This is a genomic window from Streptomyces sp. NBC_00075, assembly GCF_045041225.1.
Taxonomy (GTDB): domain Bacteria; phylum Actinomycetota; class Actinomycetes; order Streptomycetales; family Streptomycetaceae; genus Streptomyces; species Streptomyces adonidis.
Genome location: NZ_CP108243.1, coordinates 9991175 through 10048845 on the forward strand (window position 1 = coordinate 9991175; position 57671 = coordinate 10048845).

Below are 57671 nucleotides of genomic sequence, written 5' to 3' on the forward strand. Positions count from 1 at the left end.
CGCGCCGCAACTGGCTCGTCACCGCGGCCTCCGCGATCGGCACCGGCATCTGGACCATGCACTTCGTGGCCATGCTCGGCTTCAGCGTCGGCGGCACCGACATCCGCTACAACGTGCCGCTGACCATCCTCAGCCTTCTCGTCGCCATGGCTGTCGTCTCCACCGGGGTCTTCGCCGTCGGCTACGGGCACGACCGCGCCCGCGCGCTCCTCGTCGGCGGACTCACCACCGGGCTGGGCGTGGCGAGCATGCACTATCTCGGCATGGCAGCGGTACGGCTGCACGGTGACGTGAACTACGACCCGGCGCTCGTCGCGCTCTCCGTGGTGATCGCCGTCGTCGCGGCCACCGCCGCACTGTGGGCGGCGCTGAACATCAGGTCGCCGATCGCGGTGACCGTCGCCTCGCTCGTCATGGGCGCCGCGGTCAGCAGCATGCACTACACCGGGATGTTCGCGGTGCGCGTGGACGTCACGCCCTCCGGCGAGGTGCTGCCCGGGGCCACGGCGATGCAGTTCATCTTCCCCCTCGCCGTCGGCCTCGGGTCCTATCTCTTCCTGACCTCGGCGTTCGTCGCGCTGTCGCCGACCGCCGGAGAGCGCGAGGCATCCGCGTCCGCCCAGCGACCGGTCGAGAGCGTCGCTGCCCGCTAGAGGAGCGTCCGAACCACACCACGAGCGAGGAGGCCATGCGTACACCCCGTAGGACCCCCAGAGCCGGCGCCGTCCCGGCGCCTCCGCCCCCGGTGCGCGGACGCCGCGCGCACGCCGGTCCGCCGGCCGACGAAGGCGCCGAGGAGCCCCCCGGAGCCCTGCCCGACGAGATACCCACGCGCGCGGGACGCCGACGCCTGCGACCAGGGACCGTCCGCGCCAAGATCGTCTGCCTTCTGATGGTGCCGGTGGTCTCCCTGCTCGCGCTGTGGGCGTACGCCACCGTCACCACGGCCCAGGACGTCGCCCGGCTGCGGCAGTTGCAGCGCGTCGACTCCCAGGTGCGCGCCCCGGTCGCCGTCGTCGTCGCCGCGCTCCAGGCCGAACGCACGGTCGCCGTACGCCATGCCACCGATCCGGCCGCCGTCCCCGGCATCGACCTCAGGACGCTTGGCGAGCGCACCGACCGGGCCGTGGCGAAGCTGCGCCTCGGCGACCGCAACACCGTCGCCGACGCCGAGGAACTGCCCGCCGGAGTCGCGGACCGCCTGGAGTCCTTCGTCGTCGGCGTCGAGCAACTGCGCGCGCTGCGGACCTCGGTGCTCGACCGCCGTACCGGATGGGCCGAGACGTACACGCGGTACACCAGGACCATCTCGGCGGCCTTCGCCGTGGGCGGCGCGCTCACCGGCATCCAGGACGCCGAACTCGGCTCCGACGCGCGCGTACTGCTCGAATTCTCCCGCGCCGGAGAGGCACTGGCCCAGGAGGACGCCGTTCTCGCCGGGGCGCGGCTCGCCGGGAGCCTCGACGGACAGCGGCTGCGGCTGTTCACCGGGGCCGTGGAGACCCGCCGCACCCTCGTCGGAGCCACCGCCCCGGACCTGCGTGGCCCGGAACGGATCACCTGGCAGGACCTCGCGACAGGCAGCGCGTACGCCGCCCTGGCCGCTGTCGAGGACAAGGTGCTCGGCAGCCACCCCGGCGCCAAGGCGATCGCCGCCGCGCCCGAAGCCGTCTGGACCAAGGCACACGCGCGCGTGCAGGGCGGTATGCGGGCCATCGAGGCGGACGCGGGCCACGACGTCGCGGACCGCGCCGACCCCTTCACCCGGGGCCTGCTCAGCCCGGCCGGCGCCGCGGTGCTGTTCGGCCTCGCCGCAGTCGCCGCGTCCCTGGTGATCTCCGTACGCATCGGACGCGGCCTCGTCGTCGAGCTGGTGAGCCTGCGCAACAGCGCCCTGGAGATCGCCCGCCACAAACTCCCGCAGGCCATGCTGAGACTGCGCGCGGGAGAAGAGATCGACATCCGCGCCGAGGCACCCCCTGGTCCGCCCCCCGAGGACGAGACCGAACAGGTCGCGGAAGCCCTCGCCACCGTCCACCGCGCCGCCCTGCGCGCCGCCGTGGAACGCGCGGAACTGGCCAGCGGAATCTCGGGCGTCTTCGTCAACCTCGCGCGCCGCAGCCAGGTCCTCGTCCACCGCCAACTGAACCTTCTCGACAGCATGGAGCGCAGGTCCGACGACCCGAACGAACTCAGCGACCTGTTCCGGCTCGACCACCTCACCACCCGTATGCGGCGCCACGCCGAGAGCCTGATCATCCTCTCCGGAGCGGCACCCGGCCGGGCCTGGCGCATGCCGGTCTCCCTGACGAACGTCGTCCGCGCCGCCGTCTCCGAAGTCGAGGACTACGCGCGCGTGGAGGTACGTCAGTTGCCCGAGGCGTCGGTCTCCGGTGCCGCCGTCGCCGACCTCACCCATCTCCTTGCGGAGATCGTCGAGAACGCCGCCCAGTTCTCACCACCGCACACCAGGGTGCGCATCACCGGCGAACCGGTCGGCAACGGCTACGCCGTGGAGGTCGAGGACCGGGGACTAGGGATGGGCAAGGAGACCCTCGCCGAGGCGAACCGCCGCATCGAACAGTCCGAGGCGCTCGACCTGTTCGACAGCGACCGGCTCGGCCTCTTCGTGGTCAGCAGGCTCGCCGCGCGGCACGACATCAAGGTGCACCTGCGGACCTCGCCCTACGGCGGCACGACCGCGGTCGTCCTGCTGCCCACGGCACTGCTGCACAGCGGCGCGGCGGAACGTGCACCGCGCGCCGCCATGGACCGGGAGCGTGCCGAGGAACGCGAGTACGCGCGCGTGCCCGCCGATGCCCCGCCCCAGGAACCGGTCCGGGCATCGGCTGAACGCCCCGCACTGGTGGCTCCCGCACCGGCCGCGGCGCAGAACGCCCCCGAGCCCCCACCGCCAGGAGTCACCGCCCTGCGACTGCACCGTCCGCCCGAGGATCCCGGCGACGCGGACGAGTCCGACGACCTCCCACGGCGCGTCCGGCAGGCGAACCTCGCCCCCCAACTGCGCGACCAGCGCCCCGAGGAACCGGCCCGGACCGCGGGATCCCGGAACGAGGACAAGCGCACCCCCGAGGCCGTACGGGACCGTATGACGGCCTACCGCGACGGCTGGGTGCGCGGCGGCGGCAGGTCACCCGGCCGCGGAGCCGCCCCGGGCCCCGAAACGGGCAGAGACAGCAGCGAAGGAGACCGCACATGATCAAGGACCCGGGCACCAGGGCGGAGCGGCGGTCCGGCGAACTCGACTGGCTGCTGGACGACCTCGTGCTGCGCGTCGGCGAAGTCCGGCACGCGGTGGTGCTGTCCAACGACGGACTCGCGGTGGGTGCCTCCACCGATCTCAGGCGCGAGGACGCGGAGCACCTCGCCGCGGTCGCCTCAGGCTTCCACAGCCTGGCCAAGGGTGCGGGCCGGCACTTCGGCGCCGGAGGCGTGCGCCAGACCATGGTGGAGATGGACGACGGCTTCCTGTTCGTGGCCGCCGCGGGCGACGGCTCCTGCCTCGCCGTCCTCACCGCCGCGACCGCGGACATAGGCCTGGTGGCGTACGAGATGGCACGGTTGGTGAAACGCGTGGGCGAGCACCTCCGCACAGCGCCGAGAGCAGCGGCGCGGCCGCCCGCCGCCCGATGAGGCGAGAGGGCGGTCCGCACAGATGACCGAGGACACGACAGGCACCCTGCGGGAACCGGGCAGCCAGTGGTACGACAACGAGGCCGGGCCCCTCGTCCGCCCCTACGCCATGACGGGCGGACGCACCAAACCCGGCCCCACAGGGGTGCGCTTCGACCTGATCGCGCTCGTCACGCTCGACCCGGGCGTGCCCAACATGTTCGACGACACCGCGCTCGGCCCCGAGCACCGGGCCATCATCGACCTGTGCCGTACGGAGACACAGTCCGTCGCCGAACTCGCCGCGGGCGCCGACCTTCTCGTCGGGGTGGTGAGGGTGCTGCTCGGCGATCTCCTCGAGCTGGGCTGCGTCACCGTCAGCCGTCCGGTGCCGCCCGCGCAACTGCCCGACGAACGCATTCTGCGCGAGGTGATCGAAGGGCTGAGGGCGCTGTAGAGCCGTGGACGAGAGACGCGGAACCACACGGACCGAGCCGAGTTGTGCACCCTTCCGGGCACCGAACAGCCGCGAGCCGGTCACATCGGGCTAATTGCGGTCCAACCATCCTTAGACGTCATCTCATTTGGTTCGGTAGCCTGTCCGTCGTGGTTTCGATCGTTGAGCGGCTGGTGCCGGATGAGTTGTGGGAGCTGTTCCAGCGAGTGGTGCCGGAGGCGCCGTCGCGGCCTCAGGGCGGCGGTCGGCGTCGGCATGGTGACCGGGAGGTACTGGCGGCAATCGTGTTCGTGGCCACGTCGGGCTGCACGTGGCAGCAGCTGCCGTCCGCGTCGTTCGGTCCGTCGGGAGCGACGGCTCACCGGCGCTTTGCCGAGTGGTCGAAGGCCCGGGTGTGGGCCAAGCTCCACCGCCTGGTCCTCGACGAACTCGGCTCCCGCGGCGAGCTGGACTGGTCCCGCTGTGCGATCGACTCCGTCAACATGCGGGCCCTGAAAAGGGGAGCTGACAGGCCCGAATCCTGTGGATCGAGGCAAGTACGGCTCGAAGATCCACCTGATCACCGAGCGGACCGGTCTGCCCCTGTCCGTCGGGATCTCCGGGGCGAACCTGCACGACAGCCAGGCGCTGATCCCGCTGGTGAAAGGGATACCGCCGATCCGCTCCCGGCGCGGACGCCGACGGCGCAGGCCGGCCAAACTCCACGCCGACAAGGGATACGACTACGACCATCTGCGGCGATGGTTACGCGGACGCGGCATCCGGCACCGCATAGCCCGCAGAGGCATCGAGTCCTCGACCCGCCTTGGCCGCCACCGCTGGACCATAGAACGCACGATGTCCTGGCTCGCCGGATGCCGCAGACTGCACCGACGCTACGAGCGCAAAGCCGATCACTTCCTGGCCTTCACCAGCATCGCCTGCACCCTCATCTGCTACCGCAGACTCGCCAAATGAGATGATGTCTTAGGGGAACAGCGGTTGTCATGATGAGAGCCATGGACGTCGACCGTTGCCGGCACTCCCGAGAGAAGTGATCGATGGTCTCCGAGCACTCCGACGCGACGGACGACGAGACGTCCGCCCTGGCGTTGAAGATACTGGTCGCCGGTGGATTCGGCGTGGGCAAGACCACCCTGGTGGGCGCGGTCAGCGAGATCAGGCCGCTGCGCACCGAGGAGTTGCTGAGCGAGGCCGGCCAGTTGGTGGACGACACCGACGGCGTGGACCAGAAGGTGACGACGACCGTCGCCATGGACTTCGGCCGTATCACCATCCGCTCGGGTCTCTCCCTGTACCTGTTCGGCACGCCGGGACAGGACCGCTTCTGGTTCCTGTGGGACGAACTGTCGCAGGGCGCCCTCGGCGCGGTCGTCCTCGCGGACACCCGCAGGCTGGAGGACTGCTTCCCCGCCGTGGACTACTTCGAGCACCGGCACATCCCGTTCGTGGTGGCCGTCAACTGCTTCACGGGCGCCCGCTCCTACGGCGCCCAGGACGTGTCGCGCGCCCTCGACCTCGACCAGGGCACACCCGTGGTGCTCTGCGACGCCCGCGACCGCGACTCGGGCAAGGAAGTGCTGATCAGGCTGGTCGAGTACGCCGGGCGCATGCACACCGCCCGGCTGCTCGACTCGGTGAGCTGACGCCGGCTACGCGTCTCCTGTGCCATGCGCCAGTCCTGCTTGCTCGCGGGACGGTCGTGGGTAAGGCTGACTGACCGGATCCTTCGGCTTGGAGGACCTGCCGCACGGGGAGATCAGAAACATGGCACAGAACCAAGGACTTGGCTGGCTGCTGGACGATCTGACCGAACGTGTCGAACACATCCGACATGCGCTGGTCCTGTCGAACGACGGGCTGGTGACAGGTGCGAGCACAGGACTTCGCCGTGAGGACGCCGAACATCTCGCCGCCGTGTCGTCGGGCCTGCACAGCCTGGCGAAAGGCTCGGGACGCCACTTCGGCGCGGGTCAGGTACGTCAGACGATGATCGAGTTCGACGACGCGGTGCTGTTCGTCACGGCCGCCGGCACGGGCAGCTGTCTGTGCGTACTCAGCGCCGCCGAGGCCGACATCGGCCAGATCGCCTACGAGATGACACTGCTCGTCAACCGCGTCGGCGAACACCTCGACGTGGATGCCAGGCAACCCGAGCAAATTCCGTTATCGGACTCCTGACCTGCGAATACGGCACTCCGGCGAGAGTTATCCACAGGCTCGCACGGTCGGCTGCCGAACCGGCTACGTTTTTCCCGAGGCCGGCGCACAAGGCGCTGGCCAGCCACTCCACGGGGGAGACCGACCATGTCCGGCGTCAGCATCACGAAACCCGCCCAGACCGCCGCCGCACCGGCCACCGACACGCTCCGCTCCTCGGGAGCGCCCTTCGCACCGAGCCGTGCCGCACGCGAACTGGGCTTGAAACGACGAGAGTTCGACCTCGCGGTCCATCTCGGATGTGTACGGACGGTGCCTGACGAAGGGGGCGGCGGCCGACGCGTCGGCCGCGACGAGATCGACCGACTGCGGGGCGACGAGCACTTCCCCGAAACGCTGCGCGAACGCGTGCGGGCCGTGGGCACGGCGGAGGGCGCGACACTCATGGATGTGACGCCCACCCGGTTCACCCGCCTCGCGCGGCTGGGCCTGGTGACGCCGGTGGCCTTCTACCTCAACCGCTACCGGGCCGTGGTCTGGCTGTATCTCGCCGACGAGCTACGGCAGTTCGCCTCAGGCAAGGACACCGCCCCGCTGCTGACCGGCCGCATCTCCCAGGACCAGCGCGACAAACTCGCGGAAGGCCTCGACCTGCGGCCCCGCAACTGGCGCGGGCGACAACTGGGATTCCTGCTCCGACCGGCCGACGATCCATGGGCGCGGGCCGCGGTCGTGGCGTCCTTCCTCGACCCCGCCCAGGTCGCGGAGATCGTCGACGACCCCTACGAACGCGCCCACTTGAACCGCTTCCGGCCGGATCAGCCGACCCACGGCGCACCGGGTTCGCCCACCGCCCGGCTCGCCGAGCGGATCATGACGGCGGACGACCCGGACGAGATCGCCTGGCTCCGCGCAGACCTGACCGGAACCCTGACCGAGGCCCGCGACCACCGTCCCGCACCCCGCCCGAGGTCGGAGCAGCACGCGACCGTGCACTGCGGCCAGGTTCAGGAACGCGTCCGGCCCGTGCCCCCGCAGCACGACAACCGACCCCAGGCAGCCGAGCGGCCCAGGACACTCGAGGTCCCCGGGGGGCCCGAGACGGCCGAGCGATCACGCGGCCTGCTGGGCCGTCTGCGCGGCAGAAGCTCCCGACCCGCACGCGACCGCGGCAAGCGCCCCGCGCGGGTCTGAACAGCGGCGGGACGCCTCAGCCCAGCTTTCGGAACAGACCTTCCTGGACGACGGAGACGAGCAGCCTGCCCTCGACGTCGTAGATCCGGCCGCGGGCCAGCCCGCGCCCGCCCGTGGCGATCGGGGACTCCTGGTCGTACAGGAACCACTCGTCCGCGCGGAACGGGCGGTGGAACCACATGGCGTGGTCCAGCGAGGCCATGTCGAAGGTCCGGGGGCCGAACAGGGGCTCCACCGGTAGGCGTACGGCGTCCAGCAGGGTCATGTCGCTGGCGTACGTCAGCGCGCACGTGTGCACGAGCGGGTCGTCCCCCAGCGGGCCGACCGCGCGCATCCACACCGCGCTGCGGGGCTCCAACTGCTGGACCTCCTCCGGGGTCCACAGCAATCGGTCCACATAGCGGATGTCGAAGGGCTGACGGCGCGCCATACGCTCGAACTGCTCGGGCAGCGCGCCGAGATGCTCCTTGATCTCCTGGGTGACGTTCGGCAGGGACTCCGGATCCGGGACCTTCCGGGCCGGCGGCAGCTGATGTTCGAAGCTGCCTTCCTCGGGCTTGTGAAAGGAGGCGGTGAGATTGAAGATCGTGCGGCCCTGCTGCACGGCCGTGACCCGACGGGTCGTGAACGACCGGCCGTCACGTACCCGTTCGACCTGGTACACGATCGGCACGCCCGGCCGTCCCGGGCGCAGGAAGTACGCGTGCAGCGAGTGCACCGGACGTTCGCCGTCCGTGGTGCGCCCGGCGGCGACCAGTGCCTGGCCCGCCACCTGGCCGCCGAAGACCCGCTGGAGGGATTCGTCGGGGCTCCGGCCACGGAAGATGTTGACCTCGATCTGCTCCAGGTCCAGCAGGTCGACGAGTCTCTCGGCTGCGTTCGTCATGGGTGCGATTCTCCTGTGCTCACAACTGGCCGACGGCGGTGACCTTGACGACGGCACGGCCCTCCGCGTCGGAGGCCACGAGGTCGACCTCCGCGCTGATGCCCCAGTCATGGTCGCCGTTCGGGTCCGCGAAGGTCTGCCGGACGCGCCACAGCCTGTTCTGCGGCTCCTCCTCGATCATCAGCAGCCGGGGGCCGCGGGCGTCGGGGCCGGTACCGAGGTCCTCGTACTCGTCCCAGTACTTGTCCATCGCCTCGCCCCACGCGTCGGCGTCCCAGCCGGCCTCCGCGTCCAGCTCGCCCAAGGCCTCCACCTGGTCGAGCGCGGCCAGCTCGACTCGGCGGAACATCGCGTTGCGGACGAGGACCCGGAAGGCACGCGCGTTGGCGGTGACCGGCTTGACCTGGTCGGCCTTCTCCTGGGCCTCCTCGGCGGTCATCACCTCCGGGTTGGCGAGCTGCTCCCACTCGTCCAGGAGGCTGGAGTCGACCTGGCGCACCATCTCGCCCAGCCAGGCGATCAGATCCTGGAGATCCTCGGACTTGAGGTCGTCCGGCACGGTGTGGTCGAGGGCCTTGAAGGCACCCGCGAGGTAGCGCAGCACGATGCCCTCGGTGCGGGCCAGCTCGTAGTGGGACACCAACTCGGTGAAGGACATGGCCCGTTCGTACATGTCACGGATGACGGACTTGGGGGAGAGGGGATGGTCACCGACCCACGGATGGCTCTTGCGGTACGTGTCGTACGCGTGGAAGAGCAGCTCGTCCAGCGGCTTCGGGTACGAGACGTCCTGGAGGCGCTCCATGCGCTCCTCGTACTCGACGCCGTCCGCCTTCATCGCCGCGACGGCCTCGCCGCGCGCCTTGTTCTGCTGGGCCGCGAGAATCTGGCGCGGATCGTCCAGCGTGGACTCGACCACGGACACCATGTCCAGCGCGTACGACGGCGACTCCGGCTCAAGAAGCTCGAACGCGGCCAGCGCGAAGGTGGACAGCGGCTGGTTGAGCGCGAAGTCCTGCTGGAGATCCACGGTCAGACGCACGATGCGGCCGGTCGCGTCCGGCTTGTCCAGCTTCTCGACGACGCCGCCGTCCAGCAGCGAGCGGTAGATGGCGATCGCGCGCCGGATGTGCCGCAGCTGCTGCTTGCGCGGCTCGTGGTTGTCCTCCAGCAGGTGGCGCATCGCGTCGAAGGCGTTGCCGGGACGGGCGATCACCGACAGGAGCATCGTGTGGGTCACCCGGAAGCGGGACGTCAGCGGCTCAGGATCGGAGGTGATCAGCTTGTCGAAGGTGCTCTCCGTCCAGCCGACGAACCCCTCGGGCGCCTTCTTGCGGACCACCTTGCGGCGCTTCTTCGGGTCGTCGCCCGCCTTGGCGAGCGACTTCTCGTTCTCGATGACGTGCTCGGGCGCCTGCGCGACGACGAAGCCCGCCGTGTCGAAGCCCGCGCGGCCCGCCCGGCCGGCGATCTGATGGAACTCACGCGCGCGCAGGGTCCGTACGCGATTGCCGTCGTACTTCGTCAGCGCCGTGAACAGCACTGTGCGGATGGGCACGTTGACGCCGACGCCGAGGGTGTCCGTGCCGCAGATGACCTTCAACAGGCCTGCCTGGGCCAGCTTCTCGACCAGACGGCGGTACTTGGGGAGCATGCCGGCGTGGTGGACGCCGATGCCGTGCCGGACGTAACGGGACAGGTTCTGGCCGAACTTGGTGGTGAAGCGGAACCCGCCGATCAGTTCGGCGATCCTGTCCTTCTCCTCGCGCGTGCACATGTTGATGCTCATCAGCGCCTGCGCCCGCTCCACGGCCTGCGCCTGCGTGAAGTGCACGATGTAGACGGGCGCCTGCCTGGTCTCCAGCAGCTCCGTCAGCGTCTCGGTCAGCGGGGTCAGCTTGTACTCGTACGACAGCGGGACCGGGCGGGTCGCCGAGCGGACCACCGAGGTCGGGCGGCCGGTGCGGCGGGTGAGGTCCTTCTCGAACATCGAGACGTCGCCCAGCGTCGCCGACATCAGGATGAACTGCGCCTGCGGCAGCTCCAGGATCGGGATCTGCCAGGCCCAGCCGCGGTCGCCCTCGGCGTAGAAGTGGAACTCGTCCATCACGACCTGGCCGACATCCGCCTGCTTGCCGTCGCGCAGCGCGATGGACGCCAGTACCTCGGCCGTGCAGCAGATGACGGGGGCGTCGGAGTTGACGGAGGCGTCGCCGGTCAGCATGCCGACGTTCTCCGTGCCGAAGATCTTGCACAGCTCGAAGAACTTCTCCGAGACCAGCGCCTTGATCGGAGCGGTGTAGAAGGTGACCTCGTCCCGGGCCAGCGCCGCGAAGTGCGCACCCGCGGCGATCATGCTCTTGCCGGACCCGGTGGGCGTCGACACGATCACGTTCGCACCGGAGACCACCTCGATCAGCGCCTCCTCCTGGTGGGGGTAGAGCGTGAGACCGCGCTCCTGGGCCCACGACTCGAAGGCTTCGTAGAGGGCGTCGGGGTCTGCGGTCTGCGGCAGCTGATCGATGAGTGTCACGCCCCCATCTTGCCTGTGATCCCAGGTGATGGGGGAATCGGATGCCGGCCCGAAGATCACGGCCGCTACGCTGTGTCGCCGACGGAGCGTCAGCGCACCCGGTCAACTGGACAGCGGCGTACGAGGAATAGGGCGGAAAACGGCCATGATGGGACCAGCACACTCACTCTCGGGGGCCGCTGCCTGGCTCGGTGTCGGAGCCGCCGCTGCCGCGGCCGGCAAACCGATGCCCTGGCCGGTCGTCCTGGTCGGTGCCCTGATCTGCGCCGGAGCCGCACTCGCCCCGGACCTCGACCACAAGGCGGCGACCATTTCGAACGCCTTCGGCCCGATCTCGCGCGGCCTGTGCGAGATCGTCGACAAGCTCTCGTACGCCGTCTACAAGGCGACGAAGAAGCAGGGCGACCCGCGCCGCTCGGGCGGGCACCGGACGCTGACGCACACCTGGCTGTGGGCGGTCCTGATCGGTGCGGGTGCCTCCGTCGCCGCGATCACCGGGGGCCGCTGGGCGGTCCTGGCCATCCTCTTCGTGCACATCGTGCTCGCCATCGAAGGCCTGCTGTGGCGGGCGACCCGCGGCTCCAGTGCCGACATCCTGGTCTGGCTGCTGGCGGCGACCAGCGCGTGGATCCTGGCCGGCGTCCTGGACAAGCCGGGCAACGGCGCGGACTGGCTGTTCACGGACCCGGGGCAGACGTACCTGTGGCTCGGGCTGCCGGTCGTGCTCGGCGCGCTGGTGCACGACATCGGGGACGCGCTGACGGTGTCCGGCTGCCCGGTGCTGTGGCCGATCCCGATCGGCCGCAAGCGCTGGTACCCGCTCGGCCCGCCGAAGGCGATGCGGTTCCGGGCGGGCAGCTGGGTCGAGCTGAAGGTGCTCATGCCGGCGTTCATACTGCTCGGGGGAGTGGGCTGCGCGGCGGCGCTCAACTTCATCTGACGCCCCGGTACGAAGCCCCTGGCGGGGCGGCCCGCTCAGCCCTGGCCGCTCCCGCCGCCGTACCGCCGTTCGAAGGCGGCGACGCGGCCCTCAGTGTCCACCGTGCGGGCCTTGCCGGTGTAGAACGGGTGGCTCTCCGAGGAGATCTCCACATCCACGACCGGGTACGTCTCGCCGTCGTCCCAGTCGATGGTCTGCTCGCTCGTCGCGGTGGACCGGGTCAGGAAGGCGTATCCGGCGACCCGGTCGCGGAAGACGACCGGGTGGTAGTCGGGCTGCTTGTCCTGCTGCATGGATGTTCTCCTTGCTCGGCAAGCTCGGAACGCTTGGTTCAGTCGGGCGGTCGGCCCCGCGGGGCCCTTGGGCAGGCCGGGCGGTCAGCCGGACAGGGCGTCCTCGTCGACGATGTGCATCGCGGCCTCCTCGGCCGAGGCCGCGGCGCCGTCGATGCCCACGTCGGTGGCGATCAGCCCGCTCTCCCCGTCCTCGTGCGCGCCCTCGTTCGGGGCCACCAGACGGCCGGAGCGTGCGGCGCCCACCTCGTTGTCCAGCGGCTCGCCGTCCGTGCCCGCGCAGTCGCCGATGCCGTCGCCGTCCGCTGCCGCGATGTCCGGAAGTTCCTCGGCGAGACGCTGGTCCAGGGTCTCGCCCTGCCGGCGTTCCGCTGCCGTCACACCGGAGCGCTCCACCGCCCAGGGCCGGTCCGGAGGGGACCAGCCACGGTCGAGGGGGTCACTGACCCCGTCGGTGACCAGGGTGTCCTCGCCGTCCAGCAGGCCCGCGTCGTCCTGTACCTCGGATCCGTCGGGCTGGTAGACGTCGTCTCCCCATCCCTCGTCACTGTCCACGGGTACCTCCAGGTGCGTGGGGACCGGCCCCGGCGCCGCCCGCAGGGGCGGGCAGCCGCTTCCAGCGTTCCACCCACCGTCGGGACCGCGCAACGGGACGAAGCCGATCCGGCCCCGCCTCGCCGCCCGGTCACCGGTGGGTCACCCGTGCCACGACCGCCACAGCGCCGCGTACGCGCCGTCCGCCGCGACCAGCTCGTCGTGGCTGCCCAGCTCGCTGATCCGGCCGTTCTCCACGACGGCGATGACGTCCGCGTCATGGGCGGTGTGCAGCCGGTGGGCGATGGCGACGACCGTACGGCCGTCCAGGACCCGGGCCAGGGACCGTTCCAGATGACGGGCCGCGCGAGGGTCGAGGAGCGAGGTCGCCTCGTCCAGGACCAGAGTGTGCGGGTCGGCCAGGACCAGCCGGGCCAGCGCGATCTGCTGGGCCTGTGCCGGGGTGAGCGCGAACCCGCCCGAGCCGACCTCGGTGTCCATGCCCTCGTCCAGCGCCCGGGCCCAGCCGTCCGCGTCGACCGCGCCCAGCGCCGCCCACAGCTCCGCGTCCCCGGCGTCGGTGCGGGCGAGGAGCAGGTTGTCGCGCAGGGAGCCGACGAAGACGTGGTGCTCCTGGTTGACCAGCGCCACGTGCGAGCGGACGTCCTCGGCGGGCATCCTCGACAGCTCGGCACCGCCCAGGGTGATCCGGCCGGTCCGGGGCGCGTAGATCCCGGCGAGCAGCCTGCCCAGCGTGGACTTGCCCGCGCCCGAGGGGCCCACCAGGGCCAGCCGGGTGCCGGGCGCGACCTCCAGGGACACCTGGCGCAGCACGTCCACGCCCTCCCGGTAGCCGAAGTGCACCCGGTCCGCGTGCACGTCCCGCCCGTCCGGGGCCAGCGAGGGGTCCCCGGCGTCCGGCTCGATGTCCCGGACGCCGACCAGCCGGGCCAGCGACACCTGGGCGACCTGCAACTCGTCGTACCAGCGCAGGACGATCCCGACCGGGTCGACGAGCATCTGGGCGAGCAGCGCGCTCGTGGTCAGCTGGCCCACGTCGATCCAGCCCTGGAGCACGAAGACCCCGCCGACCATCAGCACCGAGCACAGCACCGTCACATGGGTGGCGTTGATGACCGGGAAGAGCACGCACCGCAGCCACAGCGTGTAGCGCTCCCAGGCCGTCCACTCCCTGACCCGTCGGTCCGACAGCTCGATCCGGCGGTCGCCCAGGCGATGGGCCTCGATGGTCCGGCCGGCGTCCACCGTCTCCGCGAGCACGGCGGCGACGGCGGCGTACCCGGCGGCCTCCGAGCGGTAGGCGGAGGGTGCGCGCCGGAAGTACCACCGGCAGCCGACCACCAGCAGCGGCACCGCGAGGAGCACGGCCGGCGCCAGCGGCGGCGCCGTGACGACGAGGCCGGCGAGCAGCAGCGCCGCCCACACCACGCCGATGGCGAGCTGCGGCACGGCCTCGCGCATGGCGTTGGCGAGCCGGTCGATGTCGGTCGTGATGCGGGAGAGCAGGTCGCCTGTGCCGGCCCGCTCCAGGACGCCCGGGGGCAGGCCGACCGACCGCACGAGGAAGTCCTCGCGCAGGTCGGCCAGCATCCGCTCGCCGAGGATCGCGCCGCGCAGCCGCACCTGCCGTACGAACACGGCCTGTACGACCAGCGCGGCGGCGAACAGGCCGACGGTGAGCTCCAGATGGAGGTCGCGGGCGTTGTCCGAGACCCGTTCGACGAGGTCGCCCAGCAGGTACGGGCCGACCATGGAGGCCACCACGGAGACCGTGTTGACGGCGACCAACAGCAGGAAGGCACGGCGGTGCCTGCGGAACAGTTCGGCCACGTAGGCGCGTACGGTCGCGGGGGCACCGACCGGCAGCGTGCTCGCCGTGGTCGGGGCCGCCGGATCGTACGCCGGTGGCGCCACGCCGATCATGCCGTCTCTCCGATTTCCTTGAGTTCTTCCAGTTCGTTCAGCTCGTCGAGTTCGTGCAGCGTGTCGCCGACGGCCGCCTCGTCCTCGGTCTCCCGGGTCACCACGGCCCGGTACCGCGGCTCCTTGCGCACCAGTTCGCGGTGCACACCGACCGCGGCGACCTCGCCCTCGTGGACCAGGACGACCCGGTCCGCGTGGTCCAGGAGCAGCGGTGAGGAGGTGAACACGACGGTCGTGCGGCCGGTCCGCAACTCCCGTACGCCGTCCGCGATCCGGGCCTCGGTGTGCGAGTCGACGGCCGAGGTCGGTTCGTCGAGGACGAGCACCTCGGGGTCCGTGATCAGCGACCGCGCCAGCGCCAGTCGTTGGCGCTGTCCGCCCGACAGCGACCGTCCGCGCTCGGTGATCCGCGCGTCCATCGGGTCCTCGGCGTCCAGGGACCCCTGCACGAGTGCCTCCAGCACGTCCCCGCACTGGGCGGCGGCCAGCGCCTCGGCGGCGGTCACCGCACCCGACGCGGGCACGTCGAGCAGCTCGCGCAGGGAACCGGAGAGCAGCACCGGGTCCTTGTCCTGGACGAGGACGGCCGTGCGGGTGCTGGAGAGCGGCAGCTCGTCGAGCGGCACGCCGCCGAGGAGCGCCGACGTGCCCTCCTCGGACGGGTGTCCGCCGAGGCGCTCCGCGAGCAGTCCCGCCGCGTCCGGATCGCCGCACACCACGGCCGTCAGACACCCGGCGGGGGCCAGCAGCCCGGTCGACGGGTCGTACAGATCCCCGCTGGGCAGGGCCGCCTCCCGTGAGCCCGCCGTGTCCGTGGCGCGCTCCAGGGACAGCACCCGCGCGGCCCGTTTCGCGGAGGGCCGCGAGAAGGAGTACGCCATGGCGATCTCCTCGAAGTGCCGCAGCGGGTACGACATCAGCATGATCGCGCTGTACACGGTGACCAGCTCGCCGACGGTGATCCGGCCCTGCTCGGCCAGGTGCACACCGTGCCAGACGACCGCGATCATCAGCAGACCCGGCAGCAGCACCTGGATCGCCGAGATCAGTGCCCACATACGGGCGCTGCGCACGGCCGCGTGCCGCACCTCCTGCGAGGCCCGACGGTAGCGGTCGAGGAAGAGTTCCTCGCCGCCGATGCCGCGCAGCACCCGCAGTCCCGCGACGGTGTCGGAGGCCAGTTCGGTCGCGCGGCCGGCCTTCTCGCGCTGGAAGTCCGCCCGACGCGTCGCCCGGGGCAGCAGCGGCAGCACGGCGAGGGCGAGGACCGGGACACCCACGGCGACGACGATGCCGAGCGCCGGCTGGTAGACGTACAGGCCGACGCAGACCAGGACGACGGTCAGTGCGGCGGCGGTGAAGCGGGAGAGGGCCTCCACGAACCAGCCGATCTTCTCCACGTCACCCGTGGAGACCGCGACGATCTCACCGGCCGCGACCCGCCGTGTCAGCGCCGAGCCCAGTTGGGCGGTCTTGCGGACCAGCAGTTGCTGGACGCGGGCGGCGGCCGTGATCCAGTTGGTGACCGCGGCCCGGTGCAGCATGCTGTCGCCGAGGGCGATGGCGACACCGCACAGCACCATCAGGCCGCCCGCGAGGGCCAGCCGACCGCCCGAGCGGTCGACGACGGCCTGCACGGCGAACCCGACGCCGAACGGCAGCCCGGAGACGGCCACGAAGTGCACCAGCCCCCAGGCCATTGCGGTGCACTGTCCGCCGAGCTGGTTGCGGAAGAGCCACCACAGGAATCTGGAGCCCGAGCGTGCGTCCGGCACGCCTGGGTCGGGGTACGGAAGGTCTTTGATCTTCATGACGTCCCAGTGGCTCGCATCTCGCAGGAGGGGGGATGGGGGTATGGGGGGAGCCCGAAGGCCGACAACGGGCCGTGAAAGGTTCGCGTCACAGCGTGGCCGGAGGCAAACGGTTTTCCGTCGAGAGGCGGGGATTCGGACCGATTGGCCTTTGTTCGCCTCATTGCCGCGAGGGGCCGACTCCCCGTAGAACACCGGCCATGAGAAGCCGGATCATCATGTCCATGCTCGCCGGAGCGACCCTCCTGGCGAGCACCCTCCTCGGGGCGAGCCCCGCCCAGTCCGCTCAGCCTGTCGACGTACCGGCCGAGTTCGGCACCGACTGGCACGACCCGGTCACCGCCGCCCCGCCCGTCACCAGACCGACCGGCGTCCCGTCCTGCGAAGTCACCGTCGCCGAGGCCCGGTTCAAGGACTTCACGCCCTACACGGGCACGTACGCACCCCCGAGCGGCTGCGGCGCGAGCTGGAGCAAGGTCGTGCTGCGGATGGACGGCACGGTCAAGGGCCGTCAGTACGACCGCCTCGGTTACCTCCACATCGGCGGCGTCGAAGTTCTCCGTACCTCCACCCCGCAGCCCTCGCCCGACGGCATCGCCTGGTCCGTCGAGAAGGACATCACGCGCTACAGCGACACCCTGAGCGCCGCCCAGCCCGTCGAGATGCTCATCGGAAACGTTGTCAACGACACCTACACCGGCATCCTCGACGTCAAGGTCACCCTGACGTTCTACACGGGCAAGCCCGCCGCGAAGAACACCCCCGACCGCGTCCTCACCCTTCAGGGCGGCACCCTCACCACCCCGCGGAACAGCGAACGCATTGTCGCCGAGGTGTACGCGACCGGGTCCGGCGGCGGCTGCGAGGAGTACTGGTACCTCACCGTCCCCGACGCCGCCCCCTACTCCTGCAAGGCCACGGACGGTCCGTACCGTGAGGTGCAGATCAAGATCGACGGCCGACTGGCCGGAATCGCCGCCCCGTTCCCGACGGTATGGACCGGCGGCTGGTCGAACCCCTTTCTCTGGTACGTGATTCCGGGACCGCGCGCCTTCGACATCAAGCCGATCGAATACGATCTCACCCCCTTCGCCGGACTCCTCAACGACGGCCGCCCGCACGACGTGGAGGTCTCCGTCGTCGGTGTCCCCGAAGGCCAGTCGGGCTGGAGCACCCCCGTCAACGTCCTCGTCTGGCAGGACGCGAAGCGCGCGCATGTCACCGGCGGGCTCACCGTCCACCGCGAAGGCGACCTCACCAATTCCTCGACCTATACGCCCGGTTCGGCCGACGAGCAGCACCGCCTCGACACCGAGGGCGGTCACCGGCTGACCGTCTCCGGGTACGTCGACACCTCGCACGGCCGGGTCGCCACCACCGTCAACCGTGCACTCGCCAACACCTCCGTGCACCGCTGGACCGACGGCGAGAACACCGACGGACTCACCGCCACCTGGACCGACGCCGAGAACATCACCGTCGACGGGCGCGGACCGGCCCGGACGACCCGTACGGGGCGGACGTACACGATGGACGGCACGACCACGCTCGGCGCGGGCGACCGGCTGCGGACCGTGCTGACACTCGGCGACCGGGAGACCGTCACCGAGACGTCCGGGAACCGGCGTACCGCGTGGTCGTGGCTCGACGACGCCTACGCGGGCGACGCGACGTATGCGGCGAACGTCCCGCGCGACCAGCGGCACGCCGTCGGGACGACGAGCGAGCGCTACCGGCTGTACGGCTCGGCCGGATGTCATGACCGTTCGCTGCTGACCGTGCAGGGGGTGCTCACCGAGGACCGCGACGGCTGCTGAGGGCGCTGTGCGCGCACTGTGGGGGCGGTCGATGATTTACGCGGCTGAAATACGCAGGTTGCAGCCGGGATCCACGACTCCTCGATAGTGATCCGCGCGGAAGAGCTTTTCCGCATCCCAGAATCCCCCTGGAGGAGTGCTCGTGCCGCAGACCGTACCGTCCCTGCCGCGACGCGTCGCACGCATACTGCGTACCTCACTGTTCGCGCAGGTTGCCTGCGCGCTCGTGCTCGGAATCGTCGTCGGAAAGCTGTGGCCCGACGTGGCCACGGATCTTCAGCCGCTCGGCGACGGTTTCACCCGGCTCATCAAGACGATCATCTCGCCGCTCGTGTTCTGTGTGGTCGTCGTCGGTATCGCCAAGGCCGGTGACCTGAAGGCGTTCGGCCGGATCGGGCTCAAGGCCCTGATCTGGTTCGAGGTGGCGAGCACGCTCGCCCTGATCATCGGGCTGCTCGCCGCCAACATCGTCCAGCCCGGCTCGGGCATGAACGTCGACCCGTCCACGCTCGACACCTCGGCGGTCGACGCGAAGACGGGCGGCGGCTCGCTGCCCTCGACGACCGAGTTCATCGTCAACGCGATTCCCACCAGTTTCATCGGCGCCTTCGCCGAGAACTCGCTGCTCCAGGTGCTGATCCTGGCCTGCCTGGTGGGCGCCGCGCTGCTGCACCTCGGTCACACCAAGGTGCCGAAGGTCCTGCCCGCCATCGAGCAGGCCCAGGAGATCATCTTCGCGGTCGTCGGCTTCATCATGCGGCTCGCCCCGATCGCGGTGTTCGGCGCGATGGCCGTCCTGATCGGCCAGTATGGACTCGGTGTGATCGAGACGTACGCCAAGCTGATCATCCTCTGCTACGCGGCTGCCGCGCTCTTCATCGGGCTGCTCGCCGTCGCCCTCAAGATGGTCACCGGGCTCAGCCTCTGGAAGTTCCTGCGCTACATCCGTGAGGAGATGCTCCTCGCGCTGGGCACCGCGTCCACCGAGTCCGTCATGCCGCGCGTGATGCTGAAGCTGCGCAAGGCCGGTGCCCGCGACGACGCCGTGGGTCTGGTGCTGCCCACGGGGTACTCCTTCAACCTCGACGGCGCCTCGCTCTACCTGTCCATCGGCACCCTGTTCATCGCGCAGGCCGTGGGTGTGGACCTCAGTCTCGGTCAGCAGATCACCGTGATCCTGGTGCTCATGCTCACCAGCAAGGGCATGGCCGGCATCCCCGGTTCGGCCTTCCTCGCCCTGTCCGCGACCGCTTCCTCGCTCGGGGCGATCCCGGCCGGCGCCGTCGCCCTGCTGCTCGGCGTCGACCGCATCATGGACTCGATGCGCGTCGTCACGAACCTGCTCGGCAACTGCGTCGCCGTCTTCGCGGTCTCCCGCTGGGAGGGCGCGCTGGACCTGGACCGCGCCAAGAAGGTGCTCGACCGGGAGATCGTGATCTCGGAAGAAGGCGATGAGGAGGGAACTGCGGTGGCGGAGGTCCCCCTCCAGAAGGGCGACGTCAAGGAGCCCGCGAGCTGACCTGAGGCAACCGAACGGGCCGTGGGTCCCCCTCCAACCAGTACGGGAGGCGGACCCACGGCCCGTTGTCGTGTACGTCAGCAGCGCCGATCGGGCGGCGTTCCGGCGCCGTCCGTCAACGTGTCCAGCAGTACGCCGAGCACCGCGCGCTCCTTGTCCGTCAGCGGCGCGAGGATCTCCTCCGCCGCAGCCCGGCGCGCACCGCGCAGCTCGCTCAGCGCCTTGCGCCCCTCGTCCGTGAGTTCGATCCGGATCACCCGGCGATTGTCGGGATCGGGCACCCGGCGCACCTTGCCGCTCGCCTCCAGCGCGTCCACCAGCGTCGTCACGGCCCGGGGCACCACCTCCAGGCGCTCCGCCAGATCGGCCATCCGGGGCGGGGAACCGTGGTGCTGAAGGTGGTGCGAGAGGTTGCGCAGCAGCCGGGACTGGGCCGGGGTGATACCGACTCCGCGCTGCTCCAGCTGGTGTTTGTGGATGCGGTGCAGACGGCGGGTCAGGCTCAGAAGCTGGTCGGCGAGCGGACCGTCGGCGTCGGGGGAACTCATACGGGAACAATAACAGGACCCAGTTCATTGTGTACATAGGTAACAATGAGCTATGCTCCGTGAGTCGTCGTCACCATGTCTTCCGAAGGAGCCCATGAAACCCGACCGTCAACCTGCCTGGAACCCGTCCGCCGATGCGGCGGACCAGCCGCACCAGGTCCGCCGCATCCTGAAACTCTTCCGCCCCTACCGAGGTCGGCTCGCAGTCGTCGGCCTGCTCGTCGGCGCGGCCTCCCTCGTCTCCGTCGCGACCCCCTTCCTCCTGAAGGAGACCCTCGACGTAGCGATCCCCGAGGGGCGCACCGGTCTGCTCAGTCTGCTCGCCCTCGGCATGATCGTCAGCGCCGTCCTCGGCGGCATCTTCGGCGTGCTGCAGACCCTGATCTCCACGACCGTCGGCCAGCGCGTCATGCACGACCTGCGCACCGCCGTCTACGGCCGCCTCCAGAGCATGTCGCTCGCCTTCTTCACCCGCACCCGCACGGGCGAGGTCCAGTCCCGCATCGCCAATGACATCGGCGGCATGCAGGCCACCGTCACCTCCACCGCGACCTCCCTGGTCTCCAACTTCACCAGCGTCGTCGCCACGATCGTCGCGATGGTCGCCCTCGACTGGCGACTGACCGTCGTCTCGCTGCTCCTGCTGCCGGTGTTCGTCTGGATCAGCCGCCGCGTCGGCAACGAACGCAAGCGGATCACCACCCAGCGCCAGAAACAGATGGCCGTGATGGCCGCCACCGTCACCGAGTCCCTGTCGGTCAGCGGCATCCTGCTCGGCCGCACGATGGGCCGCGCCGACTCGCTCACCCGGTCCTTCGCCGAGGAGTCCGAGAGCCTGGTCGACCTCGAAGTGCGCTCCAGCATGGCCGGCCGCTGGCGGATGGCCGTCATCGGCATCGTCATGTCCGCCATGCCCGCCGTCATCTACTGGACCGCGGGACTCGCCCTCCAGTTCGGCGGCCCGTCCGTCTCGATCGGCACGCTCGTCGCCTTCGTCTCGCTCCAGCAGGGCCTGTTCCGCCCGGCCGTGAGCCTGCTCAGCACCGGCGTCCAGATCCAGGCCTCGCTCGCGCTCTTCCAGCGCATCTTCGAGTACCTCGACCTGCCCATAGACATCACCGAACCGGAGAACCCGGTCCACCTCGACACGGTCAAGGGCGAAGTGCGGCTGGAGGGCGTCGAGTTCCGCTACGACGACAAGAGCCGCCCCATCCTCGACGGCATCGACATCACCGTCCCGGCGGGCGGCAGCCTGGCCGTCGTCGGCCCGACCGGCGCCGGGAAGTCCACGCTGGGCCATCTCGTGCCCCGGCTGTACGACGTGACGGGCGGCCGGGTCACCATCGACGGCGTCGACGTCCGCGACCTCGACTTCGACACGCTCGCCCGCGCGGTCGGCGTCGTCTCCCAGGAGACGTACCTCTTCCATGCCACGGTCGCCGACAACCTGCGCTTCGCCAAACCCGACGCCACCGACGAGGAACTGCACACGGCGGCCCGCGCGGCCCAGATCCACGACCACATCTCCGGCCTGCCCGACGGCTACGACACCGTCGTCGGTGAGCGCGGCCACCGCTTCTCCGGCGGCGAGAAACAGCGCCTCGCCATCGCCCGCACGATCCTGCGCGACCCGCCCGTCCTCATCCTGGACGAGGCGACCAGCGCCCTGGACACCCGCACCGAACACGCCGTTCAGGAGGCCATCGACGCCCTGTCGGCCAACCGCACCACGCTCACCATCGCGCACCGGCTGTCCACCATCCGGGGCGCCGACCAGATCGTGGTCCTGGACGCCGGGCACGCGGTCGAACGGGGTACGCACGAGGAACTGCTGCGCCAGGACGGGCGGTATGCGGCCCTCGTACGCAGAGACGCCCAGCTGGAGCCGGCCGGGTGACATGTGACGTCGTACAAGATGAAGATATGCCGGGTTTGTAATGCTTTGCGGGTTACCGTGCCCGCATGCAGATGAACACTCCGTCACGGAGCACGATTCGCCTGACGCGCCGTGGCCGGGCCGTCCTCATCGCGACCGGGGCCGTCGTCGCGGCCACCGCCGTGGCGGTGCCGCTGCTGAGCGTCGACAGCGAAGGGGACACCCGGCCGACCTCCCTCCTCATCCCGGAGGGCTGGCGCTCGATCCAGGTGTACGAGGCGGTCGACAAGGCCCTCGCCCTGCCGGCCGGAAGCACCAAGAAGTCGATCGCCAAGGCCCGGCTGAAACTCCCCAACGACGCCGAGGGCAACCCCGAGGGCTATCTCTTCCCGGCGACCTATCCGCTGAAGGAGAAGGCCACCCCGGAGTCCCTGCTGTCGTTCATGGTCGACACCGCGAACCGGAAGTTCGGCGGCGCGCCGGTCACCGCCGGGGCGCAGCGCAACGCCATGAACGTCTACCAGGCCGTCACCATCGCGAGCATCGTCCAGGCCGAGGCAGCCACCAAGCAGGACATGGGGAAGGTGGCCCGGGTCGTCTTCAACCGGCTCGAGCGCGGGATGCCGCTCCAGATGGACTCCACGATCAACTACGCGCTGAACAGGTCCACGCTCAGGACGACGGCCGCCGACACCCGGCTGAACAGCCCGTACAACTCCTACCAGCGCATGGGCCTCCCGCCCACGCCGATCGCCAACCCCGGCGAGGAGGCGATGCGCGCCGCCATCAACCCGACCCAGGGCGACTGGCTGTACTTCGTCACCGTCAAGCCCGGCGACACCCGCTTCACGGCCGACTACGCCGAACACCGGCGCAACGTCGCCGAGTTCAACCAGAACCAGAAGAACCGGCAGCCCGCGAAGTGACCTGACGGGTCGAGGGACCGATGGATCCCGTACGGGACGTCAGACAGCGGCCGGCTCCTGGTCGAGCAGCCGCCTGATGTCCCGTACGGCCGCCCGCCCGGCCCGGTTGGCGCCGATCGTGCTCGCCGAGGGGCCGTAACCGACCAGATGGACACGCGGATCGGCGACCGCCCGTGTCCCCTCGACGCGGATACCGCCGCCGGGCTCGCGCAGTCGCAGCGGCGCCAAGTGGTCGATCGCGGCGCGGAACCCGGTCGCCCAGAGGATCACGTCCGCGTCGACCCGCTGCCCGTCGGCCCACTCGACCCCGTCCGGGGTGATCCGGTCGAACATGGGCCGCCGGTCGAGGACACCGTCGGCGAGCGCCTGCCGGATCGCGTCGTTCAGCGGCAGTCCGGTGACCGACACGACACTCTTCGGCGGCAGCCCCTGCCGTACCCGCTCCTCGACGAGCGCGACGGCCTCCCGCCCGAACTCCTCGGTGAACGGGCCCTCGCGGAAGACCGGCGGACGCCGGGTCACCCACGTGGTCCCGGCCGCGTACGGTGCGATCTCCATCAGGTGCTGGGTGCCGGACGCACCGCCGCCGACCACGATCACCCGCAACCCCGCGAACTCCTCGGGCCCGGGGTACTGCGCGGTGTGCAACTGCCGCCCCCGGAAGGTCTCCTGACCCGGATAGCGCGGCCAGAACGGCCGGTCCCAGGTGCCGGTGGCATTGATCAGCGCCCGCGTTGACCAGACGCCGTCCGAGGTCTCGACGAGCAGCCGTCCGTCCCCGTCGCCCTCACGCACGGCCCGTACGTCCACCGGCCGGCGCACCTTCAGATCGAAGGCGCGTTCGTACGCGTCGAAGTACTCGCCGATGACCTCGGAGGAGGGCCGAGCCGGATCGGCGTCCGTCAGCTCCATGCCGGGCAGCGCGTTGATCGCGTGCACCTTGCCGTACGTGAGCGACGGCCACCGGAACTGCCAGGCGCCGCCGGGCTGCGGGGCATGGTCGAGCACGACGAAGTCGCGTTCCGGCACGAAGCCGCTGCGTCGCAGGTGATAGGCGCTGGACAGACCCGCCTGGCCAGCGCCTATGACGACGACATCGACTTCCCGCACCTCGGCACGCACCCCGGAATCGTTCACGCTTCTACTAACCGGGGGAGGGGCGAGGATCTTCCCGGCCGGACGGGAACACTCAGCGGCCGCTCGCCACCAGGATCGGCGAACCCCCGGCCGCCCCCGGTGTATGCTCCAGCAGCCCGCGGGCCGCCAGCTCCGGAATGACGCCCTCGCCGAACCAGTACGCCTCCTCCAGATGCGGATACCCGGAGAGCACGAAGTGCTCGACGCCCAGCGCGTGGTACTCCTCGATCCTCCCCCACTGCCCTGAACGGGCGTGGGAGGTGCCCCCACGCGACCTCGCCATGGCTGCCGACGAGCGCGGTGCCCGCACCGCCCCGGACGAGACCGACACCCGCCCACAGGTTCGGATAGATCTCCAGCTTGTCGCGCGAACCGCCGTGCAGGGCGACCATCCGTTGCTGCCCGACCGACTCACTACGACCGAGCGCGGCCTGCGCCGCCGCGATCGTCTCCGCGTCGAGGTCGTCGAGCAGCCGGTACGCGGTCGACCAGGCCTCGGCCGACGAGTCCCGCGAGATGGTGTGCAGCCGGACCCCGAACCGGACCGTCCGCCCCTCGCGCTCGGCCAGCGACCGGATCCAGTCGATCTTCTCCTTCACCTGCGCGGGCGGCTCGCCCCAGGTCAGATACACATCGGCGTGCCGCGCCGCGACCGGCCCCGCGGCGGCCGAGGACCCGCCGAAGAAGAGCGGCGGCACCGGGTCCGGCGGCAGCGCCGTCAGCCCGTCCTCGATCTGGTAGTGCTCACCGTCGAAGTCGTACGGCCGACCGGCCCACGCCTGGCGTACGACGGACAGGAACTCGTCGGTGCGCGCGTACCGCCGGTCGTGGTCGAGGTGGTCGCCGAAGCGCCGCTGCTCGGAGGAGTCGCCGCCGGTGACCACGTTGAGCAGCAACCGCCCGCGCGTGACGCGCTGATAGGTCGCCGCCATCTGCGCGGCGAGCGCCGGTGAGATCACGCCGGGCCGGAACGCCACCAGGAATTTCAGCCGTTCGGTGTGCTGGGCGAGTGCCACCGTCGTCAGCCAGGCGTCCTCGCACCAGGTGCCGGTCGGCGTCAGCACGGCCTCGAAGCCCAACTGCTCGGCGGCCTTGGCTATTTGGGCGAGGTACTCGATGTCGGGCGGCCGGACGCCCTTGACGGGACGGTTCGCGCCACCGGTGTTGGGGGCGTACGCGTGCCGGTCGACGAGGGTGCGGCCGTCGCCGCCCGTGGGCAGGAACCAGTGGAGATGGACGGTCATCGCGCGCTCACGACTCCTTGCTGGGGCGGGGCGTGGTGGTGGACGGGGGCAGGTCGTCGTTGAAGCGCCGGTCCACGTACTTCGCGAAGTCGACCTTGTTCGGGATGAGCTTGAGGCTGGTGAAGGTGTCCGCGATCTCCTGCTCGGAGGCGACGAGCGCGTCGTCGATCGCCACCGGGATCCGGGTCGCGTTGGTCCGGTTCACCGACGCGAGCGCCACCTCGTACGGCAGCCCGGTGTCCTTGGCCCACACCTTGGCCCACGCCTCGGGGTGCTCGTAGACCCAGTCCTGGGCGCGCCGCAGCCGCTCCACGAAGTCCTTGATGGCGGCCGTCTTCTTGGCGTCCTTGAGCGCGGAGGGCGCCGCCACCTGGAAGTTGAGCCCGTTGACCACACCCTCGCCGTCCGCCAGGACGCGCCCCTGCCCGGCCTTGAGCACCTGCGAGGTGTACGGGTCCCACACCGCCCAGGCGTCGACGCTGCCGCTGGTGTACGCGGCCAACGCGTCGGCCGGCTGGAGGTACTTGACCTTGATGTCGTTCAGGGTGAGCCCGGCCTGCTTGAGGGAGGCGATCAGCTGGTAGTGCGCGGACGAACCCTGCGCCACGGCAACGGACTTGCCCTTGAGGTCGGTGGCCTTCTTGAGCTTGGAGTCCTTGGGGACAAGGATCGCCTCGCCCTGGGATCCGCCGCGCAGGGCCCCCACCACCGTGATCTTGGAACCGGCGCCGGCCGCGAAGACCGGCGGGGTGTTGCCGACGCTGCCGATGTCGACGGCCTTGGCGTTGACGGCTTCGAGGAGGGGTGGGCCGGAGGTGAAGGTGGACCACTTGACCTTGTAGTCCAGGTTCTTGAGTTCTCCGGCGGCCCGAAGCACGGCCTCGGCGCCACCTTTCTGGTCACCGACGTTGAGCGTGAGGGACCCCTTGCCGTCGGTACCGCTGCCGGAACCGATCGAGGAGTCGGCGGCCGAGTTCCCGCCGCAGGCGGAGGCGAGCAGGGCGAGGGGGAGGAGCAGGGCGGCGGGGACGAGGCGTCGTCGCATGGTCGTTCGTTCCGATCGTGTGTGTGCAACCGTGGGGGAGGGGAGCGGGGTTGATGGGGCTCAGGCGGCTTCGGCGGCGGTGTCGACGCCCAGGCGTTCCAGGAGCCGGCCGCGCAGTTCGGCGAAGCGCGGGTCGGTGATGTCGCGCGGACGGTCCAGGTCGACCGTCGTCTCGTACGCGATGACGCCCTCGTCCATCACGAGGACCCGGTCGGCGAGCAGCACCGCCTCCTCAACGTCGTGCGTCACCAACAGGACGGCGCAGCCCCGGCGTTGCCAGAGTTCACCGACCAGCCGCTGGGCCTTGATCCGGGTGAGCGCGTCCAGTGCGCCGAACGGCTCGTCGAGCAGCAGGAGATCGGGCTCGCGCACCAACGCCCGTGCCAGCGAGGCGCGTTGGGCCTCACCGCCGGAGAGGGTCTTGGGCCAGGCGTCCGAACGGTGGCTGAGGCCCACCTCGGTGAGCGCCCGCTCGGCGACCTCGCGTCCGGGCTTGCCGGGCAGCCCGAGCAGGACGTTGCGCCACACCTTCTTCCACGGCATCAGCCGGGGCGCCTGGAAGGCGACGGCCTTGCGGCGCGGTACGAGGACGGTGCCCGCGATGTCGCGGTCGAGCCCGGCGAGGATGCGCAGCAGCGTGGACTTGCCGCAGCCGCTGCGGCCGAGCAGGGCCACGAACTCGCCCGGCCGGACGTCGAGTTGAAGGTTGTCGATGACGGCACGGCCGTCGAAGGCGCGGGTCAGCCCCTCGACCCGTACGGCCGGTGAGGTCACCGTCCGGTGAACGTCGGTCGCCATTGCAGCAGCAGCCTTTCGAGGGTACGGACGACGAAGTCGGCCAGCAGGCCGAGGAACGCGTAGACGATGAGGCAGACCACGATCACGTCGGTCCGCAGGAAGTCCCGCGCCTGCACCATGAGGAAGCCGATACCGGCGTCCGCGTTGATCTGCTCGGCGAAGACCAGCGCCAGCCAGGCGATGCCGAGCGAGTAGCGCAGCCCGGTCATCGCCCCGGGCAGCGCGCCCGGCAGCACGACATGCCGGACGAGTCCCCACCGGGACAGCCCGAGCGACTCACCGGCCTCGATCAACTGGGAGTCCACGCCCCGGATTCCGGCGTAGACGTTGAGATAGAGCGGGAAGGTCACGCCGAGGGTGATGATCGCGACCTTCGGGGCCTCGCCGATGCCGAACCAGATGATGAACAGCGGGATCAGACCGACGAACGGCACCGTCCGCAGCATCTGCACCGGCGCGTCCACGAGATCCTCGCCGACCCTGAACAGACCGGAGACCAGGGCGAGTCCGGTGCCGATGACGGTCCCGAAGAGCAGCCCGAGCGCGACGCGCTGTAGCGAGGTGGCCATCGCGTCGCCCAGTGAACCGTCGGCGATCAGGTCACTGCCGACGTCTGCGATCCGCCCGGGCGAGGCGAGGATGTCGGCGGTCAGTACGCCCGTACTGCTGAGGACTTGCCAGAGCGCGAGGAGCAGCAGGGGGCCCGAGGTACGGCGCAGCCAGCGGGGGACACGGGCGCGGCGCGTGGAGCTGGGGACGATGGGTTCGAGGTCGGGGGCGGTGCGTTGGACGGCACCGGCGGCGGCATCGGACGCACCAGAGCTTGATTTAACCGATATGTCGGGCTCGGGGGAGCCGGGTGGGGCATGGCTGATGCTCATGAGTGCTCCACGAGGAGGAGAGCGACCGGGGTGGGGGTGTGCCTCGGCGCCGCCGCGTCCAGGACGGATCAGGGCAGATCGCGGACGTGCGGGTTGGACGGTGCCCAGGCGGGCGAAGGTGGAAAGAAAAAAGGCGTCAGCAGCCGCGACGACACGCGGCGGAGGCCACCCGCAGCAGGTCGATGTGACCGCGCGTGGTGAGCATGGCTGAACGCAACATGCCGCTGAAAGTAGCCAGGTGACGTGACCACGGTCAATGGTGTCTCGCGGAGTGGACCACCCGTATCAAGGGGCGGGAGAAGGCATGGGGGCCGGGTCGGGCACGGCTCCCTGCGCCGCGCGATGATGGAGGCATGTCCGATGCCTTCACCACGCGCGTCCTGAACATCGCCTCCGGTACCGAGGAGACGGTCGTCGACCTCACCCACGACTGCGAGACCTTCCTGAGAGAGGCGGCGGCCGGCCGGGACGGCCTCCTCAACATCTTCGTCCCGCACGCCACGGCCGGAATCGCCGTCATCGAGACGGGCGCGGGCAGCGACGGCGACCTCCTCGCGGCGCTGCACACCCTGCTCCCCGCGGACGACCGCTGGCAGCACCGCCATGGCACTCCCGGCCACGGCCGCGACCACGTACTCCCGGCCCTCGTACCGCCGCACGCGACGCTGCCGGTGGTGGGCGGGCGGCTGGAGCTGGGGACTTGGCAGTCGGTGTGCCTGGTCGACACGAACAGGGACAATCCACAGCGAAAGGTGCGGTTGACGTTCCTCGCGGCCTAGAGGTCCAGCTCCAGCACCGCCGACGCGGAGCGGCTCACGCAGATCATCATCGTGGTGGCGGTGGCGCGTTCGGACGGGTCGATCACCGTGTCGCGGTGGTCCGGAACGCCGGACGTGACCGGTGTCTCGCAGCTGCCGCAGTAGCCCTCCTCGCACGAGTACGGCACGGCCGGCAGCAGCTCCCGGACGACGTCCAGTACGGAACGGTCGGCGGGCACGGTCGTACGCAGTCCGGAGCGGCGCAGCACGACCTCGAACTCCGCCTCCGCGCTCATGACTTGCGTGCCTTCCTCGCCCGGGGCGAAGCGTTCTGTGTATGCCGTGGGGCACAGGGACATTACCGTGTCGAGCATCGGTGTCGGCCCGCAGGCGTAGACCGCGTGACCGGGCGGAGCGGCGGCGATCTCGGCGGCCAGGTCCGGCAGACCCGCCTCGTCCTGAGGTACGAGGAGCACGCGGTCCCCGCCCAACTCCACGAGGTCGTCGGCGTATGCCAGGCGGGAGCGGTCGCGGGCACCCAGGATCAGGCGCCAGGGGAGGCCGTGTGCGGTCAGTTTGCGGGCCATCGGGAGCAGTGGGGTGATGCCGATGCCGCCGGCCAGCAGGAGGTAGCCCTTGGCGGGGAGCAGGGGGAAGCGGTTGACCGGGCCTGTCACCTCCAACTCCCGCCCCACCAGCGCGGTTTCGTGAATCTCGCGTGAGCCGCCGCGCCCGTCGGGCACCCGGTGTACGGCGATCGTCCACGCATCGGTGTCTGCGGGGTCCCCGCAGAGGGAGTACGGGCGTCGCAGTCCTGAGGGCAGGGTGAGTTCGATGTGGGCACCCGGCTCCCACGGGGGCAGTGTGCCGCCGTCGGGCCGGGTCAGCCGGAGTTCCACCACGTCGTGGGCTATCCAGCGGGCCTGCCGGACCAGCAGAGGGCCCATGGACGGTGAGGCTTCAGAAGACACGGAAGTACTCCCGTTGTTCCCAGTCGGTGACCTCCTGCTCGAAGCGGGCGATCTCCGCGCGCTTGATACCGGCGTAGTAGGACACGAAGTCCTTGCCGAGCCGGGCCGCCAGGCCCTCGTCCGCCTCCAGCGCGGTCAGTGCCTCGCCGAGCGAGCGTGGCAGTGGCTCGGCGTGGGTGGCGTACGGCACGTCCGCCGCCGGGCCGGGGTCCGAGCCGTTCGCCACTCCGTCCAGTCCGGCGGCGAGTTGGGAGGCGAGGTAGAGGTAGGGGTTGGCCGCCGGTTCGCCGATTCGGTTCTCCAGTCGGGTCGATGACGGTCCGTCACCCAGGACTCGCACCATCGCGCCTCGGTTGTCGCGCCCCCACACCGCACGGTCGGGGGCCAGGGACAGGGACCGGAAGCGCTTGAAACCGTTGAGAGTTGGCGTGGAGAACGCGCTCGTGGCTCGTGCGTGGCGCAGTAGGCCGCCGAGGAAGGCGGTGCCGTACGGCGACAGGGGTGGCCGGACTCCGTCACCTTCTGCTGCGTCCGGCGCGAAGATACCCACCCCGTCCCGCAGCACGCTCTGGTGCAGATGCCAGCCGCTGGAGAACACTCCGGGCAGGTGGGGGCGGCACATGAAGGTGGCGTGGTGGCCGTGGCGGGCGGCGACCTGTTTGACGGCGCCGCGCAGCAGCACCATCGCGTCGGCCGTGCCTAGCCCGTCAGCGGGTTGCAGGGTCAACTCGACCTGGCTCGGCCCGAATTCGACCTCCAGGCTGCGCAGCGGCAGCCCCAGCCCCTCGATGTTCGCGCGCAGGACGTCGAGGATCGGGTCCAGCTCGTCGTACCGCAGCTCGCTGAGGTACTGGTAGCCATGGTTGAGCATGCCGACCTCGGGAGCGGCACCCGGCTGACCCAGATCGCCTGAACCCAGGCGTGGATCGGTTAGCCGGAAGAGGTGGAACTCCACCTCCAGGCCGGTGCGGTAGGTCAGGCCGTCCGTCTGTTCCAGGACCGAGCGCAGCAGGCCGCGCGTGCACAACGGCACCGGTGTTCCCGTGGTGAAGCGCAGGTCGCAGAGCAGCCAGCCCGTGCCCGGCGACCAGGGCAGCATCCGGAAGGTGAGTGGGTCGGGGACCATCACCATGTCGGCGGCGCCCCGCAGTTCGGGCAGCCCGAGCGGCGTCTCCTTGGTGAAGAGAGGGAAGACGGTCCGGCCCGAGGTGTCCTTGGCGAGCAGTGACGAGGCTATGCCGGTGCCGTCGCGCAGCACGTTCGGCAACTCCCCTACGGTTACGGTCTTGCCGCGCAGCAGGCCGTGCTGGTCGGCGAAGACCAGGCGTACGACCTTCATGCCGCCGCTCTCGGCGCGCTCGCGTATCTCCCCGGCCGCCGTGGTCTGTTCGGGGCTCCACAAGCCGTGGCGCTCGATGAATCCCACGTCGCTCAGCCGTCCGTTCCGACGGGCTGTGCCCAGCTGCTGTCGGCGCGTTGTTTGGCGGTGGCGGCTGCCCAGTGCTCCTGCCAGCCCTCCGTGGGGCCGATGCCGTCGAGCGTGACCGGGCCCTGGATCCGTGCGGCCTCCTCGGGCGGCAGTATCAGCGGCGGGTTCTCGCCGCGCTCCACGGCGGAGACGGCTTCGCCCAGCATCCGTCGGTACATCACGATCGCCTTGTCCGAGCGGCCCAGATGCTCGCGCGTACGGTCCTGGACGGCACCCTGGCCCTCCACCGCCCACTGGTCGTGCACGTTGATGTCGGTGCCGAGACCGGTGTACGTCGTCGTGCGCTGTTCCTCGGGGTCGTAGCCGTAGTTGTTCGTACGGCCGAAGCGCGGGCGGTAGTCGGGCAGGGTGACCGCGCCTACCCGTTGTCGACGCATCTCCGCCCCGTCCACCGGGGCGCCGACGCTGGTGAACAGGGCGTACCAGTAGGAGGAGTTGTCGTCGATCGGTACGTGCCACTGGGTGATGGCGGTCTCCGCGTCGAGCGGGATGTGGAAGGCGTGCGGGAACACCTGGTGGGTGACGCGGACATGGGTGCGGCTGCCGTCCATCGCGTTGCCCTGGGTGTCGGTGCCGTCCAGGGTGCGCAGGGCGGTGATACGGATGCCGTACGGGGTGCGCACGGCGTCGATGTCGGGACGGCCGTACTCGCGCAGGATCTTCGTCATCGGCAGGTCGGTGCCCCGGGAGGCGGCCCGGAACTGTCTGCCGTAGCTGTCCTCGGGGTCCTCGTCCTGGAAGAAGCGGTGGAGGTAGGAGGCGTGGGCGGGGTCGATGCCGACCTCCAGGGCCTGGAGCCAGTTGCACTCCAGCAGGCCCTTCCAGGCGAAGGCGTGGTCGGCGGGTGCCTGGAAGCAGTCCAGGGCGGGGAGTTCGGGCGGCTCGCCGGGGCCGAGGTAGCCCCAGACGATCCCGTTGATCTCGCGTACCGGGTAACTGCCCAGGCGCACACGGGACTTGAGGGGGCTGCCGAGCGGCTCGGCGGGGGTGTCCAGGCAGGTGCCGTCACGGCCGAACAGCCAGCCGTGGAAGCAGCAGCGCAGGCCGCCGTCCTCCAGTCGGCCGAGCGCCAGGTCGGCGCCGCGGTGCGGGCAGCCGCGGTCGACCAGGCCGAGTTCGCCGGCGTCGTCCCGGAACAGGACGAGGTCCTGGCCCATCACCTTGGGCGCCACCAGGGGCCGTACGCCGTCGAGTTCCTCGCTCAGGGCGATGGGCTGCCAGTAGCGGCGCATCCACTCGCCGGCCGGGGTGCCCGGGCCGGTTCGGGTGAGCCGTTGGTTCTCTTCCTCGCGCATCAGATGCCTTTCCGGGGTTTCGCGGAGGGTGGGGGCTGGGTCAGCCGCAGCAGTGGTCCGTCGGCGTCGCGGACGATGGCTGCTTCGGCGTGTGGCAGGAGACGGGGGCCGGCACGTCCAGGGCCGGGTTGCGGTCGAAGAAGCCGTCGGGCTCCAGCCGTAGCCGCGCCTTGGCCACCGGCATCACCGGCCATTCCTCGGGGCGCGGGAAGTGGTGGGAGCCGATCGTGGCCCACAGCACCAGGTCGGTGCCGTCCAACGAGCGGTTCTCCTCCTGCCACTTGTGCACTCCGTCGGCGCCCGGCTCGGCCTGGTTGGGGTACTCGCCGGCGACGAACCGCCGGTCCGGGTCGTAGGCCGTCGCCCACAACTGCCGTGCCACGAACGGGGCTCGGCGGGCACACACACTGTCCTCGCGCACCGGCAGCACCGCCGTGTTCTCCAAGTGCACGCGGTACGCGGTCGGTTCGCCCATCCGGTTGCGGGCCTCGGTGCTCTCCACCCGCCAGTGCAGGGCGCGGGAGGGGTCCGTGCTCCGGGCGCCCTCCGCCTCGTTGAGGATCGGACGCAGGACGGTGCGGGCCGCGTTGCCGTACGGGTTCAGGTCCGGGTCCGGCTCGGGCTCCGCCGTGACCTCGACCAGGCGGTTGTCGGTGCCGTCCACCGCCATGTCCAGGCGTACGGCGAAGAAGTGCTGGTGGTTGGTGACCGCGACGTTCGGGGCGACCCGGCGCGCGTACGGGGTCTCCTCGTCCTCCGTGACACCGGTCGCGGAGAGGATGCCGGTCATCTTGATCTCCAGCATCACCGAACCGTCCTGGTACAGCGACCAGTAGAAGCCGTAGTCGTAGTTGGCGACCGTGGCGAACGCCGAGATGATCAGACGGCGGGAGCGGCGCACCTCCGTCCGGCCGGTGCGGCCGTCGTGGTGCTTCCAGAGGATGCCGTCGTCCTCCTCGTGGACACAGACGGCGTTGGGGATGAGCCGGGGCACGCCGTCGCCGCCGAGCACCGCAGCGTCGAAGTACTGGATGACACCGAGGCAGTCGCAGCCCAGGGCAAGGGAGTTGGTGAGCGGGCCGGCGCCGTACTCGCCCCAGTCGAAGAAGTTCTTGCGGTACTGGGTGGAGGCGGTGTCGAAGTACGGGACGTACATCTCGTTGACCGCCGCACGCCGGATCACCTGTCGCGGGCCCTTACCTGCCGCGTCGAAGGTCAGGTCGTGCAGCACCAGGCCCTCGCGGTGGCTGAAGCCGACCCGGACCGACCAGCCCTGCCAGTCGAGCCGCTGACCGGTGACGGTGAAGCTGGGCCCGTCGGGCTGCACAACCTCCAGTGGTTTCAGGCCTGTTCGCTCCGGGACCACGCCCGCGCCGAACGTCCCGGACTCCTCCGACAGCGGGACGATCCCGTGGTCCTCGATGTGCAGGATCTCCATCGACTCCATGTCGATGATCGGTACGACGCCCTGGACCGGGCGCGCATAGCCGTTGTCGTCCTCGGAGGTGCGGTGCCAGACGCTGCCCCAGGTCAGCCGACGCCCCGGGTACTCGGGCGGTTCGAAGCCGCCGATCGACTCCGGGTCCACCATGACCAGCGACACGTCGTGGATGCCGCGCAGGGCGAGCGCCTCCCTGAAGCGCGGGTCGGCCCGGCACATGGCGGCGGCCTGACGGGCCTCCTCGGAGGAGCAGCCGGGGCTGCGTACGTCCAGCTCGCGCCAGGCCGTGCTCTGCGGCTTGTCGCCGAGTTCGAGGGCGACCTCGTAGGCGATGTGCGCGGAGGGACAGATCACGACCGCGCGGGCCCGTCTCGGATCGCCCGGGACGGCGCGGCGGGCGTGGTCCTCGTCCAGGGCCACGCCCCAGAAGCGGGCGTCCTCGGTGATCCGGGTGTCCGCCTTCAACACCGTGACGGCGGCGGCCAGTTCGGTGACCGTCAGTGGGTCCAGCGGGTGCGGTGCCTCGGTCGCCGGTACGGGTTCGGGGGCGAGGGTGCTCATGCGGGGGTTCCTTCCGGGACGGGGACGGCCGGGCCGCCGCACAGCACGGTGCCGCCGTCGGCGCGTGGATCGGCGGCGCCGTCGAGGCGGCCGTCGGCGGTCAGTCGTACGGCCTGGGTGTGGCCGGCCAGGTCGGTGCGGCCGGGCGTGACGACGACCGGCAGGCCCGACGGGAGGGTAGTCGTGGTGACGGGGATGGAACCGGGCTCGGCCAGCATGGTCTGGGTCTCGTGGCCGATGTCGCGGGCGCCGACCACCCAGCGCGGGCGGTCCAGTACGGCGGCCGGGTCGGCGTCTGGGTCCATCAGGGCGGGCACGGTCTGGGCGAGGATCTGCGGCTGGGCCCGGCCGCCCTGGCACCCGGCGGCCAGCAGGAGGTCGGCCGAGCGGCCGAGTACCGGGCACAGGGTGTGCGGGGGGCGCAGGCCGGGGCCGATGAGTGCGGGGTGACCGGGTTCCAGGCTGAACGCCGAGCCTCGGTTGTGCAGGACGATGCCGGTGGTGGGGTCGCAGATGCCGGAGCCGAAGGTCTGGTAGACGCTCTGGATCAGGGAGATGGCGAGGCCGGAGTCGTCGACTGCGGTGATGGCGACGGTGTCGCCGGCTGGGCGGGAGGGGGGTTTTGGTGGTTGGGCTCCGGCTAGTGGGGCGGGGTGTAGTAGTCCGTCGAGGTCGGGCTGTGAGCGGCGTGGGTCGCCCAGGAGGCGGTCGCGGGCCGCGGAGGCATCTTGGCAGAGGGGGGCCAAGTGCTCCGCTGTGTGGGTGAGTTGTTCGCTGCGGGGCGGTGGGGGCTGGTCGCGCAGTTCCCCGCGCCCCTGAAGGGGCGCTGCACCGCAACGGAGTTCACCAGTTCCGCTTGCGACAGTTGTGGCTACCGCGCTGTCCAGTACCGCCAGCAGCGTTGCCCCCTGGCTCGGTGGAGGTGCCGCCCACCAGCGCGTCTCGACTGAGTCCAGTGTCAACGGCTCCGCGGTCTCCGGCTGGTGGGCCGCCAGGTCGGCGGCCGTGAGTGGGCTGCCTGCCCGGCGCAGGCCTTCCGCGAGGGCCTCGGCCACCTGCCCCTGGTAGAAGGACCAGGGGTCGTCGGCCAAGTTTCGTAGTACGGCGGCCAGTTGTGGCTGGGGGAGCGGAGCGCCCTCCGTGAGCGGGGTCCCGTCGGGGGCGGTCAGCAGGGCGGTGAGTCCGGGGTCGGTGGCGATCTGCTCGGCGCGCTCGTCTATCGCGCGTGCCAGGCCCGCCGAGACCGTGGCGCCGTGCTCCGCCAGTTCGGCCGCGTCCCGCAGTGCGGCTGCGAGGGCGCCCGGGGTGCCGTAGGACTCGGCGAGGGCCGCCCAGCCGGCCACCACGCCGGGCACGGTCACCGTCTGCGGCCCTTGCGCGGGCATCCGGCGGTCCGTGGCGCGCAGGGCCTCGACGTCCACGTTCTGCGCGGCGGCCCCGGCCGAGATGATCGCGCGTACGGTTCCGTCGGGGGAGTGGACGAGGGCGATCATGTCGCCGCCCAGGGAGCACTGGTGGGGGTAGACGACGGCGAGCGCGGCGGCAGCGGCCAGCGCTGCGTCCACCGCGTTGCCGCCGCGCTCCGCCGCTCGGCAGGCGGCCGACAGCGCCGCCGGGTGCGGTGCGGCGAGGATCAGCCGGGAGCCGGCGCTCACGTGTCGTCCCTCGGCAGGAGAACGGTCCGCGACGGGGCTGCCTCGGCGCCCTGCAACGGCAGGGGGAGCGAGAGCATGTCGTAGACGCCCGCCGGGGTGTGCAGCAGGTCGACCACTTCGAGGATCAACACGTCGGCGGCGCACAGCAGTTGGTGGGTCTCCCAGTGGGTGGTGTAGGCGACGGCCTCGATGCTCAGGTAGTCGATGCCCGCGGTGCGCACCCCGGCCTCGATGAGGCGTTCCGCGCCGTCCGGGGCCAGGCCGACCCACTCCCTCGCCTTCCACGGGCTGCGCAGCACGCCCTCCGAGTTGCTGGTGCGCAGCAGCACCCGCTCCTCGTCGCCGAGGCCGACCGCGTCCAGGTCGGCGGCGGTGATCTGCTCCTTCACATGGGTCAGGTCGAGGACCCTCGCGGTGCCGTTCAGCGCGGACAGATCGAGCTGGTCGACGGTCTTTCCGCCGTCGATGAAGTGCGCGGGCGCGTCGATGTGGGTGCCGGTGTGGGCGCCGATGCGCCAGCGGCTCACGTTGGACGGGTCACCGGCGGTGCGGGACTCGACGATCTCCATCTCGGGGCGGCGGCCCCAGTGCAGCATTCCGGGGTGGATGGGGACGGACACGTCGATGGCCTTGGCGAAATTCAGGATCATGTTCATGCTGTGCTCCTATTGGATGCGGATATCATGGAAGTGGATCCAATAAGCGATGGCAGTGGATGCCTCGGGTGCATGGGAAACTGCTCCACCACCGCGCACCCTCCGACCGACCCCGAGAAGGGCTTGACCGACTCCGATGACGCCCCAGACAGACGAGGGCCCCCTCGTCGACGACATCGCGGCCCGCATCCGCGCGCGGATCATGAACGGCGAACTGGCGATCGGCAAACCGCTCCGCCAGGCGGCACTGGCCGCCGAGTTCGGGGTCAGCCGCACTCCGGTGCGCGAGGCGCTGCGTCAGTTGCAGAACGGCGGCCTGATCGAGATGCAGCCCCACCGTGGCGCGGTGGTCCGGGTGCCCGCGCCCTGGGAGGTGCGCCAGGCGTACGAGGTGCGCGCCGAGCTGGAGGGCCTGGCCGCCCGGCGTGCCGCCACCCGCATCACCGAGCGCCAGCTCGCCGAACTGTGCGAGCACAACGCCGTCCTGCGGGACGCGGCGGAGCGTGAGGCCGGTGGCAGCCCCGCCACCACCGCCGCCAACGACTGCTTCCACACCGTCGTCTGCGTGGCGGCCGACAACCCCTGGCTGAGCCGGATGATCGACCGCATAAACGAGAGCTTCCCGCGCAACGTCTCGTCGCTCGCCCTCGCCGGCGACGAACGCCACCGGCTGGAGAACATCCGCCAGCACGAGGCGATCATCGAAGCCCTGACCGCCCGCGACCCCGACCGGGCCGACGACGCCATGCGCGACCACATCGTCAGCTCGGGCGAGCATCTGACGGCCTGGTACGAGCGCCGCTCCCAGACCGTGTTCCACGGCTGAGACAACCGTGGGGCCTGTCATCGGGCCCCACCCGTCAACAGCCGTGCGGGGGAGAGGAACTCAAGGTCCGGACGAGCGGTTCCGCACACCAGATCGGCCAACGCCTCGCCGATCGCCGGCCCGAACTTGAACCCGTGCCCCGAGCAGGCCGACGCCACCAACACCTGCGGTACGCCCGGCACTTCGCCGACGAGGAAACGACGGTCCGCCGTCATCGTGTAGAGGCACGTCAGACTCTCGGTCACCGGTCCGGCCCCGGGCAGCACCTGCGCCACCGCCTCGGCGAGCAGGGCGAGTTCGTCCGCGCTCGCCGGAGGGCGGGGTGCGTCCGGATCCCAGGCCGGTCCGCTGTCCAGCCCCGCCTTCAGGCCACGGCCGTCGGCGGCGGGGAACCCGTACAGCAGGCCCTGCGGCAGATCCACCGAGAAGCTCCCCAGACCGGATCGGCCCAGCGGGCCTTCGGGGTCGGCCGCGAAGTAGGCGTTCACGATCCGAGTGACCGTCAGATGTGGGGCGAGGGTGGGGACTTGGGTTGCCGTCCAGGGTCCCGTGCAGAGCACCAGGCGGCGCGTGCGCAGTTCGCGGCTGTCGGCGGTGCGCACGACGACCTCTTCGCCGTCCGGCTCCCAGTCGAGGACCGGCGTACGGTCCAGCACGGCCGCGCCCGACCGTTCGGCCAGGGCGAGTTGGGCCCGCAGTGTCTCCCGCGCGTCGATGATTCCGGCGCTCGGGTCGTGCACCGCGCCGAATCCGGCGGGCAGTTGGAGCCCCGGGAAGATCCGTGCCGCCTCCTCGGGACCGACCTGGCGGCAGCCGGGGCCGCGCAGCGGATCGGGCCGGTCCAGCGGTGCCGCGTACAAACCCCCGGTGATGTCGAGGAGTTGGGTCTTCGCGGCCTCCTCCAGCTCCGCCCAGGCCTGGTAGGCGGTGTCCACCAGGCCGTCCCAGTCGGGGTGCGGATAGGCACGCCGGATCATCCGGGTCGCACCGTGCGAGGAACCCAGCTCGTGGCCCGACGCGTACTGCTCCAGGCCCAGGACGTCGAGTCCGCGTGCCGCCAGCCGGTGCAGGGCGGCGCTGCCGTGGACGCCGAGACCGACGACGATCGCGTCGTGGCAGCGGGGCATCACACGAGGTGTGGGGGCGGTCGTGACACTGGGCGCCGACATCTCCACGTCGGGCGTCTGCCCAGCCCGTACGTCCAGCCCGTGCCCCTGGACGACTTCCCGGATCTCCGCGTCGGGCGTCTGCCCGGTCCGTACGTCCACCCCATGCCCGTGTACGGCATCCCGGATCTCCGCGTCGGGCCTCCGCCCGGCCTGTACGTCCACCCCGTACCCCTGTACGACCTCCCGCGCCCCCGCATCAGGCCTAAGTGCCCCGCGCCCCCGCGCGATCTCCCGCACCGCCTCCACCAGGGCGTCCAGGTCGGACTGGTCGTTGTAGACGTGCACCGATGCCCGGACCACCTTGGTCAGCCCCCGGGGATCCATGTCCCAGCGCCCGTGCCCGGCGGGCACCGCGATCAGATGGACCCGGCGCTCGGCGAGTTCGCGCTGTACCTCGGAGGCGTCCAGGCCGTCGACCACGAAGGTGACGATGGCGCCGCCGGCGGCCGGGGGGTCGGTGATGTGTACGCCGGGTACTTCCGCGAGCCGTTCCCGCAGCCCTGTGGCGAGCCTCGCCAGATGTCCGGCGACGACGTCCACGCCCAGGGAGTCGAGGGCGGCCAGCGCGGCGCCCAGGCCGAGGCGCAGGGCGTGCGCGGCCTCCCACAGCTCGAACCTCTTGGCGTCCGGGACCAGTTCCCAGCTCCGCTCGGCGGTCCAGTGGGCGCCCCGGACGTCGGGGGCCTCGGGGGCGAGCCGTTCGAGGAGCGGGCGGCGGACCACGAGCAGGCCGGTGCCGCGTGGGGCGCGCAGGAACTTGCGGCCGGTTCCGATGAGGAGGTCACAGCCGATGGCGCCCATGTCTACGGGCAGTTGGCCGAGCGACTGGGTGGCGTCCAGGAGGAAGGGCACGCCGTGGGCCCTCGCCAACGCGCCGATTTCGGCGGCGGGTTCGACCAGGCCCGAGGAGGTCGGCACATGGGCCGCCGTGACCAGCGAGGCGGGACCGGCGCGTAGTGCAGTTTCCAGTGCCGCCAAGTCCACTGCCCCGTCAGGGCCGTTGGGCAGCACCTCGACGTGGATGCCCAGGTCGCGCTCGGCCGCCAGCAGGTGCAGGGCGCAGCTGACGTAGCTGGAGCGGGCGGCGAGGACGCGGTCGCCGGGGCGTAGCCGCAGTGCCGACACCGCGCGCTGCCAGCCCGCCGTCGCGCTCTCGACGAGGGCGACCTCGTCCGGGCCGACGCCGAGGAGGCGGGCGGTGCGTGCGTAGACGGCGTCCAGGGCGGGGGCCGCGTGTTTGGCGGCCTCGTAGCCGCCGGACAGGCTCTCGGCGCGCAGGTGGTCGATGACCGCGTCGACGGTGGCGTCGGCGAGCAGGGCCGCGCCGGCCGCGTTGAAGTGGTGGCCGGTGGCGGAGCCGGGGGTCCGGGCGCGCTCGGCGGCGACATCCGGCGTGCGGGTGGTCGGGGACGCGGGCGCGGCCGTGGTGCCGGTCGTCACGGGGGCGCTCACAGGGCGATCGTGATGCTCTTGAGCTCGGTGAACCCGTCGACTGCGGCGTCGCCGAGGTCCCTGCCGAGGCCGGACTGCTTCATCCCGCCGAAGGCCACGGCGGGGTCGAACTCGTTGTAGGTGTTGACCCACACGGTGCCCGCCTCCAGTGCGGCGGCGGTGCGATGGGCGCGCTGGAGGCTGCCGGTCCACACACCCGCGGCGAGCCCGTAGTCGCTGTCGTTGGCCAGCGCGATGGCCTCCTCCTCGGTGTCGAAGGGCATGACCGTGGCGACCGGGCCGAAGATCTCCTCACGGGCTATCCGCATGTCGGGCGTGACGCCCGTGAACACGGTCGGTCTCACGAACCAGCCCGCCCCGGGCATGGGTTCGCCGCCCACGGCCACCTCCGCGCCCTCCGCACGGCCCAGCTCGACATAGGCGCTGACACGGTCGTACTGCTCCTGCGACACCAGGGGACCGATGTTGATCCCGCCAGACAGGCCCGGACCGATCCGCAGAGCCTCCACCGTCGGCACCAGCAGGTCGAGGAACTCCTTGACGACCGTGCGCTCGACGAGGAGCCGGCTCCCGGCGGTGCACATCTGCCCGGAGTGCCCGAACACCGCACGCACGGCGGCCGGTACGGCTGCCCCCAGGTCGGCGTCGGCGAACACGATGTTGGGCGACTTGCCGCCGAGTTCGAGGGTGAGCCGCTTCACCGTCGGCGCGGCGGCGGCCATGATCAGCCGCCCGACCTCGGTGGACCCGGTGAAGGACACCTTGGCGACATCCGGGTGGGCGACCAGCTCCGCCCCCGTACGGCCGTCACCCGTCACCACGTTGACGACCCCCTCGGGGACGCCCGCCTCCAGGCAGAGCGCGGCCAGTCGCAGCGCGGTGAGCGGGGTCTGCTCGGCCGGTTTGACGACGACGGTGCAGCCCGCCGCCAGCGCGGGGGCGATCTTCCAGGCGGCGATCATGAAGGGGAAGTTCCACGGCAACACTGCCGCGACCACGCCGACCGGCTCGCGCACGCTGTAGACGTGCCGGTCGGGTCCCGTCGCGTGCACGGTGCCGGTCAGCCGGGCCGGGGCGGCGGCGAAGTGCCGGATGGCCTGGAGGCCGAGGTCCACGTCACCACGGGCACGCTCGATGGCCTTGCCGTTGTCCAGGGTGTCCAGGACCGCCAACTGCTCGGCGTCGCGTTCCACCAGGTCGGCGAGGCGCAGCAGTACGTCACGGCGTTGCCGGGGCGGCAGTCCGCGCCAGCGCCGGTCGCGGTGTGCGGCGGACGCGGCGGCGACGGCGGCGGCCACCTCTGCGGGGCCCGCCTGCGCGATGGCGGTGAGCTGCTCGCGGGTGGCGGGGTCGAGCACCGGGATCCGCTGCGGCGAGGTCCCCGTGGTCCAGTCGCCGCCGATGAGCATGGGCTCGCAGTCCGGCAGGTGGGGGAGGGTGGTGCTGGGGTCCAAGGTGTGCTCCTTCTGGGGCAAGGGGTCACGCAGGGGCGCGTACGGCGTCCGGGTCACGTACGGCCTACGTACGTCCGCCGGGCCGATGGGCCGGGTCGGGCCACGGCTCACGGACCGCCGCCGACACGGCCCGTGCGGTGGTCAGGACGCAGCGGTCGAACTCCGCCGCCCCGTGTTTGGCGTCGGCGTCGGTCACGTCCCTGCCCCATACGCCGGTCTCGCTGACCTGGTCCATGCGGTAGTCCCAGAAGGAGTCGACGTCGACATGGGAGGTCGCCCGGTCCATCCGCACCAGCTCCGGGGCCAGGTGCAACATGACCGAGGTCTCGAAGAAGTTGGCGTGCATCAGCGCCCGGCCGTAGGTGACGTGCCCGTCGACCTCGGGGCCGGGATACATCGTCACGTACCCCAACGCCCGTACTCGCGCGTCCCGGTGACGGACCCTCAGTTTCTCGGCCGAGACGTCGAGCGCCCCGTTGTTCCAGATGTGCCCGTTCAGCAGGACGAACTGCCGTACCCCGGAGGCGTACAGCGAGTCGATGACGTCCTCGATGACGGCGATCATGGTCTCGGGGCGCAGCGCCACCGTCCCGGCGAAGTCACCGTGGGACGCGGACACCCCGAAGCTCAGGGGCGGTAGGACGGGGACCCCCGTCAGGGCGGACACCCCGAGGGCGACGGCCTCGCAGATCCGGGTGTCCACGGCGAGGGGGAGATGCGGGCCGTGCTGTTCGGTGGCGCCCACGGGGATGATGACGGCGTCCTGTGCGGCGGCCGTGCTCCCGGCCTCCGGCCAGGTCAGCTCCTCCCACAGCAAGGGGGCGCCGGTGCCGCCGAGTTGGGCGGCGAGGTCGGGGACGTCCAGTTCCGTGGGGACGGTCCGTCCGGACGGACCGGTGATGAAGGTGGCCATGTCTCTCCTCAAGGTCATCAAGGTCGTCGCGGTCGTGTGTTCACCACTGGCGCCTGCTCTTCTCGGGCAGCAGGTCCAGGGCGCGCAGCGGGACCGGCTCGTCGCCGTCGACCGTGGTGACCCACACGGTGGCGTCCGGGCAGTAGTCGCTGATCAGCTCCCGGCACACCCCGCACGGCGCGATGATCCGGAACCGGCCCGCCGGTTTGATCTGCACCGACACCACGGCCGTGATGGCCAGCGCGGCCTCGCCCGGCAGCGTGCCCCGGGCGGTCCCCATGGCGACCCCCTCGGCACACACCGAACTGCGCCGACAGGAACCCTCCATGTGCACGCCGGTATGGATACGGCCGTCGGCGGTACGCAGCGCGGTCGCCACTTCATGCCGCCCGTGCTGCCATACCCGAGCCAGCAACTCCTGTGCGGTGGCGAGGAGTTCGGCGTCCTCGACGCTCATCGAAGGCGGAACGGAGACGGAGGCGACGCCGGCCGCGCTCATATCGGCAGACCCAGCAGCCGGGCCATGTTCCCGCCCTCGATCAGCGCCCGGTCCTTCTCGTCCTCGATCGCCTTCGCGATCTTCATACGCTCCAGGTCGAAGTCGGAGCCTGGCCACTCGCTGCCCATCAGGATCTTCTCCGGGCCCAGGCGTGCGTAGGCCCGCCGGACGTCGCTCAGCAGGGTCGCGGAGGTCTCCAGGTACACGTGCGGCTGACGCTCGGCCACGATGATCGCCTCGGGTACGTTCCACACGGCGCCCATGTGGGCGATGATCGTGGGCACTTGAGGGTGGTCGCGGGCGATCTCCTCGATCGCGAACGGCGCGCAGAACGCGTCGTCGAGCGCGTTGATGATCACCAGCAGCCCGCGCCGGGCGCACGCCTCGAACACCGGGTCCAGCAGACCGTGGTCGGCGACGTGGTAGCCGTGCAGGCTCGGATGCAGCTTCAGCCCGACGAGGCCCGCGTCGGCCATCCGGTCGATCTCCTCGATCGCGTCGTCGGCCTGCGGCAGCACCTGCCCGAAGCCGAAGAAGCGGTCGGGGTGCGCGGCGACCAGGGAGGCGATGAAGTCGTTCTCGATGCGCTGGGCCAGCGAGCACACCATCGCCATGTCCACCCCGGCGGCGTCCATCCGGTCGAGGATGCGCCGGGGATCGAAGGGCGTGTACGGCGGCGGGGCCTGGCCCTTGCGCGCGCCGGTGAGGTAGTCCGAGCGGCCCCGGACGTCCTGCGTGGTGTTGTAGGCGTCGATGATCAAAGCGTTACGTCCTTAATCGCTGGGCTCGCGGAACCGCCGGAGTCGGCCAAGCCGAGGTCGCCGGAGATCAGGGGCAGATGGCAGCGGACGCTCCTCCCCGGCGCGATCTCCCGCAGCTCGGGCATGCGTGTACGGCACTCGGGGGCGGCGATGGGACACCGCGTCCGGAACAGACAGCCCTCCGGTGGATTCGCGGGGTCGGGCAACTCGCCCTCCAGCACCTCCCGTTCGCGCGCCGGATCACCGCCGGGCCGCCGCAGCGCCGGTACGGAGGACAGCAGGGCCCGGCTGTAGGGGTGCGCGGGGCCGGTGAAGAAGGCGTCCCGGGAGGCGATCTCGATGATCTGGCCCAGGTACATGACGGCGATCCGGTCGGCGATGTGCCGTACGACGCCCAGGTCGTGCGAGATGAACAGCATCGTCAGTCCCCGGTCGCGGACCAGGTCCGACAGCAGGTTCAGTACCTGCGCCTGGATCGACACGTCCAGCGCCGACACCGCCTCGTCGGCCACCACGAACTGCGGCGATGAGGCCAACGCCCGTGCGATGCCGATGCGTTGACGCTGGCCGCCGGAGAACTCGTGCGGCCTGCGTGCCCCGGCCTCCGCGCCGAGACCGACCAGGTCGAGCAGTTCGGCCACCGCCTTCGCGGCCTCTCCACGGGTCGCTCCGCGCGCCCGCAGCAGCGGCTCGGCGACGATGTCGGCCACCTTGCGGCGCGGGTTGAGCGAACCGAACGGGTCCTGGAAGACCATCTGCAACTCGGCCCGGGTACGCCGCAGTTGACGCCCCCGCATGCGGGTGAGGTCGGAGCCGGCGAACTCGATCCGGCCCGCCGAGGGTTCGATCACCCGGAGCAGCGCCCGGCCGAGCGTCGACTTGCCGCACCCCGACTCGCCGACCAGGCCCAGCGTCTCGCCCTGGAGGATGTCGAGGTCGACGTCCCGCAACGCCCTGACCCGGCCCCCTGCCCTTCCCGGGTACTCGACCCGCAGCCGGCGGGCGGAGACGAGCGGCGCGCTCATTCGGCGCCCCCCATGGTGCGGGCCTCGGCGCGCTCGGCGCCGGGCAGTACGCAGGCGTCCACATGCCCGTCCCCGCCGTGCCGCCGCCGCAGTTCCGGACGCTCGCCGCAGGCGTCGTGCACGAACGGGCACCGGGGCGCGAAGGCGCAGCCGGACGGCCGCTCCACCCCGGTCAGCGGGCTCCCGGAGATCGCGGGCAGCCGTCGTAGCACCGGACCGTCGATCGGCGGAACGGAGCCCAACAACCCCATGGTGTAAGGGTGTTGCGGGCTGAACAGCACCTCGTCCCGCAGCCCCTGCTCCACGATCCGGCCCGCGTACATCACAGCCACCCGGTCGGCGACCTCGGCCACGACGCCCAGGTCGTGGGTGATCAGCAGCACCGAGGTGCCGTGGTCGCGCTGCACCCGCTTGAGGACCGCAAGGACCTGGGCCTGGATGGTGACGTCCAGGGCGGTCGTCGGCTCGTCGGCGATCAGTACGGCCGGGTCGTTGGCCAGGCCCATGGCGATCATCACGCGTTGCCGCATACCGCCGGACAGTTGGTGCGGAAAGGAGCGGGCTGCGCGGTCCGGGCCCGCGATGCCCACCTCGCCCAGCAGCTCCACCGCGCGGTCCCTCGCCTGCGCGCGCGGCACGTCACGGTGGGCGCGGATCATCTCGGAGACCTGGGCGCCCGCCCGGTGCAGTGGGTTCAGCGCGGCCAGGGCGTCCTGGAAGACGACCGCGATCTCCTTGCCCCGGACCGCCCGCAGTTCCCGCTCCGAGGCGGTGACCAGGTCACGGCCGCCGAAGGACACCTCGCCGGTGATGTGGGTGCGCGGGCCCCGGTTGAGGCCGACCAGGCTCATCGACAGGGCGGACTTGCCGGACCCCGACTCGCCCACCAGGGCCAGGACTTCACCCTGCCGGAGGGTCAGGTCGACGCCGTCCACGGCCGGGAGGCGGCCTCCGGGCACGTCGAACTGCACACGCAGGTCGCGGATTTCGAGTACGGGCTCCGACACGGCCTGGTCCAGGGGGTGTTCGAGGGCGGCCGTCATGAGGCGGTGCCGACGGCCAGGGCGGCCGTGTGGATCATGTCGGCAACGCGCTGTGGCCATACGAGAGTCGTGTAGTGGCTGCCGGGCACGTGCTCGACCGTCGCCTTCATCCGCTCGGCCATGTCCCGCTGGATCTCGGGGCGCAGGGTGCGGTCGTCGTCGGCGACCATGTACCAGCTGGGCAGCGTGCGCCAGGCAGGGAAGCCGGTCGCCTGCCTGAAGATCGCGTTCTCCGCCTTGCGTCCCTCCGCCTCGACGACGACCCGCTGCTCGGGGGAGAGGTCGGGCCCGATCTCGGCCCAGAACTCGGGGCTCGTCTCCGACTTCCACTCGCCGTTCGGGCCGCGCCGCATGTACTTGGAGATCTCGGCCTCCTCGTACCGCTCGACGATCTCGTTGACGGTCTCGCCCTCGTCGGGCCCGAACGCGCAGATGTACACCAGCCCCTTGACCCGTGGATCGCGGCCGACGTTGCTGATGACCGCGCCGCCGTAGGAGTGCCCGGCGAGCAGTACGGGGCCCCAGGTCTCCGACAGCACGGCGGAGGTGTGGGCGACGTCGTCCGCCAGGGAGGTCATCGGATTGGTGACGGTGAACAGCCGGTGGCCGAGGGCGGTGAGCAGGGGCTCCACCGCCGACCAGGTCGTGGGCCGTCCGCCGGCGCCGTGGACCAGCACGATGTCCATGCGGCTCATCCTTTCCGTATGCGGGGATCGAGGACCGTGTAGAGCAGGTCCACCGCGTGGTTGACGAGGGTGAAGAGGAGGGCGATGGCGAGCGCGGCGCCCTGGACGACGGGGTAGTCGCGTTGCAGGACGCCCTGCACGAGGAGGCGGCCGACACCGGCGTACGAGAAGACCGTCTCGGTGATCACCGAACCGCCGAGCAGCGAGCCGAACTGGAGTCCGAGGACGGTCACGATGGGCAGCCAGGCGTTGCGCAGCACATGGCGGCGGACGACCACGCCCTCGCCGAGGCCCTTCATCCGGGCCGTGCGCACGAAGTCGTCGCCGAGCACCTCCAGGACCGAGGCGCGCACGATGCGGGTGATGAACCCGGCCATCGACAGGGCCAGCGTCACGGCGGGCAGGATCAGATGCTGGATCCACGGCCACACCAGCTCGGGGCGGTTCTGGAGGATCGCGTCCAGCAGGACGAAGTTGGTCGTCGGGTGGTAGTCGAGCGAGCTGGGCATGCGGCCCAGGACCGGCAGCCAGCGCAGCCACACGCCGAACACGACGATGCCGAGCACTCCGAGCGCGAACCAGGGCAGCGAGAAGCTCACCGTGGCCACGACCCGGGTCGAGGTGTCGACCCAACTGCCCTTGCGCAGCGCGGCGATCACCCCGCTCACGACACCGAGCACGACCGCGATCGTCATCGCGGCGAGGGTCAGCTCGATCGTCGCGGGGAGGGCGTCCCCGAGCAGTCCGAGGACGCTGTTGGACCCGAAGAAGGAGGTGCCCAGGCGCAGATGCACCAGGTCGTTGAGGAAGTGGCCGTACTGCGTGAGCAGCGGCTCGTCGAGGCCGAGCGCCTTGGTGACCCGCTCCTCGTTCGCGGACACCTCGACCGCGGACATGTCGCCGCGGCCCGCCGAGAGCGAGGTCGCGGGCGAGCCGGGCAGCAGGCGGATCGCGAGGAACACCAGGGTGGCCAACGCGAACAGGACGACGGGGATGACCGCGAGCCGTCGTACGACCAACAGGGCGGTCCCGGAAGCCCACTTGGGCAGGTGCACGCGAGGAGCGAGAGAAGGCGTGGACGCGCTCATGCCGTCCCCCGTGGGTCGAGGGCGTCGCGCAGGTCGTCGCCCACGAAGTTGCACGCGACGACGAACAGCAGGGTGAGCGTGGCGGGCAGGACGACCAGCCGGGGCGCGGAGTACAGGAACTCCTGTCCCGCCTGGACCATGTATCCCCAGTCGGGCTGCGGCGGTTGGATGCCGAGGCCGATGTACGACAGCCCGGCGGCGAAGCCCGCCGCGACGGACAGCGTCATGACGACCTGGGCGAGCATCGGGCCCGCGATGTTCGGCAGCAGTTCCCGTACGAGGATGCGCGGGGTGCTTGTGCCGCCGAGGCGGCAGGCGACGACGTAGTCGCGGGCCGCCTCGCGGGCGGTCAACGCGCGGGCCAGCCGGGCGAGTCCGGGCGCGAGCGAGACGCCGATGCCGACGATCAGGCTCACTGTGCCCGGCCCGGCCGCCGCCACCAGCAGGATGACGAGAAGGATGGAGGGGAAGGAGAGGGCGAGGTCCACCAGGCGCATCAGGGCCTGTTCGACGACCCCGCCCGCGTACCCGGCGACGAGCCCGATCGCCGTGCCCGTGACGGCGGCCAGCGCGGTCGCCGCGAACGACACCAGCAGCAGCGGACGCGCCCCGTGCACCAGCCGGGCCAGCTCGTCGCGGCCTAGGTCGTCCGTGCCGAGCGGATGCCCGGCGGAGCCGAACGGCAGGAGCGCGGACGGGGTCTGGCGCAGGGGGTCGGCCTGGACGAGGAGCGGGCCGACGGCGGCCACGAGGAGTACGGCGGCCAGGACCAGCCAGGACAGGACGGCCGGCCAGGACAGCGCAAGCCGACGCCCGCGCAGGGCGGCCACGACGGACGGCCTGCGCGTGACGGTGGCCACGCCTGCGTCAGACACTCGCTTTCTCCATGTAACACCGGTGGTTCGCGAGGGCGCTGGTGTTCATGTCCTTCACCTGCGAGCCGCTGACGACGAGGTTGGTGAAGCAGGCCAGCATCGACAGGACCATGTACTCCTCCGCCCAGCGCCGCTGGATCTTCGTGTAGGCGGCGGTGCGCTGCTTGCCGTCGGGGAGGTTCTTGGCGGCGAACAGGTCGTCGGCGAGGGAGTCGACGCCGTCGAGGGTGTCCATGCCGGTGATCTTGGAGCCGTAGATTCCGGTGGGGCTGGCCATGGCGCCGACCATGTCGTTGGCGTCGGGGACGTAGGTGTTGCGTTCCCAGATCATCAGGTCGTGGTACTCGTCGTCCGGGTCGAGAAGACGGCCGAAGTAGGTGGCCGGGTCGACGGAGGTGGTCTCGACCTTGAACCCGACGTCGGTGAGGTTCTGGGCGATGATCTGGGCGGCCTTCGGATGCCACGAGTCGCTCGCCGCCATGATCCGGATCGTGCGGCCCCCGGCACCGGCCTCGGTGACGAGCCGCTTCGCCTGGGCGACGTTCTGGGTGCTCAGGTCGGCGAGGGCGGTGTCGTAGCCGTTCTGGGCGGGCGGGATGGTGTAGCCCTTCGGCTCGCTGCCCATGCCGAAGAACGCCTGGCTGAGGATGGCCTTGCGGTCGACGGCGAGGTTGATCGCCTTGCGGACCTTGATCTCGGGGATGCGGCGGGCGTCGATCATCATGATCGCGTCGGCGCTGTGCGGGGTGTCGTAGACGGTGACCGAGTCGTCGCCGCGCAGTTGGTCGGCGGCCGAGTAGGGCGTGAACTGGGTCGCCGACACATCGCCGCTGAGCAGTGAGCTGACGATGGCCGACGGGTCCTGGACCTGGCGCAGCACCAGCCGGTCGATGGGCGGTCTGCCGAGCCGGAAGCCGTCGAAGGCCTCCAGGGTGATGGCCTGGCCGGAGGTGGCGGAGGAGAAGGCGAAGGGGCCGGTGCCGACGAGGTGCTTGCCGATGTCGGCGCCGTACTTCTCCAGGGCGGCCTTGGAGATGATGCGGCCGCCGATGTCGGACAGCCGGCCGAGCACCGTCCGGTCGGGCTGCTTGAGGACCATCTTCACGGTGAGGTCGTCCTCGGCGGTCAGCGAGGCGACGTTGGTGCCGAGGCTCGCCAGCGGCCGGGTGCCGCCCTTGGGGAGTGTCTTGTCGTTCTCGTCGAACTGCCGCCCGAGGCTGGCCAGTACGTCGGCCGAGGTCAGGGTGGTGCCGTCGTGGAACTTGACGCCCTCGCGCAGGGTGAACGTGTACGTCAGCTGGTCGTCGGAGATCTTCCAGCTCTTGGCCAGGTCGGGCGTGGGCTCGTTGGTCTCGAAGGAGATGAAGGTCAGCCCGCGACAGATGCAGTCGACGGCCATCCAGTCGCCCAACGAGGTGTAGAAAGCCGGGTCGTTGACGGCGCTCGTCGCGTCGATGGCAAGGGTCAGCGTGCCGCCCTTGCCGCTGCCCCCGGCGTCGTCGGCCGCCGCACCGCAGGCGCTCAACAGGGCGGGCAGCCCGAAGCCGACACCCACGCCGAGGAGCCCCGCACCCCTGAGCATGGTGCGGCGCGAGACCTCCGGCGTGGTGGAGCCGGGCGAGAGCGATCCATGTGAACGGTCCGGCATATGGGCCTCCTTGGGCACCGATCCTAGGAAACTGGATCTAATGTGTGCTGGATTGGATCCAATATGAGCTTCAGGGGTCACGAAATCCTCCTCGTGTCCCAGGAGTTAAAGGCGTGTGAACCGGCGCCGCATCAACTCCGGCCAGACGACGGGGTCATGGCCGGGGATGAGCTCGTAGCCGCGTTCGGCGGCGATGCGCTTGAGTCGGCGGATCGGCTCCAGCGTCTGCTCCGGATCGACCCCGACGGAGGCGCCGATCGGCAGCTCGTGCTCGATGTTCTCGGTGAGGTCGGCGGCGTCGAAGGCGAACACGAGCCCTCCGCCGTCCGCGAGGTCGACCACGAAACTCTGGTGTCCCGGTGTGTGCCCGGCGGTGAGTACGGCCGTCACCCCGGGGGCGATCTCCACGTCACCGTCGGCCTGCCGCCAGTCGATACGGGGATCGTCGAAGTCGACCCGGAAGATCGAGTGCCGCTCCACCTCGGGCCGCCCCGACAACCCGTAGGCCAGCTCGGCCTGTTGCACGTGCACCGGCACCCGGCCCGCGAAGTGCTTCAGCCCACCCGCGTGGTCGGCGTGCAGATGGCTGACGGCCACCGCGTGGATCGCGTCCATCGCGATACCGGCCGCGTCCAGCGCCTCCTCCAGCGGTTCACCGGTGCCGGGCAGGATCGGACGGTAGTTGGGGGAGGCGTAGAAGCGGCGCCGGAGTGCGGGGTCCCGGATCAGGGCCGTGTTGAAGCCGGTGTCGAGCAGCAGCCAGCCGCCGTCGCACTCCAGCAGCACCGCGGGTACGGGTTCGCGCAGCCGCTCCTCGTACGGGGCGCCGTACACCGAGACCGACTTGGGGAGTTCCTCCCAGCCGAGCAGCAGCGGCACGATCCGCCGCACACCGTGTCGTGTCATGCTCGAACCCGGCCTCTCCGCCAGTCTGCAAGGATCCACACCATAGATATTTGGATCCAATGATGGGTTGCGGCGAAGTAAACAACCGGCAGGGCCGCACCCGGTCAGGAGAGGGCAGGGCCGGTCCCGTCAGTAGACGGACAGCCCGTATGCGCTCAGTACTTCCTGGATCGGCTGGTAGTAGGTGGTCCCTCCCGAGGTGCAGTTCCCGGTGCCGCCGGAGAGGATGCCGACGACCTTGTCACCGGCGTAGAGCGGGCCGCCGCTGTCGCCCGGCTCGGCGCAGATACTGGTCTGGATCAACCCGGAGACGATGGTGCCGCCTCCGTAGTTGACGGTCGCGTTCAGCGCGGTGACCACACCGCAGTGGACACCGGTGGTCGCTCCCCGACGGCAGACCCGCTGGCCGACGTAGGCGGTCGCGGTTCCGGTGACGTCGACGGTTCCGATGGTGCCGGGGTGAGGTACGGCCGGGTTGTCGTACCGGACGACACCGAAGTCGTTGCCCGGGAAGCTGGTCCCCGTGGTGGGGCCGATCGCCGTCGTCATGGCGGAGCTGGTGTACCAGGTGGACGCGCCCTCGGTGCAGTGGCCGGCGGTGACGAAGTAGTACGTGGAGCCGCTCTGCACGTTGACCCCTGCCGAGCAGCGCCAGCCGGCGGTGTAGACGCCGTCGCCGCCCGACAGGAGGGTGCGCAGTCGGCCGTCGAGCCGTTCGAGGGTCATGGCACCGGCGGAACGCGCGGTGGCCCGGCGGAGCCTGGCCAGGTCGGCGTCCGTGACCGTGGAGTCGGCGAGCACCCGCAGTCTGCCGGTGCGCTCGTCGACGGCCCAGGTCGTTCCGGCGATTCCCAGGGACTCGACGGCCGAGGCGGTGGTTTGCACGGAGCCGGGGCCGGGTGCCGCGGTCGCGCCGGTGTCGGACACCGCGAGCGCGGTCACGACAAGCAGGCTCACCACCGAGGCGATCAACCGTGGACGTCCGATGGCGGTACGGAGTGCTCTGATCACCGAGGTCTCCCCGAGGACGGTGTGCGGTGTGCGGTGATGAAGGGCAGTGTGCCCGGCCGCGCCCGGTGCGGGTAGGCGTCCGTCGGCCGAAGGAGTCGGGCGAAGGAGTCGGGCGAAGGAGTCGGCTGGCGGAGACGCACGGCCGACGGCTCGGTTCGGTGCGCGAAACGCGCGCGAAACGGACCTTTCCTAAGCTTCCGTATGTGCCTCTGACAGTTCTTGACGCCCCCACCGAGTGGAGCCGGTTCACCGACGGGTCCATCGAACGCCGGATGCTGCTCGCCCTCGAAGCCCGGCTCGGCACCGTGCTGCGCCCGAAGCCGCTCATGCTGCCCGACGGCAGCCGGGTCGAGGTCGAGGGGATCGACGCGGCCGGCCGGGTGCTCGTCCAGCTCGTCGCCAACCAGGGCGCCTACAAGCCCGCCTTCCGCAACAAGGTCATGGCGGACATGTTCAAGCTGCTCTGGCTGCGCGACTCGCTGCCGACCACCGAACGGACCGTGCTCCTCGTCACCGAGGTGATCGTGCCGGCGCTCGGCGGATGGGTGGCGCGGGCCGCCGCCGATCTGGGGATCGAGGTCCATGTGTTCGGCGGCGACGAGGCCGTAACACCGCTCGGTGCCGCGTGACATCCAGGAAACAGAACGGCGGGCCCTGACGAAACACAGGGCTTCTACCGTCGGGAGCACCTAAGCGGATTTCCGCGTGGCAGTTCTCGCACTCGCCACGCACGCTCTCCGACTTCCAGGATCGGGCCTCCGTGCCCGCGACATGGATGGGAGCGTGAAGGTGACTGGTACGCCAGCCCTCGAACTGCGGTCGGTGCACCGGACCTACGGGTTCGGACCAGCGGCGACGATCGCCCTCGACGACGTCGGGTTGACCGTCCCCGCAGGCCGTTTCGTCAGCCTCATCGGGCCCAGCGGCTGCGGGAAGTCGACGCTGCTCAGGATCGCCGCGGGCCTTGAGGAACCCGACCACGGCGAGGTCCGGGTGCACGGCGTGCCGCCGGCCCGGGCGTGCGCGGCGAAGATGATCGGGCTGGTACCCCAGAGCCCGGCCCTGCTGCCCTGGCTGTCGGTGCTGAAGAACGTCACCCTGCCGCACCGGATCAACAGGCGGGCGGCACGGCGGCGGGAGCGGATCACCGGCTCGGGCGAGCGGGCGACGAGCGCGCCCGACATGCGGGAACTCCTCGTCAAGGCGGGTCTCGGGGAGGCCATGGACAAGCTTCCCGCCGAGCTGTCCGGCGGAATGCGGCAGCGGGCCGCGATCGTCCGGGCCTTCGGTCTGCGACCCGACGTACTTGTGATGGACGAGCCCTTCTCGGCGCTGGACGAGTTCACTCGGGAGAGCCTCCAGGACCAACTCCTCGATCTCTGGGACGAGTTGAAGACGACCGTACTGTTCGTCACCCACTCCGTGTCCGAGGCCGTACGGCTGTCCGACACCGTGGTCGTGATGGCCCCGCGGCCCGGCCGGATCGTCGACACCATCGAGATCGACCTTCCCCGGCCGCGCAAGGACCGGCTCTTCGCGGAGCGCCGTTTCCACGAGTACGAGGACCTGGTCCGCGACCGGCTGCACAGCGCGTGGCACCGGGAAGCGGCGTGAGCGGCGTGGGTGAGATGAGCGAGGTGAGCGAGGTGAGCGAGGTGCGGGAGATGACCGTGGTCGACGCTCGCACCGAGCACGCCACCAACAGCAGGCCGCCCGTGGAACCGTCCCGCTTCAGCCTCCGCCATCCACGGTCCCGCATCGCGTGGATCCGGCCCGCCGTATGGGCTCCGTTTGTGCTGATGGTGGCGGTGCTCGCGGTCCTGTGGCACTGGGGCGCCGAGAAACTGCCCTATCTGCTGCCGCCGCTGTCCGACATCGGCCACTCGCTCAGCTCGGACCTCGGCTACTACACCGGGAACGCCATGGTCACCCTCGGGGAGGCGACGGCCGGTCTGGCGATGGGGTTCGCCGCCGCGTTCGTCCTCGCGGTGCTGACCAGCGAACTCCCGCCGCTGCGGCGGGCCGTCATGCCGATCGCGGTCGTCCTCAATGTGACCCCGCTGGTGGCCATCGCGCCCGCCCTGGTCGTGGCCTTCGGGTTCGGCCCGACGCCCAAGCTGGTCATCGCGGCGCTGATCTGCTTCTTCCCGATCTTCATCAACGTCTCGGCCGGCCTGCGGTCCGTACCCCAGCAGGTGCTCCAGGTGTACCGGACGATCGACGCGAGCCGGCTGGAACTGCTCTGGCACGTCCGTGTCCCCAACGCGCTGCCCTATCTGTTCGCGGCGCTGCGCATCGTCTTCCCGCTGTCCATCGTCGGCGCGGTGGTGGCCGAGATGTCGGCCTCGGGCTCGGCCCGCGGCCTGGGCACCGCCATCAGCGTGGCCTCCTCCATGAACCAACTACCGGTCGTATACGCCTCGATCCTCGTCCTGGCGGTCATGGGCGTACTGCTCCTGCTCGTCGTGAGCCTGGTCGAACGCCGCGTTCTGCACTGGCACGACAGCGCACACGACTGACCGGCCCGCTCACCGCACATACGACTCACCGCACATACGGCTGGCGCTCACAGCCGAGTCCCACCACACCCTCGCCCGGCGGACACCGCCAGTCTGGAGTCACCCATGCCTTCCCGCCTCAGCATCAGAGCCGCCCTCGCCTGTGCCGCCGCCCTCGCCATGACCGCCGGGGTCGCCGGATGCGGCTCCGGTTCCGGCTCCGACAGCGGCTCCTCGAAGGGCTCAGAGGGGTCCGCGATCTCCGCCGATCGCTGCGCCGAGAACAAGGCCGCAGGCAAGATCACCTACCTGTCGGGCTACCAGTACCAGTCGTCGGTGTCGATCCTCGAGTACATCGCCGCCGCCAAGCTCGGCTATTTCAAGGATCTCTGCCTCGACGTCACCCTCAAGCCCGGCACCGGCGACACCGCGCAGAACACCAAGCTCCTCGCCAGCGGCCAGGCCACCGTGAGCCCGATCTCCGAGCAGGACGTCATCCAGGCCCGGGCCAACGGGATCGACATCACCGGCGTCTCCTCGTACTCGAACTCCGGCCTGGACATCCTGATGACCAACAAGGACATCACCAAGCTGACCCAGCTCGACGGCGAGGTCGTCGGCCACAAGGGCTACATGCCCGCCACCGTCCGGGCGATGCTGGTCAAGGCCGGCGTGAAGTACGACTCGCTGAAGCTGGTCAAGCAGGGTTACGACCCCTCCGTACTGCCTCGCCGGCAGGGCGGCCTCGCCGCGCTCACCGGGTTCGTCTCCAACGAGCCCAACCAGCTCAAGGCGGCGGGCAAGCCGGTCACCGTGTGGCAGCCGTCCGACTTCGGTGTCCCCGGCTCGCTCGGCGCGATGGCCGTCAACCCGGCGTTCGCCGAGAAGCACCCGCACGCCGTCGAGGACATCCTGCGCGCCGCGCTGCACGCCTACGACTACTGCACGGCCGACACCACGAAGACCGCAGAGTGCGTCGGCTACGCGGCCGACCTGTCCGGGCCGACGTACGACAAGAAGCTGAACACCACCATCTGGAACACCGAGACACAGATCGTGAAGAACAGCCCGACCCCCGGCCAGCCGCGCGGCGGCATCGACACCGCCAACGTGAAGGGGATCGTGGACATGCTGCGCCAGTTCGACATCGTGTCCGGCGAGGTGACCCCGGCCGGCGCCGAGGAATGGTTCGACGGGTCCTTCGTGAAGAACATCCACGACGGGGACAAGCTGGTCTGGCCCGCCCCGTAGCCGCCGTCGTCCCGCACAGCCCACGAAAGGCCCGCAACGTGCCCACGAAAGAGTACGGAATCTTCCTCCCCATCGGGAACGGTGGCTGGATGCTGTCCACGACCGCGCCCCACCCGGAGGCGAACTACGCCTGGAACAGGCGTGCCGCGGTGCACGCCGAGAACATCGGCCTCGACTTCGTCATGTCGATGGCGAAGTGGCGCGGCTTTGGCGGCAGCACCGACCACTGGGGGCGCTCCCTGGAGTCGATGACGATGATGGCGGCGCTCGCCGAGGCGACCAGCCGGGTCAAGATCTGGGCGACCCTGCACGCCAACGTCCACAACCCGGCCGTCGCCGCGAAGATGTTCGCCACCCTCCAGGACATCTCCGGCGGCCGGGCCGGACTGAACATCGTCAACGGCTCCTACGCGGAGGAGTTCGAGCAGTTCGGCGAGTGGGACCCGAAGCTCGCCCACGCCGACCGCTACCGGATGACGGAACTGTGGACGGAGGCGGTCACCCGCCTGTGGAGCGAGGACTCCGTCACCCTGCGCACCCCGTACTTCGACCTGGTCGACTGCGAGTCCCGGCCGCGCCCCCAGGTCCGCCCCACCGTCATCAGCGCGGGCCGCTCCGAGGACGCCCGCCGTTTCCAGGCCAAGTACGCCGACGGCGCGTTCCTGGCCGCCGAGAGCCTGGAGGAGATGCGCGAACTGTCGGCGGACGTCCACGAGCGGGCCCGGGCGGCCGGGCGGGTCTGCAAGACCTACTCGATGCTCACCGTCGTCCAGGACGACACCGACGAACTCGCGGCGCAGAAGGTGCGCGAGTGGGGCGCCGGCCTGGACCGGGAGGCACTGGTCCACATGCGGCGGGCCTGGGGCATCCCCGAGGAGCAGGCCCGGGCCTGGGCCGACGGGGCCGACGGCGAGGCGGCGTTCCAGACCCCGTACGTCGCCGGGTCGGCGCGCACGGTCACCGACCACATCGAGTACATCGTGCGCGAGGCGGACCTCGACGGTCTGATGCTGATCTTCCCCGAGTACGACGAGGACATGGTGCTGTTCGGCAAGACCGTACTGCCCGAACTGCGCGCCCGCGACGGGGTGACGGCCTGATGCCCGGCACGGACGGCACCGACCTGCGGACGCGACAGTTCGCCCACCTCTCCCGCCCCGGCAGCACACCCGCGCTCCTCGTGGTCGACGTGCAACGCGACTTCGCCGATCCGGACCGGCTGACGGAGTACGGCCTGAAGGACGCCGCCCTGACCGCTCTCGACCGGGCCGTCACCCGCATCGGACACCTCGTGGACGCCGCCCGCGCGGCCCAAGTGCCCGTAGTCTGGGTGGAGTTGGGGAGCGATCCGGCACGGCCCTGGCGGGCCAGCAACTGGCTGCGCGGCGGGGACTACGACGCCCCCATGAGCCCCGACGAGCCCTGCCGCGTCGGCACGGACGGCGCCGAGTGGTACCGGATGCGGCCCGCCGAGGGCGAGGAGCGCGTCGTGAAGAGGGGCTACAGCGGGTTCCTCGGCACCGATCTCGACGCGCGGCTGCGCGCCGCCGGCTGCGGCTGGCTG

At 70.7% G+C, this 57671-nt stretch carries 52 protein-coding genes and 1 pseudogene (2 of these 53 running past the window's edge); 21 read left to right on the forward strand and 32 right to left on the reverse strand.

Annotated features, from left to right (window positions below):
* From OG787_RS43675 to OG787_RS43710, 8 genes are all read left to right on the forward strand, one after another.
* Window positions 1-653, forward strand: partial view of an MHYT domain-containing protein gene (locus tag OG787_RS43675; RefSeq protein WP_369030046.1) — the 3' portion only. 124 nt of this gene lie to the left of the window's left edge; 653 of the gene's 777 nt are visible here — the last part of the coding sequence; its start codon lies off the left edge, out of view; it ends in the stop codon at window positions 651-653.
* 35 nt (window positions 654-688) lie between these two features.
* Window positions 689-3220, forward strand: a complete 2532-nt coding sequence (locus OG787_RS43680; protein ID WP_405539009.1) for a nitrate- and nitrite sensing domain-containing protein — start codon at window positions 689-691, stop codon at window positions 3218-3220.
* The gene (locus tag OG787_RS43685; RefSeq protein WP_369030044.1) at window positions 3217-3654 is read left to right on the forward strand and encodes a roadblock/LC7 domain-containing protein; all 438 of its coding nucleotides are present in this window, start codon (window positions 3217-3219) and stop codon (window positions 3652-3654) included. The genes OG787_RS43680 and OG787_RS43685 overlap by 4 nt, the downstream gene beginning before the upstream one ends.
* Window positions 3655-3676: 22 nt before the next feature.
* Window positions 3677-4090 carry a DUF742 domain-containing protein gene (locus tag OG787_RS43690; RefSeq protein ID WP_369030043.1) on the forward strand — a complete coding sequence of 138 codons (414 nt, stop codon included), beginning with the start codon at window positions 3677-3679 and terminating at the stop codon, window positions 4088-4090.
* A gap of 158 nt (window positions 4091-4248) precedes the next feature.
* Window positions 4249-5047 (forward strand): IS5 family transposase gene (locus OG787_RS43695; protein ID WP_405540650.1). Its coding sequence is split into 2 segments (ribosomal slippage): window positions 4249-4595 and window positions 4594-5047, totalling 801 coding nucleotides; the frame shifts between segments, so codons are not numbered across the junction.
* An 83-nt stretch (window positions 5048-5130) separates the two neighbouring features.
* A complete protein-coding gene (locus OG787_RS43700) occupies window positions 5131-5736 on the forward strand; it encodes an ATP/GTP-binding protein (RefSeq protein WP_369030042.1) in 606 nt (201 codons plus the stop codon).
* 121 nt (window positions 5737-5857) lie between these two features.
* Window positions 5858-6271 carry a roadblock/LC7 domain-containing protein gene (locus OG787_RS43705; RefSeq protein WP_369030041.1) on the forward strand — a complete coding sequence of 138 codons (414 nt, stop codon included), beginning with the start codon at window positions 5858-5860 and terminating at the stop codon, window positions 6269-6271.
* Between the two features lie 126 nt (window positions 6272-6397).
* Complete coding sequence (locus OG787_RS43710; protein ID WP_405539010.1) at window positions 6398-7444, forward strand: DUF6397 family protein; 1047 nt, start codon at window positions 6398-6400, stop codon at window positions 7442-7444.
* Between the two features lie 16 nt (window positions 7445-7460).
* On the opposite strand, the gene OG787_RS43715 is transcribed toward OG787_RS43710, so the two are convergent.
* Window positions 7461-8330, reverse strand: coding sequence for an acyl-CoA thioesterase (locus tag OG787_RS43715; protein ID WP_369030039.1), 870 nt, complete (start codon window positions 8328-8330; stop codon window positions 7461-7463).
* Between the two features lie 19 nt (window positions 8331-8349).
* The gene (locus OG787_RS43720) at window positions 8350-10863 is read right to left on the reverse strand and encodes a DEAD/DEAH box helicase (RefSeq protein ID WP_405539011.1); all 2514 of its coding nucleotides are present in this window, start codon (window positions 10861-10863) and stop codon (window positions 8350-8352) included.
* 145 nt (window positions 10864-11008) lie between these two features.
* On the opposite strand from OG787_RS43720, the gene OG787_RS43725 reads away from it, so the two are divergent.
* Window positions 11009-11803: a metal-dependent hydrolase gene (locus tag OG787_RS43725; RefSeq protein WP_369030037.1), complete on the forward strand. Its 795-nt coding sequence runs from the start codon at window positions 11009-11011 to the stop codon at window positions 11801-11803.
* Window positions 11804-11838: 35 nt separating this feature from the next.
* Here the strand turns inward: OG787_RS43725 and OG787_RS43730 are convergent, their stop codons facing one another.
* The 4 genes from OG787_RS43730 to OG787_RS43745 all read right to left on the reverse strand — a co-directional run bounded on the left by OG787_RS43730 (window position 11839) and on the right by OG787_RS43745 (window position 16385).
* Entirely contained in the window at window positions 11839-12096 is a 258-nt protein-coding gene (locus tag OG787_RS43730; protein ID WP_369030036.1) for a type B 50S ribosomal protein L31, read from the reverse strand.
* 84 nt (window positions 12097-12180) lie between these two features.
* Window positions 12181-12651: a DUF5709 domain-containing protein gene (locus OG787_RS43735; protein ID WP_369030035.1), complete on the reverse strand. Its 471-nt coding sequence runs from the start codon at window positions 12649-12651 to the stop codon at window positions 12181-12183.
* A gap of 141 nt (window positions 12652-12792) precedes the next feature.
* On the reverse strand, window positions 12793-14574 hold the full coding sequence (locus OG787_RS43740; RefSeq protein WP_405539012.1) for an ABC transporter ATP-binding protein: 1782 nt from the start codon (window positions 14572-14574) through the stop codon (window positions 12793-12795).
* A complete protein-coding gene (locus OG787_RS43745; RefSeq protein ID WP_405539013.1) occupies window positions 14571-16385 on the reverse strand; it encodes an ABC transporter transmembrane domain-containing protein in 1815 nt (604 codons plus the stop codon). The genes OG787_RS43740 and OG787_RS43745 overlap by 4 nt, the downstream gene beginning before the upstream one ends.
* Before the next feature lie 200 nt (window positions 16386-16585).
* Here OG787_RS43745 and OG787_RS43750 point away from each other — a divergent pair, with 200 nt between their 5' ends.
* Complete coding sequence (locus OG787_RS43750) at window positions 16586-18202, forward strand: peptide-N4-asparagine amidase (RefSeq protein WP_405539014.1); 1617 nt, start codon at window positions 16586-16588, stop codon at window positions 18200-18202.
* Between the two features lie 142 nt (window positions 18203-18344).
* The gene (locus OG787_RS43755) at window positions 18345-19721 is read left to right on the forward strand and encodes a cation:dicarboxylate symporter family transporter (protein WP_405539015.1); all 1377 of its coding nucleotides are present in this window, start codon (window positions 18345-18347) and stop codon (window positions 19719-19721) included.
* 77 nt (window positions 19722-19798) lie between these two features.
* On the opposite strand, the gene OG787_RS43760 is transcribed toward OG787_RS43755, so the two are convergent.
* Entirely contained in the window at window positions 19799-20269 is a 471-nt protein-coding gene (locus OG787_RS43760) for a MarR family winged helix-turn-helix transcriptional regulator (RefSeq protein WP_369030030.1), read from the reverse strand.
* Between the two features lie 94 nt (window positions 20270-20363).
* Between OG787_RS43760 and OG787_RS43765 the strand changes: the two genes are divergently transcribed.
* Window positions 20364-22166, forward strand: a complete 1803-nt coding sequence (locus OG787_RS43765) for an ABC transporter ATP-binding protein (RefSeq protein WP_369030029.1) — start codon at window positions 20364-20366, stop codon at window positions 22164-22166.
* Window positions 22167-22231: 65 nt separating this feature from the next.
* Window positions 22232-23071 (forward strand): endolytic transglycosylase MltG, encoded by an 840-nt coding sequence (gene mltG, locus OG787_RS43770; protein WP_369030028.1) that lies wholly within the window; start codon window positions 22232-22234, stop codon window positions 23069-23071.
* Between the two features lie 39 nt (window positions 23072-23110).
* On the opposite strand, the gene OG787_RS43775 is transcribed toward mltG, so the two are convergent.
* From OG787_RS43775 to OG787_RS43800, 6 genes and pseudogenes are all read right to left on the reverse strand, one after another.
* Complete coding sequence (locus OG787_RS43775; protein ID WP_369030027.1) at window positions 23111-24208, reverse strand: NAD(P)-binding domain-containing protein; 1098 nt, start codon at window positions 24206-24208, stop codon at window positions 23111-23113.
* Between the two features lie 52 nt (window positions 24209-24260).
* A pseudogene (locus OG787_RS43780) lies at window positions 24261-25452 on the reverse strand (LLM class flavin-dependent oxidoreductase).
* 7 nt (window positions 25453-25459) lie between these two features.
* Window positions 25460-26497 (reverse strand): ABC transporter substrate-binding protein, encoded by a 1038-nt coding sequence (locus OG787_RS43785; RefSeq protein WP_405539017.1) that lies wholly within the window; start codon window positions 26495-26497, stop codon window positions 25460-25462.
* Between the two features lie 60 nt (window positions 26498-26557).
* Window positions 26558-27295, reverse strand: coding sequence for an ABC transporter ATP-binding protein (locus tag OG787_RS43790; protein WP_405539018.1), 738 nt, complete (start codon window positions 27293-27295; stop codon window positions 26558-26560).
* A complete protein-coding gene (locus OG787_RS43795) occupies window positions 27268-28176 on the reverse strand; it encodes an ABC transporter permease (RefSeq protein ID WP_405539019.1) in 909 nt (302 codons plus the stop codon). Before OG787_RS43795 ends, OG787_RS43790 begins: the two co-directional genes overlap by 28 nt.
* Before the next feature lie 136 nt (window positions 28177-28312).
* Complete coding sequence (locus OG787_RS43800; RefSeq protein WP_351276907.1) at window positions 28313-28396, reverse strand: putative leader peptide; 84 nt, start codon at window positions 28394-28396, stop codon at window positions 28313-28315.
* 133 nt (window positions 28397-28529) lie between these two features.
* Here OG787_RS43800 and OG787_RS43805 point away from each other — a divergent pair, with 133 nt between their 5' ends.
* Window positions 28530-28955, forward strand: coding sequence for a YjbQ family protein (locus tag OG787_RS43805; protein WP_405539021.1), 426 nt, complete (start codon window positions 28530-28532; stop codon window positions 28953-28955).
* Here the strand turns inward: OG787_RS43805 and OG787_RS43810 are convergent.
* From OG787_RS43810 to OG787_RS43835, 6 genes are read right to left on the reverse strand one after another with little or no spacing between them, the layout of a single operon-like run.
* The gene (locus tag OG787_RS43810) at window positions 28952-29905 is read right to left on the reverse strand and encodes a 2Fe-2S iron-sulfur cluster-binding protein (protein ID WP_369030022.1); all 954 of its coding nucleotides are present in this window, start codon (window positions 29903-29905) and stop codon (window positions 28952-28954) included. The two genes, OG787_RS43805 and OG787_RS43810, sit on opposite strands and share 4 nt — an antisense overlap.
* Window positions 29895-31331, reverse strand: a complete 1437-nt coding sequence (locus OG787_RS43815) for a glutamine synthetase family protein (RefSeq protein ID WP_369030021.1) — start codon at window positions 31329-31331, stop codon at window positions 29895-29897. Before OG787_RS43815 ends, OG787_RS43810 begins: the two co-directional genes overlap by 11 nt.
* Window positions 31332-31336: 5 nt before the next feature.
* Entirely contained in the window at window positions 31337-32689 is a 1353-nt protein-coding gene (locus OG787_RS43820) for a Rieske 2Fe-2S domain-containing protein (protein ID WP_369030020.1), read from the reverse strand.
* 40 nt (window positions 32690-32729) lie between these two features.
* The gene (locus OG787_RS43825; protein ID WP_405539022.1) at window positions 32730-34691 is read right to left on the reverse strand and encodes a primary-amine oxidase; all 1962 of its coding nucleotides are present in this window, start codon (window positions 34689-34691) and stop codon (window positions 32730-32732) included.
* Window positions 34688-36346, reverse strand: a complete 1659-nt coding sequence (locus tag OG787_RS43830) for a gamma-glutamyltransferase (RefSeq protein ID WP_405539023.1) — start codon at window positions 36344-36346, stop codon at window positions 34688-34690. Before OG787_RS43830 ends, OG787_RS43825 begins: the two co-directional genes overlap by 4 nt.
* Entirely contained in the window at window positions 36343-37002 is a 660-nt protein-coding gene (locus tag OG787_RS43835) for a cyclase family protein (protein WP_369030016.1), read from the reverse strand. The genes OG787_RS43830 and OG787_RS43835 overlap by 4 nt, the downstream gene beginning before the upstream one ends.
* Window positions 37003-37138: 136 nt before the next feature.
* Between OG787_RS43835 and OG787_RS43840 the strand changes: the two genes are divergently transcribed.
* Window positions 37139-37828: a GntR family transcriptional regulator gene (locus tag OG787_RS43840; RefSeq protein WP_369030015.1), complete on the forward strand. Its 690-nt coding sequence runs from the start codon at window positions 37139-37141 to the stop codon at window positions 37826-37828.
* 17 nt (window positions 37829-37845) lie between these two features.
* Here OG787_RS43840 and solA read toward each other — a convergent pair whose 3' ends face one another.
* The 13 genes from solA to OG787_RS43905 form a co-directional block, all read right to left on the reverse strand.
* Window positions 37846-40449 carry an N-methyl-L-tryptophan oxidase gene (gene solA, locus OG787_RS43845; protein WP_405539025.1) on the reverse strand — a complete coding sequence of 868 codons (2604 nt, stop codon included), beginning with the start codon at window positions 40447-40449 and terminating at the stop codon, window positions 37846-37848.
* Window positions 40446-41903: an aldehyde dehydrogenase family protein gene (locus OG787_RS43850; protein WP_405539027.1), complete on the reverse strand. Its 1458-nt coding sequence runs from the start codon at window positions 41901-41903 to the stop codon at window positions 40446-40448. The genes solA and OG787_RS43850 overlap by 4 nt, the downstream gene beginning before the upstream one ends.
* 64 nt (window positions 41904-41967) lie before the next feature.
* Window positions 41968-42816 (reverse strand): creatininase family protein, encoded by an 849-nt coding sequence (locus tag OG787_RS43855; protein WP_369030012.1) that lies wholly within the window; start codon window positions 42814-42816, stop codon window positions 41968-41970.
* A gap of 40 nt (window positions 42817-42856) precedes the next feature.
* Entirely contained in the window at window positions 42857-43315 is a 459-nt protein-coding gene (locus OG787_RS43860; RefSeq protein WP_369030011.1) for a cytidine deaminase, read from the reverse strand.
* Complete coding sequence (locus tag OG787_RS43865; protein ID WP_369030010.1) at window positions 43312-44076, reverse strand: amidohydrolase family protein; 765 nt, start codon at window positions 44074-44076, stop codon at window positions 43312-43314. Before OG787_RS43865 ends, OG787_RS43860 begins: the two co-directional genes overlap by 4 nt.
* Window positions 44073-45101 (reverse strand): ABC transporter ATP-binding protein, encoded by a 1029-nt coding sequence (locus tag OG787_RS43870; RefSeq protein ID WP_405539028.1) that lies wholly within the window; start codon window positions 45099-45101, stop codon window positions 44073-44075. The genes OG787_RS43865 and OG787_RS43870 overlap by 4 nt, the downstream gene beginning before the upstream one ends.
* The gene (locus tag OG787_RS43875) at window positions 45098-46144 is read right to left on the reverse strand and encodes an ABC transporter ATP-binding protein (protein WP_369030008.1); all 1047 of its coding nucleotides are present in this window, start codon (window positions 46142-46144) and stop codon (window positions 45098-45100) included. The genes OG787_RS43870 and OG787_RS43875 overlap by 4 nt, the downstream gene beginning before the upstream one ends.
* Window positions 46141-46830 (reverse strand): alpha/beta hydrolase, encoded by a 690-nt coding sequence (locus OG787_RS43880; protein ID WP_369030007.1) that lies wholly within the window; start codon window positions 46828-46830, stop codon window positions 46141-46143. The genes OG787_RS43875 and OG787_RS43880 overlap by 4 nt, the downstream gene beginning before the upstream one ends.
* 5 nt (window positions 46831-46835) lie before the next feature.
* Complete coding sequence (locus tag OG787_RS43885; protein ID WP_405539029.1) at window positions 46836-47918, reverse strand: ABC transporter permease; 1083 nt, start codon at window positions 47916-47918, stop codon at window positions 46836-46838.
* Window positions 47915-48793, reverse strand: a complete 879-nt coding sequence (locus tag OG787_RS43890; RefSeq protein ID WP_405539030.1) for an ABC transporter permease — start codon at window positions 48791-48793, stop codon at window positions 47915-47917. Before OG787_RS43890 ends, OG787_RS43885 begins: the two co-directional genes overlap by 4 nt.
* Entirely contained in the window at window positions 48786-50441 is a 1656-nt protein-coding gene (locus tag OG787_RS43895; protein ID WP_405539031.1) for an ABC transporter substrate-binding protein, read from the reverse strand. Before OG787_RS43895 ends, OG787_RS43890 begins: the two co-directional genes overlap by 8 nt.
* A 105-nt stretch (window positions 50442-50546) precedes the next feature.
* A complete protein-coding gene (locus tag OG787_RS43900; RefSeq protein WP_405539032.1) occupies window positions 50547-51347 on the reverse strand; it encodes an N-acyl homoserine lactonase family protein in 801 nt (266 codons plus the stop codon).
* 129 nt (window positions 51348-51476) lie between these two features.
* Complete coding sequence (locus OG787_RS43905; protein WP_405540761.1) at window positions 51477-52355, reverse strand: S1 family peptidase; 879 nt, start codon at window positions 52353-52355, stop codon at window positions 51477-51479.
* A 206-nt stretch (window positions 52356-52561) separates the two neighbouring features.
* Between OG787_RS43905 and OG787_RS43910 the strand changes: the two genes are divergently transcribed.
* From OG787_RS43910 to OG787_RS43935, 6 genes are all read left to right on the forward strand, one after another.
* Window positions 52562-52987: a hypothetical protein gene (locus OG787_RS43910; protein WP_369030001.1), complete on the forward strand. Its 426-nt coding sequence runs from the start codon at window positions 52562-52564 to the stop codon at window positions 52985-52987.
* 160 nt (window positions 52988-53147) lie between these two features.
* The gene (locus OG787_RS43915; protein WP_405539034.1) at window positions 53148-53972 is read left to right on the forward strand and encodes an ABC transporter ATP-binding protein; all 825 of its coding nucleotides are present in this window, start codon (window positions 53148-53150) and stop codon (window positions 53970-53972) included.
* Window positions 53969-54877: an ABC transporter permease gene (locus OG787_RS43920; RefSeq protein ID WP_405539035.1), complete on the forward strand. Its 909-nt coding sequence runs from the start codon at window positions 53969-53971 to the stop codon at window positions 54875-54877. Before OG787_RS43915 ends, OG787_RS43920 begins: the two co-directional genes overlap by 4 nt.
* 105 nt (window positions 54878-54982) lie before the next feature.
* Window positions 54983-56107: an ABC transporter substrate-binding protein gene (locus tag OG787_RS43925; protein ID WP_405539036.1), complete on the forward strand. Its 1125-nt coding sequence runs from the start codon at window positions 54983-54985 to the stop codon at window positions 56105-56107.
* A 38-nt stretch (window positions 56108-56145) separates the two neighbouring features.
* A complete protein-coding gene (locus tag OG787_RS43930) occupies window positions 56146-57207 on the forward strand; it encodes an LLM class flavin-dependent oxidoreductase (RefSeq protein ID WP_369029997.1) in 1062 nt (353 codons plus the stop codon).
* On the forward strand, window positions 57207-57671 hold the 5' portion of the coding sequence (locus tag OG787_RS43935; protein ID WP_405539037.1) for a cysteine hydrolase family protein. It continues 210 nt past the right edge of the window; the window shows 465 of its 675 coding nt (coding positions 1-465); its start codon is at window positions 57207-57209; the stop codon falls past the right edge of the window. The genes OG787_RS43930 and OG787_RS43935 overlap by 1 nt, the downstream gene beginning before the upstream one ends.

Bases quoted from the DNA above. Each gene is read 5' to 3' on its own strand.
- OG787_RS43680 (WP_405539009.1), top strand. From the start codon at position 689: ATGCGTACACCCCGTAGGACCCCCAGAGCCGGCGCCGTCCCGGCGCCT.
- OG787_RS43685 (WP_369030044.1), top strand. From the start codon at position 3,217: ATGATCAAGGACCCGGGCACCAGGGCGGAGCGGCGGTCCGGCGAACTC.
- OG787_RS43690 (WP_369030043.1), top strand. From the start codon at position 3,677: ATGACCGAGGACACGACAGGCACCCTGCGGGAACCGGGCAGCCAGTGG.
- OG787_RS43700 (WP_369030042.1), top strand. From the start codon at position 5,131: ATGGTCTCCGAGCACTCCGACGCGACGGACGACGAGACGTCCGCCCTG.
- OG787_RS43705 (WP_369030041.1), top strand. From the start codon at position 5,858: ATGGCACAGAACCAAGGACTTGGCTGGCTGCTGGACGATCTGACCGAA.
- OG787_RS43710 (WP_405539010.1), top strand. From the start codon at position 6,398: ATGTCCGGCGTCAGCATCACGAAACCCGCCCAGACCGCCGCCGCACCG.
- OG787_RS43715 (WP_369030039.1), bottom strand. From the start codon at position 8,330: ATGACGAACGCAGCCGAGAGACTCGTCGACCTGCTGGACCTGGAGCAG.
- OG787_RS43725 (WP_369030037.1), top strand. From the start codon at position 11,009: ATGATGGGACCAGCACACTCACTCTCGGGGGCCGCTGCCTGGCTCGGT.
- OG787_RS43730 (WP_369030036.1), bottom strand. From the start codon at position 12,096: ATGCAGCAGGACAAGCAGCCCGACTACCACCCGGTCGTCTTCCGCGAC.
- OG787_RS43740 (WP_405539012.1), bottom strand. From the start codon at position 14,574: ATGATCGGCGTGGCGCCACCGGCGTACGATCCGGCGGCCCCGACCACG.
- OG787_RS43745 (WP_405539013.1), bottom strand. From the start codon at position 16,385: ATGAAGATCAAAGACCTTCCGTACCCCGACCCAGGCGTGCCGGACGCA.
- OG787_RS43750 (WP_405539014.1), top strand. From the start codon at position 16,586: ATGAGAAGCCGGATCATCATGTCCATGCTCGCCGGAGCGACCCTCCTG.
- OG787_RS43760 (WP_369030030.1), bottom strand. From the start codon at position 20,269: ATGAGTTCCCCCGACGCCGACGGTCCGCTCGCCGACCAGCTTCTGAGC.
- OG787_RS43765 (WP_369030029.1), top strand. From the start codon at position 20,364: ATGAAACCCGACCGTCAACCTGCCTGGAACCCGTCCGCCGATGCGGCG.
- mltG (WP_369030028.1), top strand. From the start codon at position 22,232: ATGCAGATGAACACTCCGTCACGGAGCACGATTCGCCTGACGCGCCGT.
- OG787_RS43785 (WP_405539017.1), bottom strand. From the start codon at position 26,497: ATGCGACGACGCCTCGTCCCCGCCGCCCTGCTCCTCCCCCTCGCCCTG.
- OG787_RS43790 (WP_405539018.1), bottom strand. From the start codon at position 27,295: ATGGCGACCGACGTTCACCGGACGGTGACCTCACCGGCCGTACGGGTC.
- OG787_RS43795 (WP_405539019.1), bottom strand. From the start codon at position 28,176: ATGAGCATCAGCCATGCCCCACCCGGCTCCCCCGAGCCCGACATATCG.
- OG787_RS43800 (WP_351276907.1), bottom strand. From the start codon at position 28,396: ATGTTGCGTTCAGCCATGCTCACCACGCGCGGTCACATCGACCTGCTG.
- OG787_RS43805 (WP_405539021.1), top strand. From the start codon at position 28,530: ATGTCCGATGCCTTCACCACGCGCGTCCTGAACATCGCCTCCGGTACC.
- OG787_RS43820 (WP_369030020.1), bottom strand. From the start codon at position 32,689: ATGCGCGAGGAAGAGAACCAACGGCTCACCCGAACCGGCCCGGGCACC.
- OG787_RS43825 (WP_405539022.1), bottom strand. From the start codon at position 34,691: ATGAGCACCCTCGCCCCCGAACCCGTACCGGCGACCGAGGCACCGCAC.
- OG787_RS43835 (WP_369030016.1), bottom strand. From the start codon at position 37,002: ATGAACATGATCCTGAATTTCGCCAAGGCCATCGACGTGTCCGTCCCC.
- OG787_RS43840 (WP_369030015.1), top strand. From the start codon at position 37,139: ATGACGCCCCAGACAGACGAGGGCCCCCTCGTCGACGACATCGCGGCC.
- OG787_RS43855 (WP_369030012.1), bottom strand. From the start codon at position 42,816: ATGGCCACCTTCATCACCGGTCCGTCCGGACGGACCGTCCCCACGGAA.
- OG787_RS43860 (WP_369030011.1), bottom strand. From the start codon at position 43,315: ATGAGCGCGGCCGGCGTCGCCTCCGTCTCCGTTCCGCCTTCGATGAGC.
- OG787_RS43870 (WP_405539028.1), bottom strand. From the start codon at position 45,101: ATGAGCGCGCCGCTCGTCTCCGCCCGCCGGCTGCGGGTCGAGTACCCG.
- OG787_RS43875 (WP_369030008.1), bottom strand. From the start codon at position 46,144: ATGACGGCCGCCCTCGAACACCCCCTGGACCAGGCCGTGTCGGAGCCC.
- OG787_RS43880 (WP_369030007.1), bottom strand. From the start codon at position 46,830: ATGGACATCGTGCTGGTCCACGGCGCCGGCGGACGGCCCACGACCTGG.
- OG787_RS43885 (WP_405539029.1), bottom strand. From the start codon at position 47,918: ATGAGCGCGTCCACGCCTTCTCTCGCTCCTCGCGTGCACCTGCCCAAG.
- OG787_RS43895 (WP_405539031.1), bottom strand. From the start codon at position 50,441: ATGCCGGACCGTTCACATGGATCGCTCTCGCCCGGCTCCACCACGCCG.
- OG787_RS43900 (WP_405539032.1), bottom strand. From the start codon at position 51,347: ATGACACGACACGGTGTGCGGCGGATCGTGCCGCTGCTGCTCGGCTGG.
- OG787_RS43925 (WP_405539036.1), top strand. From the start codon at position 54,983: ATGCCTTCCCGCCTCAGCATCAGAGCCGCCCTCGCCTGTGCCGCCGCC.